The 51,874-nt window shown below is 45.7% G+C and carries 49 protein-coding genes and 1 pseudogene (1 of these 50 running past the window's edge); 25 read left to right on the forward strand and 25 right to left on the reverse strand.

The features are described 5' to 3' along the window. Window positions 1-334, reverse strand: partial view of an SPFH domain-containing protein gene (locus tag AC5JL3_RS32750; RefSeq protein ID WP_496078436.1) — the beginning only. 605 nt of this gene lie to the left of the window's left edge; 334 of the gene's 939 nt are visible here — the first part of the coding sequence; it begins with the start codon at window positions 332-334; the stop codon falls past the left edge of the window. Window positions 335-437: 103 nt separating this feature from the next. On the opposite strand from AC5JL3_RS32750, the gene AC5JL3_RS32755 reads away from it, so the two are divergent. From AC5JL3_RS32755 to psb34, 4 genes are all read left to right on the forward strand, one after another. Beyond that, complete coding sequence (locus AC5JL3_RS32755; RefSeq protein ID WP_496078437.1) at window positions 438-1,016, forward strand: hypothetical protein; 579 nt, start codon at window positions 438-440, stop codon at window positions 1,014-1,016. Window positions 1,017-1,290: 274 nt separating this feature from the next. Next, entirely contained in the window at window positions 1,291-1,665 is a 375-nt protein-coding gene (locus tag AC5JL3_RS32760) for a hypothetical protein (RefSeq protein WP_496078438.1), read from the forward strand. A gap of 105 nt (window positions 1,666-1,770) precedes the next feature. Continuing rightward, on the forward strand, window positions 1,771-3,096 hold the full coding sequence (locus AC5JL3_RS32765) for an urease accessory protein UreH domain-containing protein (protein ID WP_496078439.1): 1,326 nt from the start codon (window positions 1,771-1,773) through the stop codon (window positions 3,094-3,096). Window positions 3,097-3,248: 152 nt separating this feature from the next. Next, window positions 3,249-3,428 (forward strand): photosystem II assembly protein Psb34, encoded by a 180-nt coding sequence (gene psb34 / locus AC5JL3_RS32770; protein WP_496078440.1) that lies wholly within the window; start codon window positions 3,249-3,251, stop codon window positions 3,426-3,428. A 79-nt stretch (window positions 3,429-3,507) separates the two neighbouring features. On the opposite strand, the gene AC5JL3_RS32775 is transcribed toward psb34, so the two are convergent. After that, window positions 3,508-4,329 (reverse strand): tetratricopeptide repeat protein, encoded by an 822-nt coding sequence (locus tag AC5JL3_RS32775; RefSeq protein WP_496078441.1) that lies wholly within the window; start codon window positions 4,327-4,329, stop codon window positions 3,508-3,510. A gap of 378 nt (window positions 4,330-4,707) precedes the next feature. Between AC5JL3_RS32775 and psbP the strand changes: the two genes are divergently transcribed. From psbP to AC5JL3_RS32805, 6 genes are all read left to right on the forward strand, one after another. Beyond that, window positions 4,708-5,247: a photosystem II reaction center PsbP gene (psbP, locus tag AC5JL3_RS32780; RefSeq protein WP_192217725.1), complete on the forward strand. Its 540-nt coding sequence runs from the start codon at window positions 4,708-4,710 to the stop codon at window positions 5,245-5,247. Window positions 5,248-5,280: 33 nt separating this feature from the next. Further along, the gene (locus AC5JL3_RS32785) at window positions 5,281-5,874 is read left to right on the forward strand and encodes a Maf family protein (protein WP_496078442.1); all 594 of its coding nucleotides are present in this window, start codon (window positions 5,281-5,283) and stop codon (window positions 5,872-5,874) included. Window positions 5,875-5,992: 118 nt separating this feature from the next. After that, entirely contained in the window at window positions 5,993-6,421 is a 429-nt protein-coding gene (locus AC5JL3_RS32790) for a hypothetical protein (RefSeq protein WP_496078443.1), read from the forward strand. Between the two features lie 76 nt (window positions 6,422-6,497). After that, the gene (locus AC5JL3_RS32795) at window positions 6,498-9,053 is read left to right on the forward strand and encodes a hypothetical protein (RefSeq protein WP_496078444.1); all 2,556 of its coding nucleotides are present in this window, start codon (window positions 6,498-6,500) and stop codon (window positions 9,051-9,053) included. Between the two features lie 21 nt (window positions 9,054-9,074). Beyond that, entirely contained in the window at window positions 9,075-9,953 is an 879-nt protein-coding gene (locus AC5JL3_RS32800; RefSeq protein ID WP_496078445.1) for a DUF8581 family protein, read from the forward strand. 18 nt (window positions 9,954-9,971) lie between these two features. After that, window positions 9,972-10,709: a hypothetical protein gene (locus AC5JL3_RS32805; protein ID WP_496078446.1), complete on the forward strand. Its 738-nt coding sequence runs from the start codon at window positions 9,972-9,974 to the stop codon at window positions 10,707-10,709. A 233-nt stretch (window positions 10,710-10,942) separates the two neighbouring features. Here the strand turns inward: AC5JL3_RS32805 and AC5JL3_RS32810 are convergent, their stop codons facing one another. From AC5JL3_RS32810 to def, 5 genes are all read right to left on the reverse strand, one after another. Next, window positions 10,943-11,341 (reverse strand): PleD family two-component system response regulator, encoded by a 399-nt coding sequence (locus AC5JL3_RS32810; protein ID WP_496078447.1) that lies wholly within the window; start codon window positions 11,339-11,341, stop codon window positions 10,943-10,945. A 162-nt stretch (window positions 11,342-11,503) separates the two neighbouring features. Beyond that, entirely contained in the window at window positions 11,504-12,043 is a 540-nt protein-coding gene (locus AC5JL3_RS32815) for a Crp/Fnr family transcriptional regulator (RefSeq protein ID WP_496078448.1), read from the reverse strand. A 468-nt stretch (window positions 12,044-12,511) separates the two neighbouring features. Beyond that, window positions 12,512-13,888, reverse strand: coding sequence for a PrsW family glutamic-type intramembrane protease (locus AC5JL3_RS32820; protein ID WP_496078449.1), 1,377 nt, complete (start codon window positions 13,886-13,888; stop codon window positions 12,512-12,514). A 93-nt stretch (window positions 13,889-13,981) separates the two neighbouring features. Next, window positions 13,982-14,179: a hypothetical protein gene (locus AC5JL3_RS32825; protein WP_199348312.1), complete on the reverse strand. Its 198-nt coding sequence runs from the start codon at window positions 14,177-14,179 to the stop codon at window positions 13,982-13,984. A gap of 14 nt (window positions 14,180-14,193) precedes the next feature. Continuing rightward, window positions 14,194-14,760, reverse strand: a complete 567-nt coding sequence (gene def / locus AC5JL3_RS32830) for a peptide deformylase (protein ID WP_496078450.1) — start codon at window positions 14,758-14,760, stop codon at window positions 14,194-14,196. 165 nt (window positions 14,761-14,925) lie between these two features. Between def and AC5JL3_RS32835 the strand changes: the two genes are divergently transcribed. Then, on the forward strand, window positions 14,926-15,828 hold the full coding sequence (locus tag AC5JL3_RS32835) for a cell division protein FtsX (protein ID WP_496078451.1): 903 nt from the start codon (window positions 14,926-14,928) through the stop codon (window positions 15,826-15,828). Window positions 15,829-15,891: 63 nt separating this feature from the next. Here the strand turns inward: AC5JL3_RS32835 and AC5JL3_RS32840 are convergent, their stop codons facing one another. From AC5JL3_RS32840 to AC5JL3_RS32850, 3 genes are all read right to left on the reverse strand, one after another. After that, window positions 15,892-16,356 carry a hypothetical protein gene (locus tag AC5JL3_RS32840; protein ID WP_496078452.1) on the reverse strand — a complete coding sequence of 155 codons (465 nt, stop codon included), beginning with the start codon at window positions 16,354-16,356 and terminating at the stop codon, window positions 15,892-15,894. Next, window positions 16,349-17,407, reverse strand: coding sequence for a malate dehydrogenase (locus AC5JL3_RS32845; RefSeq protein ID WP_192217713.1), 1,059 nt, complete (start codon window positions 17,405-17,407; stop codon window positions 16,349-16,351). Before AC5JL3_RS32845 ends, AC5JL3_RS32840 begins: the two co-directional genes overlap by 8 nt. Before the next feature lie 195 nt (window positions 17,408-17,602). Beyond that, window positions 17,603-19,459, reverse strand: coding sequence for a sensor histidine kinase (locus AC5JL3_RS32850; protein WP_496078453.1), 1,857 nt, complete (start codon window positions 19,457-19,459; stop codon window positions 17,603-17,605). Window positions 19,460-19,702: 243 nt separating this feature from the next. On the opposite strand from AC5JL3_RS32850, the gene AC5JL3_RS32855 reads away from it, so the two are divergent. Beyond that, window positions 19,703-20,581: a CheR family methyltransferase gene (locus AC5JL3_RS32855; protein ID WP_496078454.1), complete on the forward strand. Its 879-nt coding sequence runs from the start codon at window positions 19,703-19,705 to the stop codon at window positions 20,579-20,581. An 84-nt stretch (window positions 20,582-20,665) separates the two neighbouring features. Here the strand turns inward: AC5JL3_RS32855 and AC5JL3_RS32860 are convergent, their stop codons facing one another. The 3 genes from AC5JL3_RS32860 to trxA all read right to left on the reverse strand — a co-directional run bounded on the left by AC5JL3_RS32860 (window position 20,666) and on the right by trxA (window position 23,191). Next, window positions 20,666-21,055 carry a RidA family protein gene (locus tag AC5JL3_RS32860; protein WP_496078455.1) on the reverse strand — a complete coding sequence of 130 codons (390 nt, stop codon included), beginning with the start codon at window positions 21,053-21,055 and terminating at the stop codon, window positions 20,666-20,668. A 386-nt stretch (window positions 21,056-21,441) separates the two neighbouring features. After that, complete coding sequence (locus tag AC5JL3_RS32865; RefSeq protein WP_496078456.1) at window positions 21,442-22,575, reverse strand: alkene reductase; 1,134 nt, start codon at window positions 22,573-22,575, stop codon at window positions 21,442-21,444. 250 nt (window positions 22,576-22,825) lie between these two features. Further along, complete coding sequence (trxA, locus tag AC5JL3_RS32870) at window positions 22,826-23,191, reverse strand: thioredoxin (protein WP_496078457.1); 366 nt, start codon at window positions 23,189-23,191, stop codon at window positions 22,826-22,828. 301 nt (window positions 23,192-23,492) lie between these two features. On the opposite strand from trxA, the gene AC5JL3_RS32875 reads away from it, so the two are divergent. Continuing rightward, window positions 23,493-23,819, forward strand: coding sequence for an ArsR/SmtB family transcription factor (locus tag AC5JL3_RS32875; protein WP_496078458.1), 327 nt, complete (start codon window positions 23,493-23,495; stop codon window positions 23,817-23,819). A gap of 216 nt (window positions 23,820-24,035) precedes the next feature. Here AC5JL3_RS32875 and AC5JL3_RS32880 read toward each other — a convergent pair whose 3' ends face one another. From AC5JL3_RS32880 to AC5JL3_RS32895, 4 genes are all read right to left on the reverse strand, one after another. Further along, window positions 24,036-25,463 (reverse strand): aspartate ammonia-lyase, encoded by a 1,428-nt coding sequence (locus AC5JL3_RS32880; protein WP_496078459.1) that lies wholly within the window; start codon window positions 25,461-25,463, stop codon window positions 24,036-24,038. A gap of 158 nt (window positions 25,464-25,621) precedes the next feature. Beyond that, on the reverse strand, window positions 25,622-26,275 hold the full coding sequence (locus AC5JL3_RS32885; RefSeq protein ID WP_496078460.1) for a hypothetical protein: 654 nt from the start codon (window positions 26,273-26,275) through the stop codon (window positions 25,622-25,624). Next, a complete protein-coding gene (locus tag AC5JL3_RS32890) occupies window positions 26,268-26,921 on the reverse strand; it encodes a ParA family protein (RefSeq protein WP_496078461.1) in 654 nt (217 codons plus the stop codon). The genes AC5JL3_RS32885 and AC5JL3_RS32890 overlap by 8 nt, the downstream gene beginning before the upstream one ends. Before the next feature lie 441 nt (window positions 26,922-27,362). Beyond that, a complete protein-coding gene (locus tag AC5JL3_RS32895; protein ID WP_192217704.1) occupies window positions 27,363-27,704 on the reverse strand; it encodes a winged helix-turn-helix transcriptional regulator in 342 nt (113 codons plus the stop codon). A gap of 249 nt (window positions 27,705-27,953) precedes the next feature. Between AC5JL3_RS32895 and AC5JL3_RS32900 the strand changes: the two genes are divergently transcribed. From AC5JL3_RS32900 to AC5JL3_RS32915, 4 genes are all read left to right on the forward strand, one after another. Further along, window positions 27,954-28,652 carry a pirin family protein gene (locus AC5JL3_RS32900; RefSeq protein ID WP_496078462.1) on the forward strand — a complete coding sequence of 233 codons (699 nt, stop codon included), beginning with the start codon at window positions 27,954-27,956 and terminating at the stop codon, window positions 28,650-28,652. A gap of 530 nt (window positions 28,653-29,182) precedes the next feature. Beyond that, window positions 29,183-29,383, forward strand: a complete 201-nt coding sequence (locus AC5JL3_RS32905) for an NblA/ycf18 family protein (protein ID WP_496078463.1) — start codon at window positions 29,183-29,185, stop codon at window positions 29,381-29,383. Window positions 29,384-29,779: 396 nt separating this feature from the next. Beyond that, the gene (locus AC5JL3_RS32910) at window positions 29,780-30,658 is read left to right on the forward strand and encodes a universal stress protein (RefSeq protein ID WP_496078464.1); all 879 of its coding nucleotides are present in this window, start codon (window positions 29,780-29,782) and stop codon (window positions 30,656-30,658) included. A gap of 71 nt (window positions 30,659-30,729) precedes the next feature. Continuing rightward, window positions 30,730-31,851 carry an amidohydrolase family protein gene (locus AC5JL3_RS32915; protein ID WP_496078465.1) on the forward strand — a complete coding sequence of 374 codons (1,122 nt, stop codon included), beginning with the start codon at window positions 30,730-30,732 and terminating at the stop codon, window positions 31,849-31,851. Between the two features lie 49 nt (window positions 31,852-31,900). On the opposite strand, the gene AC5JL3_RS32920 is transcribed toward AC5JL3_RS32915, so the two are convergent. From AC5JL3_RS32920 to AC5JL3_RS32930, 3 genes and pseudogenes are all read right to left on the reverse strand, one after another. After that, complete coding sequence (locus tag AC5JL3_RS32920; protein WP_496078482.1) at window positions 31,901-33,400, reverse strand: putative bifunctional diguanylate cyclase/phosphodiesterase; 1,500 nt, start codon at window positions 33,398-33,400, stop codon at window positions 31,901-31,903. Further along, window positions 33,398-33,943, reverse strand: a pseudogene (locus AC5JL3_RS32925) (PAS domain-containing protein); the annotation flags it as partial. The pseudogene AC5JL3_RS32925 and the gene AC5JL3_RS32920, both read right to left, overlap by 3 nt. 255 nt (window positions 33,944-34,198) lie before the next feature. Then, complete coding sequence (locus AC5JL3_RS32930; protein ID WP_496078466.1) at window positions 34,199-37,291, reverse strand: PAS domain S-box protein; 3,093 nt, start codon at window positions 37,289-37,291, stop codon at window positions 34,199-34,201. 748 nt (window positions 37,292-38,039) lie between these two features. Between AC5JL3_RS32930 and AC5JL3_RS32935 the strand changes: the two genes are divergently transcribed. After that, on the forward strand, window positions 38,040-39,548 hold the full coding sequence (locus AC5JL3_RS32935; RefSeq protein WP_496078467.1) for an Ig-like domain-containing domain: 1,509 nt from the start codon (window positions 38,040-38,042) through the stop codon (window positions 39,546-39,548). A gap of 72 nt (window positions 39,549-39,620) precedes the next feature. Here the strand turns inward: AC5JL3_RS32935 and AC5JL3_RS32940 are convergent, their stop codons facing one another. Next, on the reverse strand, window positions 39,621-40,820 hold the full coding sequence (locus AC5JL3_RS32940; RefSeq protein ID WP_496078468.1) for a spore photoproduct lyase family protein: 1,200 nt from the start codon (window positions 40,818-40,820) through the stop codon (window positions 39,621-39,623). Between the two features lie 333 nt (window positions 40,821-41,153). On the opposite strand from AC5JL3_RS32940, the gene AC5JL3_RS32945 reads away from it, so the two are divergent. The 3 genes from AC5JL3_RS32945 to ureA all read left to right on the forward strand — a co-directional run bounded on the left by AC5JL3_RS32945 (window position 41,154) and on the right by ureA (window position 43,629). Further along, window positions 41,154-42,362 carry an aspartate aminotransferase gene (locus tag AC5JL3_RS32945; protein WP_496078469.1) on the forward strand — a complete coding sequence of 403 codons (1,209 nt, stop codon included), beginning with the start codon at window positions 41,154-41,156 and terminating at the stop codon, window positions 42,360-42,362. Next, on the forward strand, window positions 42,355-43,239 hold the full coding sequence (locus tag AC5JL3_RS32950) for an urease accessory protein UreD (RefSeq protein ID WP_496078470.1): 885 nt from the start codon (window positions 42,355-42,357) through the stop codon (window positions 43,237-43,239). The genes AC5JL3_RS32945 and AC5JL3_RS32950 overlap by 8 nt, the downstream gene beginning before the upstream one ends. A gap of 87 nt (window positions 43,240-43,326) precedes the next feature. Continuing rightward, complete coding sequence (ureA, locus tag AC5JL3_RS32955) at window positions 43,327-43,629, forward strand: urease subunit gamma (RefSeq protein WP_496078471.1); 303 nt, start codon at window positions 43,327-43,329, stop codon at window positions 43,627-43,629. A gap of 576 nt (window positions 43,630-44,205) precedes the next feature. Here ureA and AC5JL3_RS32960 read toward each other — a convergent pair. From AC5JL3_RS32960 to AC5JL3_RS32975, 4 genes are all read right to left on the reverse strand, one after another. Next, complete coding sequence (locus tag AC5JL3_RS32960; RefSeq protein ID WP_496078472.1) at window positions 44,206-45,414, reverse strand: AAA family ATPase; 1,209 nt, start codon at window positions 45,412-45,414, stop codon at window positions 44,206-44,208. Window positions 45,415-45,480: 66 nt separating this feature from the next. Beyond that, window positions 45,481-45,921: a bis(5'-nucleosyl)-tetraphosphatase gene (locus AC5JL3_RS32965; RefSeq protein WP_496078473.1), complete on the reverse strand. Its 441-nt coding sequence runs from the start codon at window positions 45,919-45,921 to the stop codon at window positions 45,481-45,483. A 28-nt stretch (window positions 45,922-45,949) separates the two neighbouring features. Further along, window positions 45,950-46,495, reverse strand: a complete 546-nt coding sequence (locus tag AC5JL3_RS32970; protein WP_496078474.1) for an RNA 2'-phosphotransferase — start codon at window positions 46,493-46,495, stop codon at window positions 45,950-45,952. Continuing rightward, window positions 46,488-47,048, reverse strand: coding sequence for an SMI1/KNR4 family protein (locus AC5JL3_RS32975; protein ID WP_496078475.1), 561 nt, complete (start codon window positions 47,046-47,048; stop codon window positions 46,488-46,490). Before AC5JL3_RS32975 ends, AC5JL3_RS32970 begins: the two co-directional genes overlap by 8 nt. A gap of 299 nt (window positions 47,049-47,347) precedes the next feature. Here AC5JL3_RS32975 and AC5JL3_RS32980 point away from each other — a divergent pair, with 299 nt between their 5' ends. The 4 genes from AC5JL3_RS32980 to AC5JL3_RS32995 all read left to right on the forward strand — a co-directional run bounded on the left by AC5JL3_RS32980 (window position 47,348) and on the right by AC5JL3_RS32995 (window position 51,648). Beyond that, window positions 47,348-47,704: a hypothetical protein gene (locus AC5JL3_RS32980; protein WP_496078476.1), complete on the forward strand. Its 357-nt coding sequence runs from the start codon at window positions 47,348-47,350 to the stop codon at window positions 47,702-47,704. 248 nt (window positions 47,705-47,952) lie between these two features. Beyond that, window positions 47,953-49,239, forward strand: a complete 1,287-nt coding sequence (locus tag AC5JL3_RS32985) for a DNA cytosine methyltransferase (protein WP_496078477.1) — start codon at window positions 47,953-47,955, stop codon at window positions 49,237-49,239. 77 nt (window positions 49,240-49,316) lie between these two features. Further along, a complete protein-coding gene (locus AC5JL3_RS32990; RefSeq protein ID WP_496078478.1) occupies window positions 49,317-50,225 on the forward strand; it encodes a helix-turn-helix domain-containing protein in 909 nt (302 codons plus the stop codon). Window positions 50,226-50,316: 91 nt separating this feature from the next. Next, on the forward strand, window positions 50,317-51,648 hold the full coding sequence (locus AC5JL3_RS32995; protein WP_496078479.1) for an amidase: 1,332 nt from the start codon (window positions 50,317-50,319) through the stop codon (window positions 51,646-51,648). The last annotated feature ends 226 nt before the right edge of the window (window positions 51,649-51,874 follow it).

Consider the following 51,874-nt stretch of genomic DNA (forward strand, 5'->3'; position numbering starts at 1 on the left):
GATTAGTCCACCAGAATCCCGCCTCATTAACACTGCCAACATAACGTCCCAAAAACACAAGCACAACTGATTCATTTGGCTCAACGGTAAAGAACCCCGACACAGACGGAATTACCACCACTAGCAGTATTGCTCCTAACCAGGCACCCAACTCTGCTGCTAATTCATCCCCTAAGAAAAAATCTGCTACTCTGATGCCTCTTCCTAATACGGCTTCCAACCCTTGTATGGTTGACCAAGCCAACCATCCGCCAAAAACGGCTATGGCTAGTATGACGATAAGAGCGACGAAGCCATTAACTTTAGACGCGGGAACTTCTTTAATCCGTTCCATAATTTACTCCTACAAGGCTAAGTTTTTGAACCAAAATGATATCATCATAGTATCAGACAGAAGCTGACTTGGCTCTAGCCCATTCGGGTGAATTGATAAATTGATGTTGACGACTCTAGAACTACGCTGGTTTTCTCAGGGCACACTACCAACAGAGGTGGAACACTGGTTTCTTGCTGATAGTCCGGGTGAATTACTAGGTTCACCAGAAGAACGGGAAGACTTATATCTCTACACGCCAGAGTGCGACTATCTCAACATCAAACTGCGGCAGGGGCGTTTAGAAGTGAAGTGGCGGAAAGCCCAGTTGGGTAGCCGGGAATTTGGTGAGGCTTCCAGTGCTACCTGGCAAGGGAACGTTGAAAAATGGCTGAAGTGGATTTGTGACGACCCAGAGCAAGAAAGTATTATGCCAGTGGATGTCGTTGGGACAAAAGCGTGGATTGCGGTGAAGAAAACGCGATCGCAACGCCTATATCAAGGTATTAGTTATGAACTTACTCAGCTTAGGGTGAATAACAATGACTGGTGGAGTGTTGCTTTTGAGGTTGCACAGAAAGACGCTAACCAAATCAAGCATTTTGAGAATGTTGTTCGCTTAGTAAGCCAAACCTACCGAGGTCCCAAGCTAGTCGCTGAAAATTCTTACGGTTATCCTAAGTGGTTTGCTCTTGTGGCATAGACACTCTAGGTAAAATTTAAAATTTAATGCAATATCAAAGGGAATTGATATCAGTTGTTTTTTAGCTACTAACAACGAATAGTAATTTTGTATGTCTCCTATTGATTAACTATCTATAGAGTGAGGAAAACGTAAACAAGTGGTAATACGCTATGGCAAGAGCTTTTGCTTAGAATCAGGAAAGCTGGTTCATGTTTGTAAGGGCTAACAACTAACAGGCGAGAGAGTGCGATCGCTACTTTCAGTTCTTGACAAGTGACATAAGGTTGACGCCATGCTCAGGAACATCAGCAATAAGAAAGGGAAGCTACAGCATAAGCGTAAAGCTACTCCTCAAGGGTTATTCACCAAGTCAGTCGCTCAAGTTCGAGAGGAAACTGAAAGGAAACTGGGAACCTCAAACCAAGAGATTGAGGATCAGCTTTACAATCTGAAAGCTGCCAAAGAAATTGAGAACCTGATTGAGCAGGTGATAGATGGTCGGAAAAATAGCCGCCAATCAGTTCCGAACGACTTAACTCAAAGGGATATTGCAACGATCAGGTATTTAGCTGGAGTTTATGGGCTTACAGATGTTGCCGAAGCTAAATTGATCGCCTTTGTCAGAGACGTGAAAGCTGTACTAATGTCCAGGCACAAGCAACGATAAGGAAAACTTCTTCAGCATCAAAAGCAGTTCAAGCCCTAGGTGAGAAACCCCCCAATCACCAATTTCCCATTCCCCATTCCCCATTCCCAAAGAAAGTTTGACAGCTTGTCTTTTGACAAACGCGATCGCATTTTCTACAATCCCCGAAGAAATTCAGAAGCAATCCCCTTCAAGTTGTCTGCTTCAGGCATCACCTGGGATAAACCAAGCACTATGTTACTAGACCTTCTACTCATAACGGCTCTAGGATTCCTAGGGAGTTTTGGTCACTGTGTTGGAATGTGTGGCCCACTCACTGTCGCTTTTTCCTTATCCCAGCCGCAAGACAACCAAAAATGGTTAGCCTTTCGTTTTCACGTTTTGCTAAACCTAGGGCGAATCCTTAGCTATGCCTTAGTAGGTGCAGGGATTGGTGCATTGGGTTCTGTCGTACTAGCTGGGGGACAATTAGCAGGGATAGGTAGTGCCTTACGTCAGGGGATGGTAATTCTGACTGGCATCATGCTGATTTGGTTTGGCTTAGTACAGATTAAGCCAGAGTTCCTCCCGCGTGTCCCAATATTGCACCCACTAACCCAAAGTAACTTACATCAACGCCTCAGTACAGCGATGAGCAAGCTTTCCGCCAAACCCCACTGGTGGACACCTGCGCTTTTGGGTAGCGTTTGGGGCTTGATTCCGTGTGGTTTTCTGTATGCCGCTCAAATTAAGGCAGCGGAAACAGGAAATCTCTGGATGGGAACTGCAACGATGCTGGCGTTTGGCTTGGGTACGATGCCAATGATGTTGGGTGTGGGGGTGTCGGCATCTAAACTCAGTGCGGATAAACGCAGTCAGTTGTTTCGCTTAGGAGGCTGGGTAACACTCAGCATCGGTATCCTAACGCTGCTGCGAACAGGTGACATGGTGGATTATACAGGTCACGCCGCCTTGATTTTGTTGATGCTGGCGCTGATTGCGCGTCCGATTAGTCGCTTCTGGGTACAACCATCACGCTATCGCCGTGCTTTGGGAGTTGGTGCCTATGTCCTAGCTTTGGCTCATACAGGTCATATGCTAGACCATACATTGCAGTGGAATGTGGATGCGTTTTTCTTCATGGTGCCAATGCAGCAATGGGCGATCGCATCTGGCATATTGGCACTAGTACTCATGACACCAGCCGCGTTCACTAGTTTTGACCGCCTTCAGAAGAGTTTAGGCAAACGTTGGCGATACATTCACCTGCTATCTGTTCCCGCTTTAGTCCTTGCAGCGATTCATACGGTGCTGATTGGTTCTCACTACCTGGGTCAGTTAGAAGGTGGATGGGACAATAAAGTGATGAGTGCGATCGCATCACTTCTTGTCATTGGAGTTTTGTTACTGCGATCGCGTTGGCTTTGGTCATTATTGTCTTTAGAAAAATTCTATGTCCCACCTAAATGCTAAGTAAGCTGCCAGTTTGACAGCAAAGAATTGGGCAAACTTCAAATGATCGCAGAGGGGGGTATGAAAAAATGCAACAATTTATTACGATAAGGAGAGAGTGTTATGCAACGTTTTTGTAACATTTACTTTAAATAGCAAAAAGGTTTTCATTCATGCCATTTACTGAAGAAGAAGGCGGGCTGATCAATAACTTCGCCCCAGAGACCAAGACTTATCATGCCGAGCCTCCAACGAAAGCCCAACAGCGAAACTACATTTTGCTGGGTATGGCAGCGCTGGTATTGATTGGCAGCTTGCTGTTCGTGGCTTACTCAGCATCTAGCGTTAGCTAAGTGAGTACGTGCGATCGCTTAAGTTTCCCAACTACGAGCAATCCTGACAAGGAAAAACTAGATTGAGCCAGAGTGTCAGTTATTGTTGAATTGTTCTAATCGCATTCTGGACACTCTGGTAGTTTGTTGTTCTACCTTGTTCTTGGAAAAGCGCAGCGGCTTGCTGCAAGTCTTTTATAGCTGGCTCAGTCTGTTCAAGATTAAAGTGGGATAAGCCTCGGTTGTAAAATGCCTCTCCAAACGTCGGTTGAATCCGAATGGCTTCTGTGTAATCTGCGATAGCGGCTTGATGCTCTTTGAGCCGATTACGAGTTAGCCCCCGATTGTAATAAGCCATGGCGTTGTCCGGGTTAATCTTCAAGGCTTGCTCATAGTCTGCGATCGCTTTTTGATGCTCTCCGAGTTCATCGTGAGCATTGCCTCGGCTAACATAAGCTGTGTCATTCTTAGGATTCAGTTCAAGTGCTTTAGTACAATCTGCGATCGCTTCTCGGTAATTCTTCAAGACATACTGAGCATAGCCTCGATTACTGTAAGCTTGGTCAAAGTCAGCTTTAATCCGAATGGCGGCGCTGTAATCAGAGATTGCTTTATCATAATTGCCTAAACTGTGGTAGGCATAGCCGCGATTGTAGTAGGTGTCTGCGTCATTAGCGTCGAGTTGTATCGCCTGTTCAAAGCTTGCGATCGCACCTCGATAGTCCCCAGAATCTAATTTATCGACCCCTTGGTTATACAACTCCACAGCCCTTGCTTGGTTATTCTCAGCTTGAGCCGTCACTAGCCAAGAAGAACGTGGTGCGGTACGTCCATCGGGTAGTTGAGCGTGGACAGGAGAGACAAGTCCAGCCAGTACCGTAGTAAACCCCACAATAGCGATCATTCGATAAGTCTGGTTCATAATTTTCCTCCAAGGCAGCGTAGAAACCGAGTAGTAGCTCAATAATTAGACCGGAAACGTGAAAGAATTATCAGTCCTTCTCTTCCTAAATTAGCGTCCTGATCGGGGGTAATGGGTAGATGATTTAGATGAAGATTTGAATCGGAAGCAAGTACTCCAAGAAGAGTTTGATTGTTCAATCTCTTGTTTTACTCGATAAATCCTTGGTTAGGGGAGGCGTGTGAACAAGAAGAATACAGGAGTTGCAGGAGTTGCAGAAGTTCCAGGAGTTTAGATGAACTCCTTTCAACTGCTATGAAAAAGTAATATCGATCGGCTTCCCCTCTTTAGTAACCTAAAGATGAGACAATAAAGCCATTGGATTGAAGGAAGAGGGAGATGCTCAAAAGAATCGCTGTACTCCTAATGCTGGTAGTAAGCCTGAGTCTTTATGGCTGCAATACAGGTATCAGCGGGCTAAAAAGCTATGTAGACAGCATTGATGGCTATGAGTTTCTGTACCCCAACGGCTGGTTACCCGTAAAAGTGAGTGACGGCCCGGATGTTGTATTCCATGACATCATTGAGACTTCTGAAAATGTCAGTGTTGTAGTCGGCTCAATTCCTGAAGGTCAAACTCTAGCAGATTTAGGAACACCAGGAGAAGTCGGTTACAAATTGCAAAAAAATGCGATCGCGCCACCCGATTCAGGTCGTGAAGCAGAATTAGTCAACGCCGAAGCCCGTGAGTCGGGTGACAAGACGTATTATCTTCTGGAGTACACCGTTAAACTTCCCAATCAAAGACGACACAACCTCGCCAGTGTAGCCGTCAGTCGTGGCAAACTCTACACGTTCAATGCGTCTACAACCGAACAACGCTGGGGTAAGATGCAGAAAGTGATTAATCAAGTCGTTAAATCATTTTCCGTGTATTGAAGCTCTGCACGTAGATAATAAAACAAAAATGGCATGGGTGTTCCAACATTTGTATTAGCCTCGGCTTCACCAGCGCGTAGACGCTTGTTGCAAAATGCAGGAATTGAGCCAGTCGTTCGCCAGAGTGACTTTGATGAATCTCAAATTCAGTTAAGTGACCCAGTACCTTTGGTAGAGACTTTAGCACTACGCAAAGCCCAAACTGTTGCAAACCAACTTAGTGACGCTTTGGTGTTAGGCTGTGATTCAGTTTTGAGCGTAGGGGGTGAAATTCATGGGAAACCCGCTAATCCAGAAGAAGCGATCGCACGTTGGCAGCAGATGCGAGGGACTGTTGGCGTTCTCTACACAGGTCATGCTTTGATTGATCGGTCTCAGGACAAAACCCTAGTACGCTGTGGGATTACAAAAGTGTACTTTGCCGATGTCAGTGATCATGCGATCGCGGCTTACGTTGCTACCAGAGAACCCCTCAATTGTGCTGGCTGCTTTGCTCTAGAAGGTCGAGGTGGACTTTTCGTTGAAAAACTAGAAGGCTGCCACAGCAATGTCATTGGTCTTAGCCTACCGCTTTTGCGTCAGATGCTTGGTGAGCTAGGATACGATGTCACTGACTTTTGGCAATGAACTCAGTCCAGTAGTGCTTACATTAAATTTGTGAAGGTTAAGCTGAGCTTTGGTATATTCAAGAGACTTCTGAGCTAATATTCGAGCTAACTGTACAGCTTGAGGCAAGCGTAACCTTATGGCAATCAGTGACGACTTCAAAGAGAAACTCAAGGCAGGACAAATTATTGATGCCCTCACCCTGGCATTAGGTGAAGCCGTTGAGTTAGAAATTACTACCTGGGTATCTACAGATACAGAGACTTCAAGCGAGACAGACCAGCCAACAGCCAATTGCCGAATGCGTACTCGTATTAATATCGTTGATGGTGACATCGAAAACGAAGTTGGCAGCCAGTTTATTGGTAATGGCCCCTATACAGAACTGCGGCAATTTCACATGGAGCAGGTTCTAGAAGGACGCAAAATTATTCAGAACAATCTAGAAAACATCCAACAACTGTTTACGGTTTTGACAAACACCATTAACAAGCTACCCTCAAACTCACGCCGTATTGAGCCAGGAAATTCTGTCCTCCCACCCTCAACACAGGACAACTTGCCGTAAAAATTGAAGTAAGTGAGATTATCATCTTTGCAGTGTCTTTGTCAGTAAACTGCCTGACTTCGGTGGAACTACTATTATGGCGTTGAGCGATGACTTCAGAGAACAACTCAAGGCAGGCAACATTACTGAGGCTCTTGCCTTAGCACTTAGTGAAGCTGTTGAGTTAAAAATTACCACTTGGGTTGCTTCAGCAGAGGATGATGAGGCAGATAAGGCAAAACCCGGTCATCGCCTACGGACTCGTATCAACCTGATTGAGGGTGATATCGAAAATGAGATTGGAGATCAGTTCCTCAATGATGGTCGATATAAAGAACTACACCAGTTTCATCTTGAGCAGGTTGCTGAAGGTAACAAGATTATTCACAACAACCTGAAGAGCCTACAAAAGCTTTTTGAGGCTTTGGTTGCCCTGCGTTACCAACAAGAAGCTCCTCCTAGCATTGAACTGGACTCACATCCTTTTGAGAACGAGCTTTTAGCACCTTTCGATGCTGTTACTGATACGAGTGTGGTTATCGAACCTCCAGAATCAGTAGTTGAGGATTCTATGGTGATTCCTCACACGGTAACGGATGAAGCGATTATTGACACGGGTGTGGTCATCAATCCTCCAGAGTCGGTTGTTGAGGATACTGTTTTTCCCAATACACTAATCGAAACCGAAGGCGCTACTGATGCAGATGTGGACATTGAACTGCCATTAGTAGTTGAGGATTCGGCTGTTATTGCAGATACAGCAACTGAAGAGGAAGCCGCTAAAGCACCACCCTTACCTTTTGAAGAACAAAGTTCCTCCTCAACAACATCAGTAGACAGCACAACCGAATCAGAATCAGAAACAGATGAGGATAATTGGGATGACTCTGTCTTAGATTTACTAGAGTCGTTGCGTGTAGTGTCGCTATCTGATGAACAATCATCAAATACAGGGCTGGGTGATGACTGGGAAAGCTTTGTTGAACAAGAGCTAGAGTCAGAACCTACCGCCTTAGATTCTCAAGAGAACCCGGACTGGGGAATTTTCACTTTAGAAGATTTAGAGTTACCCCCAACCTCACCAGCCGCAAATATCGAAGCCTCAGACTCAAAAACTGATGAAGATTGGGGAGACTTAGTTGAACTTGAGGCTGAACCAGTTACCTTAGAAGCCTCAGTAAGCCAGGAGGTAGAAGTTTTCAGTCTTGATGATTTTGAGTCACCTCCAACTTCCCCCGTACTAAATATTGAGGCTCCAGACGCGGAAATTGATGAAGAAGACTGGGGAGACTTAGTTGAAATTGAGCCTGAACCAGCTACCTCAGAAGCCCCAGCAACCCAGGCGGTAGAAGTTCTCGCATTTAATGATTTCGACTCGCCGCCAACTTCACCAACACCCAATATTGAGGCACCAGACGAGGAAATCGATGAAGATTGGGGAGACTTAGTTGAACCTGAGTCTGAACCAGCTACCTTAGAAGCACCAGCAACCCAGGAAGTAGAAGTTCCCTCCTTTGAGGATTTTGAGCCATCAACTTCATCAGTACCAAATGTTGAGGCTCCAGACGCGGAAATTGATGAAGAAGACTGGGGAGACTTAGTTGAAATTGAGCCTGAACCAGCTACCTCAGAAGCCCCAGCAACCCAGGCGGTAGAAGTTCTCGCATTTAATGATTTCGACTCGCCGCCAACTTCACCAACACCCAATATTGAGGCACCAGACGAGGAAATCGATGATGAAGATTGGGGAGACTTAGTTGAACCTGAGTCTGAACCAGCTACCTCAGAAGCCCCAGCAACCCAGGAGGTAGAAGTTCTCGCATTTAATGATTTCGACTCGCCGCCAACTTCACCAACACCCAATATTGAGGCACCAGACGAAGAAAGTGATGATGAAGACTGGGGAGACTTAGTTGAACCTGAGTCTGAACCAACTACCTCAGAAGCCTCAGCAACTCAGGAGGTAGAAGTTGTCTCCTTTGAGGATTTTGAGCCATCAAATTCACCAGCAACAAACATTGAGGCTTCAGACGCGGAAATTGATGATGAGGATTGGGGTGACTTGGTTGAACCCGAACCTACGCCAGAACCAGATCAGCCTATTCCTAGCTTGGATTCGTTAAATCTGGAAGAGGATGAGGCGTGGGATGAGTGGGTTGTAGAAGAACCAGAGTCTATACCTGATGTACCCGTGGCTGATATAGAGTCATTGGATTTGGGAGAGGATGAAGATTGGGGTGATTTAGAGGAAGACACCGATCCGTTTGCTGCGCCTTCAGCGTTGGATGAGTTGCTACCGGACGTGGACATTAATGAAGACTGGGATGAGTTTTCGGCACAAGAGCTAGAACCCTATTCAGCCAATCCAGATCCAGATAGTGAGTTTGACTTGTCTCAGTCGTTAGATGATCTAACTCTTGAAGAGTCGGCTTCCTCTGCAACTGAGGACATTGATTTAAGCGAAAGCCTCGATACAGATTCCTCTACAGAACAAAGTGTGTTTGAAGAGTCAGATGACTTTCTCCAGGGAATAACTGAACCGCAAGAGGATTCAGCTATCGACCCCATAGATGCGTTGTTTGAAGACGATGAGCCGAAGTCTGTAGAAAAAAGAGTGCCACCACCCCATCGCTTTCCAAACCAGAACAATTAAACACTAAGGAGCATGACAGCTTTGACCAATACCAGAAACCGCAACAGAAAAGAATTGTCAGACTTATCAGCACCAAGCAGCAGGTCTGTTCCTCCTAGTTTAGGTAGAACCCTGAATGAATTTTTGCAGTCCTTGGGTGAAGTTCTTGTTGACATCACAGCGTTAGAAGTCAACACAATGGTTGTGGCGCAAATTACTGGGGACAAGTTTATTGCTTGGGAAGCTTATCGGGATATTTATGCAATATCTGAGGATTATCTTGAACAACAGGAAATTCATGAGTCATTGTGCGATCGCTATCTTGAGTTACGCAAAAATCTGGAACTAGAGTACACCTTACTCCTGACTAACCCAACCTCTGAATTTTATGACCCAAGCGTCCTGGATTCAGCACGAGGAAATGGTCAAATTCTTACCGACCCAACGGTAGAAATGCATGACATCCAAACACGACTGCCAGACCCTGTTCAACCCACTAGCCCTGAAGATATTCTAAAGGCGCAAAAAGTTTTGGCTGATAGTCATTTCTTACGCAGCTTGCGGAAGATTAGTGAACTAAAAGCCGCACTGGATAATCGCAACAAAGCGCTCCTGAAAAAGCAAGCTGAGCAAGAAGGCTATATCAAATCAGAAGTTCTGCAAAAGGCAGTGACAACTGATATGATTTACGCCCAAACGGTAATTCAGCTAGATGGAGATATCATCAACCGTTACTCTCAAGAAATTTTTGACCATCCTCATCGAGACACAATCTTACTAATCCACAAAGAAGGTGTCCTCGCTGGTGAAAGGCAGTGGCGCGGACTATTAGAATTTATCATCAATCTCGTGCAAGGTTCGCTTCAACGAGCTTCTAGCAGAGAATTTCTTCCTTGGAATTCATCAAAACAAAAAGGGTAAGGATAGAGTTTTCCTCCCGTGCCGCATCCTCTCCGCCAAAAACATTCCCAAAAGGTTCCTAACAACAACGGTCTGAATTTAGATCCGTACATTCAAGTTGATAAAGAACAAATCACTCGTAAGCGTGTGCTGTTCCACGGCATTCACTTTCATCTAGATAAAGACATTCTCACAAGCATTCAACAAGCTCAAGAAACAGGTCGCCCCCTTGAGATTTCCCACCAACTTCTAGCAGATTTGCGCTACTACGCCCTGATTGATGGCGAAAGCCGTTTACAGTCTGGACTGACCTTCTGTACCTACTATCTGCGAGGAGGTGTCGAGGAGGCACTGATGCGAAGTGTTATCTCAACTGATGGCGATATTATTCATCAGATTAAGAGCGACTGTCTAGAACGTCCCAAATTTTGCTATACGATTGCCTCAGCTCACTATTGGCTAATTGATCAATTACTAAGTCAATTGCGATTGAGGGTATTACTAAAGGTCAATCTGTTATCTTGGGCGCTATCTATACTGATTACTGCGGGAACGGTGATTCCTTATATACAGCAACTAATGCAGAGTAGTCCTTGGATGCTGTTGGCACCTGTAGTGATGTCTTGGTTCTTGCAAGTAGGTTTAAAGCGGCTACTGATGTTGTTATTACCAAGTGTTGGTCGCTGGGCTTTGCGTCAACTCCTTGCCCGTTTGCTCTCACAATCGCTCTTAGACAAAAAGATTGCCAAGGGTATTTTGGCATGGTTAGTACCTTGACAAAGCTGTCATTCATAAGATTACAGGCATTTAAATTTTGTTGTTGGAACTTATAGCGGTTCTCAATTCGAGGCAGTATCGAGTGATTTCTCCTACAAGGCTACCGTATATCCCTCTTCTGTCACTCTCCGAAATACGAAGCAACAAGAAAGCCAAACTATCCATCAGGAAAAAAAGGTTGAAATTGATTCATGGCATGAATTAATTCGTGAAAACCGAGCAATAAGTTGGTTCTAGATTGGGCAAAGACGGTGTAGAAGATTCATCAACTGTTCTCCATCTTCTAAATAAGTCACGTACTCGCTTTCACCCACCTTAATATCCTTCCCTTCCATATCCTCGCCGTACCGCTCAGCCATGACGACAATCGGTGTGCTGCTGGGGAGTTCCGCGCCTTGACGTATGCGCCGCCCCATGTTACAAAACTCGTCTATCGGCAGCTTGACTTGGTTGAGCAAAATCAGGTCAGGATGATCGCGTACACCACGCGCTATGGCGATCGCGTCTTCTTCCTCTAGCGCCATAATCACACGGTAGCCCCAGTTGTAGAGGTTTTGCTTCAGGAGTGGGCGTGTGTCGTCATCCAGTTCGATCATCAAGATTGTCGGTGGCGTATCTTTTTTCTCGTTCATTTGTTCTCCATTTGCTCTCCATTTGCTCCTCTCCAAAAATGTGACTCGCAGACTGAGGAGAAGAGAAGTATTACAGCCTGAACAGACCTAAGCCATTAGACGGGCAGGCTCAGCGAAAGTGCTTCACTTTCTGCCGCACGACACAAGGGAAGAACGATCTGATTAGCCATCTCTGTCCTTTGGTCCGAGCAAGCGATCATATTCCTCTCTGAGAACTCTAAAACATTCGCACGAAGACGCTTCCAGCGCTCGCTGGTTCAGGATTGTGACGTTACCTCGCTGGTACCGGATCAGACCCCTCTCCTGAAGCTTTTGGGCAGCTTGGGTGACACCAGCACGGCGCACACCCAGCATGTGGGAGATGAACTCATGCGTAAGCTTAAGCTCTTTCTTGTCAGTGCGGTCTTGGGCTTCGAGCAGCCAGCGTGCTAAGCGTTGGTCTAGATTATGGAGGCTGTTGCAGCCTGTTGTTTGCGAGATCTGGGCGATCAGGGCTTGGGTGCAGCGCAGCATCACGTCACGCAGCTCCTTGTTGCAGTCAAACTCCTCCAGCAGCAGTTGTGCATCCACCTTGATCGCGCTGCCAGCCATCTGCACGATATATTCTGTCTGCGTGGTCTCCCTTCCGCCCATGAAGGCATTGACACCGAGTACCTCCCTGTTGCCGATCAGACCCGCCTCAGACGTGGAGCCATCATTCATCGTGACGGTGATCGAGAGAAGGCAATCAGTAGGGAAATAGAGAGACTCGATAGTCTCACCAGGATGGTGGAGTATTATGCCCTGTTCCAGCGAAACTCGCTTCAGGTTGGGGGCAAGCTTCTTGTATAGCTCACGGGGTAGAAGGGTAAGTAGGCGGTTCCCAGTAGTCATGCGGAAAAGTCTTGAACTCGTACACGAGTAACTAAATTTTTTGCGCCAACTAATTTTTGCTACGCAAAAATTAGTTGGCGCAAACTTCATTTCTGTCACTGTGCAAAAATTTGATTGAGCCTCAATTCTATCAACGATTCCTTCCCAGACTGTTCATCATTCGCTATCGCTTCAAAATCAGGCGATGCTGGGAGTCTACGCTCAGCTTCGATAGGGTTCGTTCAGCAATTAGACATCGCTTTTAGCTGTCATGGGATTTAAGCTTACTCTGAACCAACAAGGTTGGGTGTGCGATCGCTAATTTCCAGAAAAGCGGGTAGCAAAGTTTTGCGATCGCGTTGGGGAAAGTGCCCTTGCCTTGAGGATTGCAGAGGCGAGGAAGGCATAGGACAAAACACCAACGACAGCTAAGAGCAAAGGACTAACATATCCCGTTGCATTCCATAGAGCATGAAGTGTTGCTGCACAGAGATAGCCGACACTCAGAATTCGCCAACGCTTACTCGGCTTGAGGATGCTCAACCCAATGAAATATCCCAAATAGCCACTGTATGCCATGTGCCCCACCACTGAGCCAAGAATCCGAGGAATCAACAACTGTAGTCCCAACAGTTGCCCCTCACCTGCTTGCAGGGTGACATTATTCATAATTTCCGGGACGTATTGCCCTAGCGTTTCCAACAGCGTAAACCCAACAGCCGATGCTGCCCCTAACAATATTCCATCCAGGGGTTCCCAGACACCAATCCGTTCTCGCCAAGGGGAAGAGAAAAGCATTCCCAGGAAATATGCCCCTAACACTGGCAATGCCTTGAGCAACTCTTCCATCAACCCTGCCCCAAAAAACATCCGCACAAATAATGAGGCAGCGCTAACTACTTCTCCTTCATTTGGCAGCTTTCCAGGCAAAATATCCCGGAAAATGAGGATAAATAGCGGCAGGATTGGACCAACAAGAATGAGACTGGTACACAACGCACAAGCAAGTAACACCCACAACGGTTTAGACTTGCCGCAGAGTTGGTAGACAAAGAAAAAAGCCGCTCCTGACAGATAGGTTGCCAGCAGCAGATTAAACACAGCCGATTGACCAACGGCAGCAAACATCAACACCACAAACACTACCGTGAGGATGCCTGGTATCAAGAACGCTTTCTGAGTTAAGTCACGTCCGGTTGAAGCGAGAGGAAATAGTTGGGTAAAGGTGACAGAATCAGGTTTTTGATAACTAGCCGCAGCAGCCGAGATTAGAGGAGTTTTCTTCGCTGCCGTGAGATTAGAAGGGGTTGGTGGAGGTGTGAGTGGTACAGGATTGTAGTGTGGGCACTCGAAGACAAATTGGGGTCCACCCTGACCTAACTCAATGCGATCGCCCGGTTGTAATTTATGACAACCTTTTAAGTAGTGCCCATTAATATAGGTGCCATTCGCACTACTGAGGTCGCAAATTTCCCAATGAGCTAAGCCATTTCTCAAAGAATGGAGTGGGCGAATCACAGCATGACGCCGCGAGACAATCGTGTACTGATTTGGCTCTAAGATAATTTGACAGCTAGGGTCGCGTCCAATCACCATTTCTTGCTCATCGGATAGGGCATATGGCGGCAGGAGCAACCCTACTACATTACCAGTAGATAGCTGTCGCAGAAATCCACGATAAACCTGACCTGTCATAATTGGTTGTTGGTTATCTGTTATTTGGTTTTAGTTGTGGGTTATTTGTTAACTCGCCAACCAACAACAGTTAACTCGCCAACCAAATACAAACTACTGATTTGCTCTAGCATCACGGACTGCCGCGTAGAACATTAATCCAGTCAAAGGGATGCTAGCGGCTAGGATAATCCCAGTCGTTAGCGTCCCCAACTGCGGGTTTCCCGAAGACAGCTCAAAAATCGAACCAACGGCTGCGATCGCGGCTACACAGGAACTCATCAAAAACAGACCGCTTTTCGGAGTCATCATAGTTCCTGGTTGCCTTATTCAGTGAAGGGTTTAACAGCTTGTGCAGAGAAGCCGTGCTTTTTCAGTTCCTGTGCCAAAACTAAGCCATTTTGCACACGATCTACGAACATTACCCCGTTGAGGTGATCCATTTCATGTTGTATGGCACGGGATAATAGCCCAGTCGCCTTCAGCGTTTGAGGGCGTCCGTTTTCGTCTTTGTATGCCACTTCAACTTCATCGGGACGGGTGACATCCAGGTAAACACCTGGAATACTCAGACAACCTTCCTGAGCATCACACAGAGCGCGACCAAAGCGCTTAATCACTGGGTTAATTAAGACTAATGGGTGTTTTTCTGGCTTGTCAGGCTCACAGTCAATCACAATGACTTGCTTATTAACTCCCACCTGTGGCGCAGCAAGACCAATACCATCAGCACTGTACATAGTTTGTAACATTTCTTGTGCCAACTGACGGATGCTTTGGTCAACCTTGGCAACGCGCTTGGCAGGCTGACGCAAAACGCGATCGCCTAGATAATGAAGCTCTAAAGGAGGGTTTTCTAATTTTTTCTTTTCGACAACAACTTGAGCAGTCATGGCTGAAGACTCGTGAATAAGCTAGGTTTTTGACAATTGAGTTCCTAATTACTATTTTAACAGTTCCATCCGTTTGAAATTCGGGGGATTCCCCACCAAAACAGAGCGCTTGATGCGATTATGAATGAGCAATTATTGACGCGCTTCTGGGCATAGACGTAGAGGATGTTCCAATTTCTAACTAAACTCGATTATCTCTTGCGCGAGACACTCATCGGCTTGCAGCGTGGGGGTTGGATGAATTGGGCGGCTGTGAGTACCGTCACGGTTTTATTGTTTCTCTTTGGGATGAGTGTGCAAGCGTCTTGGAGGTTAGAGGGGTTGCTCAATCAGTTCGGCAGTCAGGTAGAGGTTTCTGTGTATCTCGATCCTGGAGAACGGTTAGAAAAAGTAATACCCATCGTGCAGGAACTGCCCCAAGTGACTGAAGTCAAAATAATTTCTAAAGAACAAGCTTGGGCATCTTTAGTTCAGGAACTGGGAATATCTGATATTGCAGGTGCAACTGCACAGTTAGAAGGTAATCCACTGGTGGATGAATTGAAGGTGAAGGCAAGGAACCAAAAGGATGTCCCGACTCTTGCCCAACAACTCGCCAAGATACCAGGAATTGATGATGTTCAATATATGGATGATGCTCTGAAGCGAATGCAAGAACTCAATCAGGGTTTAGGTTGGGTGAGTCTAACAATTACCAGCCTCTTGAGCCTGACAGCGATTGGCGTAATTACAACAACGATTCGCCTAATTGTAATGGCACGGCGGCGCGAAATTGAGATTATGCAACTCGTTGGCGCAACCACAGCTTGGATTTATCTGCCGTTTATTTTGCAAGGGATTACCTTTGGTGTTGTTGGCGCTCTGATCGCTTGGTTTTTAATTACTAGTGTCTTGCAGTTTATTGCCAAGTTGCTTGCCACTAGCCCCGATTTCATCCAATTTCTCGCTGGAGGCGTACAACCCAACCCAATCCAACTACTCCTCCTGCCATTGTTGCTTCTCAGTCTTGGTGGTTCAGTCGGTTTAATGGGAAGTTTGTTTGCCGTGCGTCGATTTGCCTCGCGGTGATAAGCGAATGTATCTTCAAATTTCATTGTTGGAATTGAGTCAGTCCCCATCAACTTCTTTTTGTCACACTGCCATCACCGACATGGCTACATCCAGCAAGGCATTGTGTTCGCGTAGCGTCTCAATTAGTCGTTCTACTGCTGGTGTAATTCCAGTCAGCAATATCGTCTGACTATCCTCTCCCGTAGAGACGATTTCTGTTTGCACATCAGAGGCTTCCCAAGCAGTATCTGTACCTGAGACTCGGACTACTGCGATCGCACGGAGTTCTGGAGATGAATAATCATAGCAGTTCACTTGCTGCACGGCTGACAAGCGTTCCAAAACCCGCAACAGCATATCCTTCTTGTACTCGGTTGCCCGAAAGCTCAGGACAATCCGACCTCCATCTGTGCCTGCTAACGTTATCCCACTCCCCAAAATTGTCTCTAGTGAGACACCCCGATTCGAGAAGACTCCCGCCGCTGCTGTTAGTGCGCCTGGTTTATCTTGAGCTTTGATTACAAATACCCAGCGCTCTTCAGCCATTCTTACTCCACTCCTGAATTTTGGATTTTATGCGATCGCTTGTTTGTTTGAGCAGCAAGGCTTCATCCTCCCACAACTCGATTGGCACAACCTGAGTCCACCCCATCGGTGTGACGATAATTGGGACTCCAATAGAAGTATGGATATCGTAAAACTCGCCATCAACGCGCACCTGTCCCGACACGACAATTTCCCGTCCATCTAGGAGGCTACGCACCAAGTCCACCGTAGCGTTAGCTGTAGCAGCGAGGGTTCTTGCGCCAGACATCTGTGTGACATAAGGTTTAAGCACTACACGCAAATCGGGTGGCAAACGGTCAACATACTCAAACGCTTCACGGATCTGTTCTGAGTGGAGATAATCAAGGAGAATTTGCTTTTCCTTGCTCACTTCATCGGCAAATTGAGAAATCTGACGTTCTCTTTGCAGACGTTTGAGGGTAGCTTGCAACTCCTCCTCATCCATGCCATGAATCTGCACACTACTCCAGAGTGGCACCAAGCCTTCACCGTGTTCTCCCACAACGAACCCTTGTACCAACTGCCGTCGTACACCGATATCATTCGCAATTTCCCGCCGAAAGCGCAAGCTATCCGAGTATGCACCGATGCCAATTACCCGATGTCGTCCCAAGTAGTGACTGAAAACTTCCACGGCTAACTCTACCGGATTCGTTACAACCAAGATAATTTCATGACCATGACCATATTGCTTAATCGCCTTGGCGTAGCTATGAAATAGAGGTAAGTTGCTTTGTGCTAAGTCGTCTCGTGAACTTGCTTTACTGCTTGTCATCGTGACACCAGCACTCATCACAATCACATCACCCACAACCTCTTCTGGGTGCAAAGCGACATCCAGTTCCGGTGCAATCTCAGCGTAGGCGTCAGTTAAGTCACTACGCAGTCCATACAGAATTTGAGAACTTTTTCCTTCTGCTCTCCCAACTAACTGTAGTCGTTCAGTGGGAGAAAGCACTCGAAAGTCCAGTAACTGGGCAACGATTTCACGCCCACAGCCTCCACTAGCGCCAATGATGGAAACGTCCATTTTGCTTGGTTGCCCTCTCGTTCTTTTTTAGGATGGTGATTGAGCCAGTGCAATGAGATTTTAAGCCTGCACCGTTCTTGTAGAAGTTTGTCTTGAGCAAAAAGGTGGCAGGTTAGGTTATCGATTCAATTGCGTTGTTCAACGTCTACTCCCTTCCCTCTGTAAGATTACCTATTGCAAATCCTGTCCCCTTCCTCAATCACCCGTCCCCAGTCCCCCGTCGTTATTGGTATTCTTCTGCCGGGAAGGGAGTAAGTTCACCTTCTTACTCTTCCCTGGTCGGTGATTCAGTGGCAAAGTAACTATAAACGTTGTGCCAAGGTTCTCTTCACTCTCTACAGCGATTTCTCCTCCCTGCGCGATCGCACACTCTTTTGCAATCAACAATCCCAAACCGCTTCCTGGAACTTTGCCTACATTACTACCCCGGTGAAACGCTTGAAACAAAAACTTTTGATCTTGTTGAGGAATGCCAATTCCTGAATCTTGAATGTGAAAAACTACTTGTCCTTTTTCACAAGTTATGCTTAGGCTTATCTCACTACCTTTAGGTGAATACTTAATCGCATTGAGTAGTAAATTTTTGAGGATGCGCCGTAGCAATTTTTCATCCCAGATACCTGAGGCTTGATACTCATTAATCAAAGTAACTTTGTGTTCTTTTCCCTCATCCTCTTGTAACTCAGCAATCAACCTACGGCAAAATTCATTTAAATCAACTAAAGATGGATTCACCCCTATTGTTCCAGCTTCTATTTTCCCCATCAAAAGGAGGTCATCCAATAGTTGATTTATCCGTCTGACGTTTACTTTTATATGCTGGAGATAAGTACGCTTTTTCTCTTCAGTTCCTTTGCGAGTATTATTTTCGATTAAGTCAGCACAAGCAAAAATAGTATTGAGTGGGTTGCGTAGTTCATGGGTAGTGACATAGAAAAATCTAGATTTAAGCTTACTAAATTCCTCGCCTTTTGCTTGTGCCTCAGTCGTTGTCAAGACTGAGTGTTTGTACTCTGTGACATCCGTTAGCATATATGTTGCAAAAGTCGGTTCTTCCCCAATTCCTTGCACCAAAGAAACCGTAAACCGCCCCCAATACAATGCTCCATCTTGATTGAGAAAGCGCTTTTCTAGCTGGTAAGAGTGGCGCTGTCCAGCTATCAGTTGTTGGAATGTCACTAACTCTACACCGGATTGATCTAAACCCATCAATTCCCGCAAAACCACTGGCAATTCTTGGGCAGTACAACCCAGAATAGTTTGTAGTGTACAGTTGCTCTTGATGACGTGACCGTGCTTATCTAGAAGTGCCATACCAACCGCAGCGTTCTCGAACATGGCGCGGAACAAGGGTTCACTCAGTGACACAGCAGAAGAGGTGATGTCGCTTCTTCCCCTTGACTCAACCGCAGACGGAACACAAACCGTTGTTGCTCCTCGGTTTTCATCCGTAAAGTCTTGCATCCGCCAGAGCAAGCTTACTACTTGATTTTGCAAATCCTGTACAGGTGTAACTGTGAATGAGGCGATAAAGTCAGCTTGGTGCCTATGCTGAATGGGAACAAGCCAATTTTTGATTGACTCGCCTCTAGAAAGCTGATTTAACTGCGAGTAGAAGTTATGACGTTCTTCAGCCGCCACAAAAACAGCAAGGGGTTTGCCAACAAGACTAACAGAAGGAACTTTGAGCAACTCTACAGCGGCTTGATTGGCTTCAAGAATTACCCCTTCTTTGGTCGTTATTAGATAGCCATCTGGAACAAGTTCAAATAGTTGTTGATAGCGCTGACGTTCAGCTTCTATTTCCCTGTTAATTTGAGCTAATTCATCATTTTGTTGCTGGAGTTCCTCAACAACAACTCGCAACTCTTCTAGAGAAAAGGTAAGTTCTTCTAAACTCTCCCAAAGTAGTTCTTGTGGCTGAGTTGGCAGGTCATCTGTTTGTCGCCATCCCTCCGGGGGGGATTTTGGCAAATTATCTGCCCGTTGCCACAGTTCTTCAAGGCGCCGCAAGGACAGAGTAATCTGTTCGTCAAAAATCTTATTGGTCATAGGTAGAACGCCTCAGATTCTTTTGAGAGTGTAGTAGATGCTGTTAGTAACTTAGAAACCTTTTTTTGAGCTTCTGCCTAAGCGTCAGCGAACTGTTGCTTGTCGGTATTTGTTAAGTCTAAGTCGGATTAACGTTATCCTAATCTGAAAATAGCAGGTGAGGCAGGGAGAAAACTTTTAATTGTTTATTAATTACCTGGGTTGCCAATTGAGTCGTGCAGGGGAAGATTTCAGGAGAGTGTTGTGAGTGATGAGCAAGATTTGGCATTTGAGACGTTACTCAACTATCTCAAGCAGTCTTGGAGGATCGATTTTACAGGTTATAAACGTCCGACACTGATGCGCCTGATGAAAAAGCGGATGCAGCGAGTTGAGATTGGCTCGTATAGCGATTACCAAGACTATCTGGAAGCTAATAGCGTTGAAGTCGATTACCTACTCGATGCACTGTTACTCAATGTGACGACTTTCTTTCGCGATCCGCAGGCTTGGGAATACATAGCCAATGAGATAGTCCCACGGATTCTTGAAGCTAAGCCAAACAATGAACTAATCCGAGTCTGGAGTGCTGGCTGCGCCTCTGGTGAAGAAGCCTACACGATCGCAATTATCCTTGCCGAAGCGTTAGGAGAAGAGGAATTCCGAAGACGGGTGAAAATCTACGCGACCGATTTAGATGAAGAAGCGGTTGCCCATGGTCGTCTTGCTACCTATAGTAGTCGAGAATTGCGAGATGTTCCCGACGAACTGATCAATAAGTACTTCGACCAATCGAAAACTGTTTGTACCTTCCGTAGTGACTTGCGGCGCGATGTGATTTTTGGTCGCCACAATTTGGTTCAAGACCCTCCGATTAGTCGTCTGGATTTGCTGATCTGCCGCAATACTCTAATGTATTTCAATGCAGAAACACAGGCACGAGTCCTCGCCCGCTTCCACTTTGCCCTCAATGACACTGGTTTTCTCTTTGTAGGCAAAGCGGAGATGCTACTAACCTACACTAATCTCTTTACGCCATTTAAGCTTAAGTATCGGATTTTTGCGAAACTGCCGAAGGGGAAGTTACGCGATCGCCTTTTAGCAATCGCCGACGCAGCTAATACAGAAGTTGGTCATCATTAAGAGTAAAAAGTAGGCGTTTGTAGGATATCGAAGAACCCTAAGATTGACGACTCTTGCCAATTCCCCATTCCCAATTCCCAATTGTCACGAACCACAGTAAACAATTAAGTCAATTTCCACATCACCCAAACCAGCAAGACCGACAACGCCAATTGTTGTCCGACTGGGCAAGTGACCTGCTTCAAAGTAAGTTGGATAAATTTCATTAACTGTCTCTATATAGCGCAAGTCAGTAATAAAAATCCGTGCCATAACTACCTGATTCAACGTAGCTCCAGCGTGTTCCAAGACTAACTTCAAGTTGTCCATCACCCGCCTCACTTGTTGGTCTATTAGACCCGCTACTATTTCACCCGATTCGGGATCTTCTGACAATTGCCCCGTAACAAACAAAAAATCACCCGCTCTCACCGCATGGGGAAAAGGACCAGCAGGAGGAAGGGCGTTATTTGGCAAAGTAATATATTCAATCACGCTATTACCTCTTGTACAGGGGAGTGGAGAAGACTGGCAATAGAATCTTACAGTGGAAAGGGAGTAAATTCAGTCCATGACGCAGGCATCTCTATCCTGGCGTTACCCGCTTCTGATATTTAGGTGATTTCTGAAAAACAAATTACCAGATAAGCGAAGATGCTCCTATACAATGGCGAGTTAAGGAGCAAGTCTTTGGAGCTATCGATGCAGGAGAATCGCCTTAGTCCATCTCAAATAGAGGTTCTGCGGTTAGCTGCCTCCAAAATGCGTGGAGCACAACGACGCCACTTTCAGGCGGAAATAGCATTGAAATACTGTTGTTGCCTAAATGGGACATCCTCATTCGCCCCGCCTGATGGGTAAGTTCTTTAGTGGAAATCACCTTAAGCGCTCTGAAGTTCAAGTGATGGGTAATCAATGTAACCCCGCTCATCCCCACCGTAGAAGGTTGAGCGATCTGGGGTGTTCAATGGAGCATTGAGCGCAAAGCGTTCTGGCAAGTCAGGATTGGCGATGAACAGTCTGCCATAAGCCACTAAATCTGCATCCCCAGCCGCTATAACTGCATTTCCTTGTTCACGATCATAGCCACCAGCGGAGATGATAGTTCCTGTAAAGATTGGACGGAAGTACCGCGCCGCTAAACCGACTTCTTTGTCATTGAGGTTACCAATATCTTTAGCCCACCGCTTGAGAGCATCTGCATCAGCTCTTGGTTCTACGAGATGAAGATAAGCTAGTCCGAAGCGATTAAGGGCAGATGCTACATAGCTAAATAATGCGGCTGGATTCGAGTCATACATACTATTAAATGTACCCGTGGGCGAGAGGCGCACTCCCACACGTTCCGCTCCCCAAACGCTTGTCACGGCTTCAGTGACTTCCAACAGGAGTCGAGCGCGATTTTCAATGGAACCGCCATATTGATCGGTGCGCTGATTCGAGCCATCTTGGAGAAACTGATCCAATAAATAACCGTTGGCACTGTGAATCTCTACGCCGTCAAACCCAGCGGCTAGAGCGTTTTCTGCTCCTTGACGGTATTGTTCAACAATTCCCGGAATCTCATCTGTCTCCAATGCACGGGGTGTTACAAAAGGTTGTTGCCCTTCATACGTTGATGCTTCACCCTCAGGTGCGATCGCACTTGGTGCAACGGGTAGCGCACCATCCGGTTGTAACGAAGGGTGCGAAATCCGCCCAACGTGCCATAGTTGCAGGAAAATTCGTCCTCCACGCTCATGCACGGCGTTAGTCACTAATCGCCAGCCTTCCACTTGTTCTTGTGAGTAAATTCCTGGAGTGCTAGGATATCCCAAACCTTGCGGTGAGACTTGAGAGGCTTCGGTGATAATCAATCCAGCCGATGCGCGTTGAGCATAATAATTAGCATTCAGCGCTCCTGGGACGTTTCCTGCTCTTGCACGATTACGAGTTAATGGTGCCATCACAAGGCGATTGCGAAGCTCATAGGGACCAACTTTAACAGGCGATAGCAAATTAACTTCGTTACTCATGGGTTGAATCTCCATATTGTTTAATCTTGAGGGAAATAGAACAGGACTTACGCAAATCCACCCTTGAAACACCATTTGTCGGGGCGCACAGCTGTGCGCCCCTACCAGATATGGCGCTTGTGCGTAAGTCCTAAGAAGAAAGGGAGAGATAAAGCCTTTTCATATTGAGTTGGACACTCTCCCTTTCTGGAGTAAATCGGCTACATGACTATGTACAGCTAGTTAGGAACAATGTTGCCGAAATCGAGAATTAAGCGGCTTTCTCAGAGGTTGTCAAGTATTGCTCATCCAGCGCATTCAGCTTGTCAACCAACACAGCGAATGGCGCTACACCCACAACCTGATCCACCACTCGTCCATCCTTGAAAAACAGCAGTGTCGGAACGGCTTGGATGCCGTAGTTTGTCGCCACAGCGTCATTTTCGTCAATATTCAACTTGCCAACCTTGGCACGTCCGGCAAAATCAGCGGCAAGTTCTTCAATCATTGGCCCAACCATCCGACAGGGGCCACACCAAGGTGCCCAGAAATCTACAAGAACTGGCTGTGCGCTTTCTAATACCTCGCTTTGGAAGTTATCAGTAGTCAGTTTGATCGATTTGGTATTGTCTGACATCGTTAAAACTCTCCTGTATACCGAGCTTCATGTATCGCTGGTAGTGCCAAAGTCGATAGGGTTGCTAGACTCTGACTCTGAACACCATCAGTCCTCGGTTGATTAAGTGGTTAAACAACCACTTAAGTAAAAGATAAAGAATTTTTAGGAGAAAGTCAAGTAGTCATTTAACCATTTCAGCAGGAGGTCGAAGTTTATGAGACAATAGAGGAACAATTTATTAACAGTGTTATACTTACAACTTTATCAAATACTTATTTAAGTACTTAACTTAACAATTCCAAATACGCAACCTCTGACCATGACTGAGAAAAGTGATAATACAAGAGCGATGCCTCTGCCTGTTGCCCCTCAAGACGACAGCCTTATCCGGGCGAAAATTTTTGCCGCGTTGTCTGACCCAACACGACTACGGATTGTGGAGTTGCTTGCACAAGAAGAGGAGATGAGTGGCACAGACATTGCTAATAAATTAGAGATTAGCTTGGCTCTGTTTTGCCATCATTCAAAGGCACTCGCTGAGGCAGGGTTAATCAGGCAGCGCAAAGATGGGCAGACGAAGTACAACTCGCTCAACTGCGATTTACTGAATGCCTGCCTCAAAAGTTTGACGAATAAAGGTGAGTAGAACGTGGGGAGGACGACTCCCTTCATTGCTGAGGGTTGTCAATCAACAGCTTAGGAAGAAAGTCACTAACTTAAGCGAAAAATAATCATTTGTAGAAAAACCCAGATTGGGGGGCTTCCCCCCAAACCCCCCATTGGGGGACAAGCGTCTCCCCCAAACCCCCCGCGCAAAGGTTGGTTGGTTGTGACTGAATTTTTTAAGTCAATGCCATTCAGCTTAGGAACTTGAGTGACTAGAGTCTGGTAAGACGCTCATTTGCTCTAGGTCTAGCACTTGTGCCAAGTCCTCTGGACTCATAAGTTCTCGCTCTAGAACAATCTGTCGCAGGGATTTTCCAGTTAGGAGAGATTCTTTAGCAACAGCCGCTGCGTTGAGATAGCCGATGTGGGGATTGAGGGCGGTGACGAGAGCAAGGCTACCTTCTGCATAGCTTAAACAGCGATCTCTATTGGCAGTGATTCCCTCAATACAGCGATTCGTCAAGGCTGTGATTGTGTTACCTAAAATTTCAATGCTGTGAATCAGGTTATAGGCAATCAGAGGCATCATAACATTAAGTTCCAGTTGTCCGGCTTGAGCAGCAAGTACGATCGCACTGTCGTAGCCCATCACCTGGAAGCAGACCATTGAAGTCATTTCTGCCATTACCGGATTATATTTACCGGGCATAATTGATGAACCGGGCTGTACTGGTGGTAGCTGAATTTCCTTAAAGCCTGTTTTTGGTCCCGAATCCATCAGCCGTAAGTCATGGGAAATCTTCACGCAATCTTGCGCTAAGTTCCGTAAGCTACCGGAAACACTGACAAAGGGTGCCATACTTTGCATCGCTGCCATCAAGTGCGGTGCAGGTTTCAGGGGTTGACCAATCAGTTCAGCGAGAATTTGGGCGACAAGCGAACTATATTGAGGATGCGTGTTTAGCCCTGTACCTGCCGCACTGCCACCCAAACCCAGCACCATCAAGTCTTCGGAGGCTCTTTCGATCCGATGGATATGATCCGAGAGGATTTGCGCCCAAGCCCGAAAGTTTTCCCCCAAGCGCACAGGTACAGCGTCTTGAAGATGGGTTCTACCCGATCTCACCACATCTTGAAATTCCGAAGCCTTATTATCTAGGGCAGCAATCGCACTGGATAAAGCTGGATAAAGGGTATGTTCTAGGGCGAGTAATGCACCTATCCGAATCGCCGTTGGAATCACATCATTGGTAGACTGACCATAATTTACGTGATCGTTGGGGCTGACGCGCTTGTAGTTCCCCTTCTCATCCCCCAAGATTTCTAGCGCCCGATTGCTGAGGACTTCGTTGACATTCATGTGGTGCGAAGTACCCGCCCCAGCTTGATAGACATCGACGACAAATTGTTCGCGAAACTTGCCATTGAGGACTTCATCCGCCGCTTGGACAATAGCACGGCTAATATCTTGGGGAATACAGCCAAGTTGACCATTTGCGATCGCAGTGGCTTTTTTAATCAGTACACAGGCATCTACATAAGTGGGTATTGGCTTGATGCCACTGATTGGAAAATTTTCGATTGCCCGCAGTGTTTGAATCCCGTAGTAAGCGTCATCTGGGATTTGTAGTTCTCCCATTGAATCGCGTTCTATCCGGTAGCCTAAGCCAGTTAGTTCAGTCATATGTGTTATTGAGATTGGGCATTAGCATTGAGTATATATAATGTGCCAATTTTGGAACCCAATCCCCAAGTTTAAGTAACACACAAGCCTTGAATAAGCGATCGCTCCTTCATTGAGTTATGCGATCGCTTTATATCTGGATACTATTCAGCCGTAAATTACAACAGCCAGCTTTTCGTTGCAAAATCAGCAGGCTTATCGGCTTCTTTTTGAACAGGTCTTAGAGGTTGCTGATATCTTGGAGTGTGTTCCTGTTCCTTAATGACAGAAACTTTCTGTTCCTTAAGTGCAGTAGATTTCTGCTCCTTAATGGGTTCGTTTCCTTTTTTTAGACTATTGATTTCCTGGGTCAGCTTGTCATTAGCTTCTGCCAGTTGGAGAGCTGCTTTTTTAGCTTGCTCAAATTCTTTTCTTAGCGGCTCTAATTTCTCTACCTCTTTTTCGAGCTTATGGACTAATCTTTTCTGATGTTGTAAATCAGATTGCAAATCAGTAATTTGTTGTTCTAGAGCGCCTTCTTTTTTATAGGCTTCCTCTAAAGCATTTTTTAAATCAACAAATTTTTCTTCTTGATGTTGTGCTTCTTTCAAAGCGGTTTTTAACTCGGCTATTGTTGCTTCTAAGTCAGCTTTAGTAGCGCTTGCGCGTCTGGCACTAGGGTTATTTTGGGTATTCATGGGTGATTCCTCTCCTAATTGGGCATTCTGCTCTTGAAGTTCATCATCGGTGTTTTCTTGAACGGTTTTACTTTCTTGTTTAGAAGATTTTTTTACCTCTTCGTGCAGCAAGTCCGTTAAACTTTTTTTAGCCATAGTTGCTCTCCCAATCACGCTGTAATTCATCAACGACACGGCGGTAATCTGCTTTCGCTTCGTGAGCATTCTCACCTCGCAACTGACTGATTGGTATACCCTCCAGTGCAGCTCGTTCGTGTGCTTTGTAAGTCCTTATAAAAGTTTGGAATGCAGGAATTCCTAGTTCTCTAAGGGTGTTTTGAGCCTCTAGTGCTTCTCTGGTACGGCGAGAATCTACCCGTGTTAGCAGCACTCGATGATTTGTCCCTACAGGAGCGATCGCTTTTTGTACTGTCTCAATTAGGACGGCTAAATCCATTGGTGCGGGTGGCGTGGGCAAAACTAGGTAATCTGCGATCGCAATCACTGCTGCTAATGCTTCTGAGTTCAGTGCTGGCGCTGTATCCACCACAGCTAGCTCGTACCCTTCAATTTTCTTGCGTAAACGACTCAAGACAGTTGGATCTGTCTCTTGAATAAGATCAAAACCTATCTGTTTTTCCCCACGCTTTGCCCACCAAGAAAAACTTCCTTGAGTATCCGTATCTACAGCTAAGACTTTGTATTTCTCTGCAAAGATACCCGATAAAGCCATAACTGTTGTGGTCTTCCCAACCCCACCTTTTCCATTAGCCACAACAACTATCTTGGGAGACAATGACATTTAAAATGTTCCTTTCTTATCAGCAATCGTTGCTGTCTGATTTCTTGACACAGTTGTCTTACCATTAAAAATCGTGATTAGCCTTGACCCGGAAATTTCTTGAACTGAGGAAATCAAGTTTAACATTTTTCTGGTTTACGTAGCCGATATTTCGCAAGCAAGCTATTGATGCAAGCCTGGTCATTCACCTTTGCATAACTTCAAATCTCTAAACGAGACTTCTTAGCACTTAAACTAATTTTCCTTTACGACACCGAAATCCTAATAAACGCCAGTAGGTTCTCCCTATTGGTGAGAATGTGGTCTCAATCAGCAAATTTAAGCGATTGTTCAGTGCCTGTAGTGATAACTATCAATCAGACTCAAGATTATCTTACTATAGATGTCCTTGCGCTCGCTCTCCTTTTACTTTCCTAACTTATAAAGACGATTCAAGAAAACTCAATCTTGATTTTGCTCATCAAGATGCCTGACTGCCCATTCGTGCATTGAATCAATAATTGGCTTAAGACTCTCTCCTAAAGGTGTTAAAGAGTATTCTACTTTTGGGGGAACCTGCAAATAAACCTCCCGATGAATGATGCCGTCTTCCTCCATCTCCCGTAACTGTTGAGTAAGCATCTTTTGGGTAATGCCGTTCAAAGCTCGATGTAGCTGACCAAAACGCTTCAGACCTGGAAATAGCTCCCGAAGAATCAAGACTTTCCAACGACCGCCAATTACCTCCAAGGTTCTCTCAACTGGGCAACTTGCTCTTTGGGTATCTACGACTTTGGCTTCCATAGTATCTTTTTAGGTACTACCTTACTTTAAAGTGCATACTTTCCATAATAGCTTTACTAACGTTAAAGTTTAAATATACAAAAAACACACAAAAGGTTGGTCTAAGCGACTGCAAATACACTGCCACTCCTCCCTATTGCGACGGTAGCCACAGCAAACTTTAGGTAAGACATTAGCTGCAAGAACCGACAAAACACTCACTCGCAAAGAGTCTGTCTAGAAAAGAATTACATCAAACAGGAGGCAACAATGCTGACAATTAGAAAGGCAGAAGATCGCGGACACGCTAATCATGGTTGGCTAGATAGTTACCACACATTTTCTTTCGCCAATTATTACGACCCCAAGCACATGGAATTTCGCGCTTTGCGAGTGATTAATGAAGACCGTGTTATTGGTGGTGCTGGTTTTGGTACCCATGGACATCGTGACATGGAAATCATTACCTATGTACTAGAAGGGTCGCTAGAACACAAGGACAGCCTCGGTACTGGCTCAGTAATTCAGCCCGGTGATGTACAGCGCATGAGTGCTGGAACAGGAATTCGACATAGTGAGTTTAATCACTCGGAAACTGAATCTGTACACTTCTTGCAAATCTGGCTATTGCCAAAAACAGAAGGTATTCGCCCAAGCTACGAGCAGCGCAATTTTGAGTTGGCAAAAAGTCCAGGTAAACTGCGGTTAGTTGCGGCACCCGATGCAAGGGAGGGTGCGCTTACTGTCCATCAGGATGTGGATTTGTATGCGGCGGTTCTGGAACCAGGCGATCGCATTTCCCATACTCTACAACCTCAGCGTCATGCCTGGATTCAGGTTGCTCGTGGTGCCGTTACTCTCAATGGTTTACCTCTCGACAAGGGCGATGGAGTAGCGATTAGTGACGAAACAAATCTTGTGATTGAAGCGACAACTGATGCAGAAATTCTACTGTTCGATATGGCATAATCCCTGTGTCTTGGTATTAGCTCGTAGGTTGTAGGTTGTAGGTTGTAGGTTGTAGGTTGTAGGTTGTAGGGAAAAGCTATGGCGCTGTCCTTGGAAAGATTAGGGTTTTGGGGAGATTCAAACAAGAGCAAGGCATACCTGTAAACCTACCACCTAATACCTGCCAAGGTGACAGGTAGGCGCTGCAAGGAAAAGGAAAGGATACAAACAAACCTAAACTCAAGGCATCTGAAGATGCCTTGAGTTTAGGTTTGAGTATATATACTTAGGGGATTTGTTCATCCTGAGCAGTTTGTCCTGTGAGGACTTGATAAAACTGCCTCAATCCGAAGAGGAAAGTTTCCGGAATTGATTTTCCTTCTTTTGATTAGATGAACATACCCATTTAGAGGTACGTGCACTTTGTCAAATAGTTGTTACGATTATTAATACAAAGCGTAACAACTCACAGATACCTCGCCCTCACTTAATCAGGGCGGCTGTGACTCAAAAACACATTATCTCCATCTAGTTATTTTAGGAGTGAACACATGTCAGGCCCTATTGAACTATCTCTGGAACAAAAATTCAGCATCCGCTCGTTTGAAACTCAGGTTCAGAAAATGAGCCGTGAGCAAGCTCAGGAATTTCTAATCAAGCTCTATGAGCAAATGATGATGCGCGAAACTATGTACAAAGAGTTCCTCAAGCACGAGTGGGGACTAGGCTCAAATCCACAGTTTGAGTCGTAGTAGCCCTATCTGTAGTGGGCGACCTCCGTCTCTTGCTCGGTTCCACGCCTGGAAAGGAGCTGGGGATGTCGGGGCGTCAACTCTACCAAATGCGCTAACCTACTTGGAAAATTTCAACTCAGTCTATTCTCAGAATTCTTTGGTAAACAGTGCCATTTGCGAGACAGGCACTCCAACTAAAATGCTGAGTGTTCAACGAAGGAGCGTCTGACTTTTACACTTAGACGCAGTCAAATAAAACCTTGGCTCACAAACCTCTTCAAGTTAAGTCAAGCATCACTAAAAACTGTATTTATCACCACGAAAATTTTCAGGAAGCAATACACTAAACTCTTTGAGAGAAGCAAGAGGGCGATTAAAGATGGTACGGTTATAAAAAAGCCATCTTCTGTGTATATGTTTCATTGTTGCCTAATCTGCACCGATTTCTCTGATGGTTTGTATCGGCTTGTAGACTTTGTACCCGCCTTAGCAGCTAGTGGCATGAAGCAGATTATCTTCTTGCATAGTGTTCCTCTGTGGGAAGAAGGGGGTATCCCACGCATAGACGATGAAGCGATTGAGAAGGCACGAGATCGCCTCCAACAAAGTCTCAAAAGTGTACCTGATGGAGTAGACATTAAGATCGAGGTGCCATCAGGTCGTCCAATAGACACGATTCCAAAAGCGGCAAAAACTCATCAGGTAGATGTTGTGATTACAGGAATGCCGCTCCGAAGTTTATTGCAAGAAAAGCTATTTGGTAGCACGACAGCAGGCTTGGTGAGAGCTTGTACAACACCTGTTCTCATCCTACGACCTCAACTCATTTCTACTTACACTTGCGAAGAGTTAGATTTGCGGTGTCAGCATCTGTTCCGGTATTTGCTCATTCCCTATAACGGAAGCAATGCCTCCAAATATCTCGTGCAAAAGATTAAAGACTACGCCCAAAATCGACCAGATAGCTCACTCGAACAGTGTTTGCTCATGTGGGTGGTTGATGAAGGAGGACGTCGCGGAGTTCCCAGAGATTATCAGCTAAGAGAGGCGCAAGAGCAGCTAGAACCAGTTAAAGCAGAGTTGGAACAACTGGGATTGCAAGTCAACACAGAGGTGCGACTGGGAAATCCTTATGAAGAGATTTTGGACGCAGCTTTAGAGTTTGACATCAGCGCGATCGCGATGGCATCTGATAATCTAGGGAAACTGATTGAGTTCCCTGTGCGTAGCTTTGCTGGCGAATTGATGCGCCGTAGCTGGCACCCGATTCTGTTCTTTCCGCCTCAACGATAGTGAGGGAGATGGGCTAGAGCTGATTTGATCCAAAGCTGACCGCTCTTAAGCTGACTGCTGATTGCTATAAAATGCTCAACCTCTGGGATATTGCGGCGATTGATCAACACGCTCACAACCTGCTGACTCCCTCAGCGGCAGCGGGTTATCCCTATCCAGCTTCCTTTACCGAAGGCAATGACGCAGAGATTGTTAATAATCATGCACGTCACAGCTTGTTCTACCGCCGGAGTTTACGGGAGATTGCTCAGTTGTTGGAGTGTGAACCAGAGGAAGAGGCAATTCTCCAACGTCGCACGCAACTCGGCATTGAAAAGCTTACACAGCAATGTTTTAGTGCATCCAAACTTGAGGCAATTTTTCTCGATGATGGCTTTCTCGCCGATGAGATTCTGCCTGTGGAATGGCATCAGCAATTTGTTCCTGTACAGCGCATCCTACGCTTGGAATATTTGGCGCAGAACTTGATGAATGAGGTGGAGGACTTTGGTTGTTTCCTGGAACGATTCCGAAGTGAGATTGACCCACCACCAAAAGGAGTCGTTGCTTTCAAAAGTATTGTTGCTTACCGTACTGGTTTAAATATTCAACTGACACTACAGGAAGAAGCGGAACATAGTTTCTATACACTCAAGCAAGAGGCTCAAGATAAACCACTGCGGCTTGCTGATAAGCCTTTGATTGATTTTTTAATTACGCAAGCCTTAGAAATTGCGGCAAAATACCGATTACCCGTACAGTTTCATACGGGGTTTGGTGACCCTGACCTCGACTTACGGCTGGGTAATCCTTTATATATGCGATCGCTTTTAGAAGACAAACGCTTTCGTAATGCACCCATCGTACTATTGCACGCCTCCTATCCCTATGCTCAAGAAGCTGGCTATCTAGCGTCTGTGTATCCTCAGGTCTATCTCGACTGTGGGTTAGCTGTGCCATTCCTGAGTGTTGCTGGAATGCGCTCAGTGGTGCAACAGTTGTTAGAACTTGCTCCAACGAGTAAACTGATGTACTCCTCCGATGCTCACAATATTCCAGAATTGTATTATTTAGGGGCAAAATGGGGACGTGAAGTGCTGGGACAGGTGTTAGATGAGGCGATTAAAAATTCAGACCTCACTGCCAAAGAAGCCGAGTCCGTCGCAACAGCAATTTTGTCTGAAAATGCCCGCGCCCTTCATCAGATCAAGTAAAGAATAATAAAAATCCCCCAATCTCCAATCTTCAATTCCTCACTCCCCTTCACCATTGAGGCTGTGCAGCAATTAACGCTTCAGCTTGTACGGCATCGACTGGCTTAGAAAAGAAGTAGCCTTGTCCAAATTCGCATCCCAGTTCCCGCAGTTTTGCCAACTGTGCTGCGGTTTCAATTCCTTCGGCTGTAACATCCAAACCTAAATTGTGGGCAAGTGTAACAATGGCTCTGACAATTTTGTAGGAACAAGTATTATGGTTACCCTCACTACCAACATCCATACACCTGATAAAAGACTGGTCAATTTTCAAGGTGTTAATTGGAAAGCGATACAACCGACTCAAGGACGAGTAGCCTGTACCGAAGTCATCAATACCCAGTTGAACGCCCAACGCTCTTAGATGCTCTAGGATAGCGATAGGTGTCTGACGCATGGTCTGAACTTCGTTGCGTTTTGCGATCGCTAACGCTAAGGCTAATGCCTGTTTGTCCTCTGCTGTACCGAATAATTCTCCTGACTCGGTTATGGCTTCACTTTCGCCAACCAGTTCTAAGGATTCAGTATTTTCCATAATCGCGCTTTCAGTAATCTCTAGCTTCAAGCTTTGGCGTTCTAACCGTGTCTCACGGAGAATTTGATCGATCTTCTCACTCAAATTCGGTTGGACAAACTGTCTGCCAGAGAGATTCACGCTAATTGTTAAAGGGGTCTGGTGAGGAAATTTCTGCTGCCATTGGTTCGCTTTTTCACAAGCCTCACGCAGCACCCACTCACCGATTGGAATAATCAGTCCAGTTTCTTCTGCTACTGGGATAAACTCAGCCGGAGACACTAAACCGCGTGTCGGATGCTGCCATCGTACTAGCGCCTCAAACCCACTAATTTGACCTGTCGCTAAGGAGACAATCGGCTGGTAATGTAGTCGCAACTCCTGGCGAGGGATTGCTCGTCGCAAGTCTGTTTCCAATTGCAAACGCTTTACGGCGTGCCGATGCATGGTTTTGTTAAAGACAATGTAGCGCGCCTTTCCTAATGCCTTTGCCCGGTACATCGCAATGTCGGCATCTCGTAGAATATCCTCACTTGCCTCATATCCCAGCATACTTAGGGCAATGCCAATACTCGCCGTTGTCATCACTTCCTGCCCTTCCAACTGCAACGGTTCTCGCAGTAAGGCTTGCAGTCGGTCTGCGATGCTGGAGACATTAGCGATATCGCTTATGTTTTCCAGCAAGATAGCAAACTCATCGCCGCCAATCCGGGCAACCATGTCGCTGGGTTGTACTGAGGCTTTTAGACGGTTTGCGATCGCAACCAGCATTTTGTCCCCAGCTTTGTAACCCAGACTATCGTTAATCACCTTAAATCGGTCAAGATCCAAAAACAGCACTGCAAATAATGAATCCTGACTTAGTTGCGATCCCGAAGTACCGACACGTTCAACAGGTTGCTCAATACACTGGCGTACCTGGTTTACAAAAGAAGTTCGGTTGGGCAAGCTTGTTAAGGCATCATGAAGTGCCTCATAGCGTAATTTTGCCTCCATCTGCTTTCGCTGAGTAATATCTCGTTGAATTGCTAAATAATGAGTAATCTGATTCGCTGAATTCCGAATCGGTTCAATATGCCACTCGTTGTAAAATTCTGTCCCATCTTTGCGGTAGTTAATCCCCTCGCCATAAAATATTTTTTCTTCTCTGAGATTTTGCCGCAATCGATCTAAAACCGCACGATCCGTTTTTGGTCCTTGCAAAATCCGTGGTGATTGACCGAGAACTTCCTGGGCTGTGTAGCCTGTCATCTTAGTAAAAGCTCGGTTAACAAAGAGAATTTCTGGACCTGGAAACGTCATTTCTGTAGAGGTAATCAAAATTGAATCTTCAGCGTGTTCAACCGCCGCCGCTAGTAGCCGCAGTTGCTCCTCCGCTTTCGCCATACCTTTAGGTCTGACTGTCTCTGTGTCAGTAAAGCTTTCTGTATCAATTGCCGTATTTAGCTGCAACTGGGTGTCATGTCGATGGTTTTGTAACGGCACAAATCTATTACAAGCACAATCGGAACTCGCGTATTTTTTACGTTCTCGTGGCATAGCTGCGGTTCTTTGAGGATGGGAGAATGGTTGTAGTAAATGCTTGAGTAGATGCTTTAGGCGTTACATCAAGTTGGTTGTATTACTGTTCCCCTAGCTAGATTCTGTCTCACCCTTTAACGCCTATTCAGTTGTTAAGTCTAATAGAAAAATCGCTAATTCCGGTTACAAAGCTTACCTCTTTGACAGCTAAAACTTAGTGAACTAAGTTTCGTTGCTTTTATCTGATGAGCTAATCCTGTAATGTGTAAAAAGTTACAATTTGGAGGGTGTAAGCGGAATTTCAACAATAAACTCTGTCCCTTTTCCAGGTTCTGTAATGCATAACAATTGCCCTCCATGCTTTTCGACAATAATTTGATAGCTGATTGATAGCCCCAAGCCTGTACCTTCGCCCACAGGTTTTGTGGTGAAGAAGGGGTCAAAAATTCGCTTCCTAGCATCTTTTGGAATACCAGGCCCATTGTCGGCAATCCGTATGACAGCGCATTGATTGCTTCCAGGTTCTTGAGATCTGGATGGATCGGCCTCTGAACACTCTACAATCTCAGTAGAGATTTTAATAGTTCTAGTATTACACTGAATTACGCCAGATCTAAAATTTGTATGACTTGAATCAGCATGGCTACAATCAGACTTTTCCAGGGCATCGATCGCATTATTGAGAATATTCATAAAAACTTGGTTGAGTTGCCCTGGATAGCACTCTACTGGCGGCAAGTTTCCATACTCCCTAATCAATTGGATATTAGCTGCTTCTGGCTTTAAGCGGTGTTGCAAAATCAAAAGCGTGTTCTCCAGTCCTTCATGAATATCAACAGGTTTACGTTCCGCTTCATCCAACCGCGAGAAATTTTTCAAGCTAAGGACTATTTGGTGGATGCGGTTGACTCCCATATTCATTGAGCTTAGGAGTTTGGGGAAATCTTCCATCAAAAACTCTAAATCAATTGCCTCAATTAAGTCTTCAACTTCCGGTGCAGGTTTGGGACAGTGCTTCGCATAGAGCTGTACCAATTCCAGCAAGTCATGAGCATATTGATTAGCGTGAGCAATATTGCCATAAATGAAGGTCACTGGATTATTAATTTCATGGGCAACACCCGCAACCAACTGCCCTAAACTTGACATTTTCTCCGTCTGAATTAGCTGCATTTGAGCTTGCTGAAGTTCTTGGAGGGTGGCTTTTAGCTGAGTCGCTTGCTTTTTCAACGCAGTTTTTGACCGTCGCAAGGCAGCTTCTGCCGCTTTTCGCTCCTTCAGTTCATCAGCAACTTGCTCAAACAAAGCCGCTTGCTGAATGGCAATCCCTAACTGGATACTCAACTGTTTGAGTAGTTCTACTTCTGATTCCTGCCACTGCCGAGGACTAGAGCATTGATAGGCAATCATCAGTCCCCAAAGCTGATCTCCTTGTAGGATAGGCACAACCAGGCTAGATCTAACTTGGAACCGTTCTAGTAATCTAATATGGCAGGGGCTTAAACCCGCCTTGTAAATATCCTGAGTTGCTCGAATTCCACCCCGTTGGTAGAAAAGGGCTTTATTTTCCTTAAAACAGGTATCTTCTATTGTTGTTCCCAGCGCTGGTATCCACCCTGGAGCAACTGACTCCACCTCGACTGTTCCACTCCAATCTGGGTGAAAGCGGTAAATCAATGTGCGATCGCATTTCAAAAATTGTCGCACTTCCGCAACAGCAGTATTGAGAACTTGCGTCAGGTTCAAAGACTGGCGGATGCGCTGATTCATCCCCCCAAGTAGTCGCTCTCTTTCTGCTTGCTGTCGTAGCTTGGCTTCAGTCTGCTTTCGCTCTGTAATATCGCGGAACGACCAGATTCGACCGTAGCACTCACCACTAGATGATAGGACTGGAGAGGAATAACAATCAAAAACTCGTCCGTTATTCAGGTAAATTTCATCACGGCTAATCAGGGTAGGATGCTGCTCAAGATACTCTACGTGGCTGAAAACCTTTTGTGGCTGAGTGATCAAAGGCAGCATGTAGTTGAGGAGTGTTGTTTTATCCTCTGAATGCCTTACAGTTTCAGGGATTCCCCACATTTCACAGAATCGACGGTTGTAACTCGTGAGCGTTCTTTTTTCGTCAATGACTAAGATTCCATCCAGTGCCGAGTCTTGTTGTGCCTTCATTAAGGCATTGCTACGCCGCAAATCTTGTTCTGCTTGCTTAAGTTTGGTAATGTTTTGGGTCATCACCATACCCGCAGAGATTTCCCCCTCTTCGTTGGTTACTGGCAAGATAAAAACAAGGTAAACGCGATCGCCATAAGGGAACTCAAATGTCGTAGTCTCTCCTGCCAGTGCGCCTCGATACGCTGGTTCAAAGGCTTGACAGACTTCTGGTGCAAAGGCATCCCATAGCGTCTTTCCTTCCAGTGACTCCTTTGAATGCCCAACGCTAGCTAGCTCAACTCCTTCTGCAATTAAATAGCGTAAATCTCGGTCAAAGAGTAACACTGCCCCATTGGGGAAATTTTTCGCGAGAGTGCGGTATTGCTCTTCACTCTTTTTTAAAGCCGCGTCTTTGTGTTTGCGGTGGCTAATATCACGCGCAAACGCGCAACTGTACTCTTGATCGTTGAATTTGAGGTAGTTTAGTGTGATTTCTACGGGAATTAACCGACCGTCTTTGGTTCGATGCTGAGTTTCGAGGGTGAACGAGCCATGTTGCTTAACGTCTTCCCAATGCTCACGCCAAATTTCTACGGGAAATCCTGGGTTAATATCAGGCAGGTTCATCGTCAGTAGTTCTTCACGGGAATACCCTAACGATTTGCACGCCGCTTCATTCACGTAGAAGAATTTTGCATCCGGACGAATGTAGAACACGGCATCAGCCGCGTTTTCAAGTGAGAACTGCATCAACTGCTGTCTCTCTTGGGCAAGCTTTCGCTCTGTAATGTCAGACAGAAGGCTAATAAAGTGTGTTAAAGAGCCATTCGCGTCTCGGACTGGCGAAATCTTGAGTTCATTCCAGAAGGCTGTGCCGTCTTTCCGGTAATTTTGTAATACAACTTGGCAGTCTCGCCCCGCTCGTATCGCCTGACGTATTTGCTTAACGCTATCTTGGTCAGTATCTAGACCTTGCAAAAAACGACAGTTACGACCGATCACTTCGTCGTAGGAATACCCTGTAATTTCAAGGAAAGCCGCATTACAGTAGATGATTGGATTGTCACGCTTACGAGCATCCGTGATGACAATGCCACCCTTAATAGCAGCTAAGGCATGGTCATAGAGCCAGAGGGCACCTGAATTTAAATTATTCAATTGCTGAGCCTCTAACGTGCCATAACTGGCTTGTTGCCTTGCCATCGATTTCATAGGAGTAGATCAGGTAAAGGAAAATGAGCCAAGTTAGTTATTTATCTCTATTTTTCTCATAACTTAAATAAATATAAAGATAAGTTAATACCTCGGAAGATAGAATCCATACAGAGTAGGTATAAACAACTACTCAGTACCTGAAAAATGTAAAGTTTTAATACTGGCTTGTAGTGAAGTTACTCCTCGCTCGTGAACCGTATTGAGGAGTGTTTTATCTTGTTTCAACGACAGGGAAGCCGCTTTTACTGAACCCTTGATGTTTCAAGCTGCAAGTGCAAACTTAATTTTTATTCATTAATATATTGCACTAACTATGTAAAAATATGTTCCCTATGCAAAGAAATCGTGAAGATATGTAACAGCTTTTAAGGAGAGACAGAGAACACTTCAAGCAATTGCTCATCTTGGCGATCGCTTAGACTTTCAGTTAAACGTAGAAACTAGAGATTTTCCTCCTCTGTTGGAGAGACAGCGTATTGGCAATTTTGTAGTGAACATAGGTATTCTATCGGGGGGACATCCGAAAGCAAATCCATCTTTGAAAAGAGAATTAGGAAAAGAGATTTTCATTGTTTGTTCTCCCCTGCACCAAAGCTTATTTCTTTATGAGGCGGGCACAACTATGGGCGTAGAGACAGTCAACAGAGGAAAATAGCAATAATCTGTCAACGATAAGCGCTTCCATGATTGCCCAAGTGATAGCGACGTTGAATTACACCCACTTACACCAATCCCTAGAATCAAAATGTCAGGCAGAACTTTGACAGCAAAAACACTCCTTCAACCCATTGACCGTGTGGCTTTGGGCGTAATGCTAGTACTAAGCCTGCTCATTGGGATATTGCTATTGAGCGGCGATCACACAGCGCCTCGTGTGCGCGATTTCAGTTGGCAGGACAAACAAGTCGGGGCACAGGATACTGCGTTTACGTTTACCTTTAGCCGCCCGATGAACCATGACAGCGTGGCAGCTAATCTAAAAATAACTCCCCCTCTCCCCGGAAAAATTAGCTGGGCGGGTCGTCGGATGGCTTATACGCCGCTGTTTCCCGTACCCTATGGCACGGAATATAAAGTGCAATTGCAGGGGGCTAAAGACCAATTTCCAGGATTACAGAGGAAAGGAACGCTAATTGAGCCATTTAGCGCTTCTTTCCGGACTCGCGATCGCGCATTTATTTACATTGGGGTGGAGAAAGAAGAGCAAGGACGGTTAATTCTCTACAACCTCACCGCCCAGAAAAAAATGATTCTGACTCCCCCAGATTTGGTAGTAATGGACTTTAAGCCCTATCCAAACGGGGATCGAGTGTTGTTTGCAGCAAGCGATCGCAAAAATCAGGAACAGGGTTTACTCAATCAACAGTTGTACACCGTCACCACAGGACTTTCATTTCAAATCCCCGGTCAAGCAGAAGCCTCGCCAAACTCTCTGGGGAGGGTGGATTTAGTTTTGGACAGCAAAGACTACCAAAATCTCAAATTTGACTTGTCCGCTGATGGGAAGACAATTGTTGCCCAGCGCGTGAATCGCCGTAATCCTAGTGAATTTGGTCTGTGGATCATACAGCCTGACGCTCAGCCAAGACCCCTGGAAAACCAGCCAGGTGGTGACTTTGTGATTACCCCTGACAGTTCATCCGTTGCGATCGCTCAGGGACAAGGTGTGGCGATTCTCCCCTTAACTACAGCGGCAAAACCACTAGACTTTCTTCCAAAATTTGGGATGGTTTTGAGTTTTGCTAGGGATGGTTCAGCCGCGACAATGGTGAAATTTAATACCGACTATACGCGATCGCTCTTTTTGGTAACGAACCAAGGCGTTCAGAAAGAACTACTACGCACAACAGGTTCAATCCAAAGTTGTGAATTCACTCCTACCAAGGAAAAGCTCTACTGCTTGCTCACGCAACTCATTCAAGGGGAAGAATACCAGGAAGAACCCTTCCTCGCTGCTATTGACCTGAAAGACACTAAAGACAGCAGCCAGTCTCCTGTGCAACCGTTAGTAGTGCTTCCCAATCAACGGGATATCCAGATGAGTCTTTCTCCAGATGGTTTAGCATTGCTTTTCGACCAAGTTGTTACTAGACCGCCCTCCGCAACTGATATGTTGAGAACCAATGAAGGACAAGCGATCGGTCAAGGACTACTATGGCTGCTACCCTTAGTTGAGGCAACATCCTCAAATCCCCCAGCTCAACTACAACCAGAGCAACTATTATCAGGCTTCCAGCCTCGTTGGCTCCCCTAAACTCATAACAACTTTCAAATCAATTGAAGCTCGTAGGGGCGCACAGCGGTGCGCCCTGAATTGCTGCGGTTTCTACGTCCAGTAAAGAACACGAGCCTTAGGAAAGCGCCGTGCGATCTCGCTCTCGAAAAAGCGACGCAGCCGCTTCATCGTGTCAGGATCGTAGACATACTTTGTGCCACCAAACTTATTACGCTTAACACTACGCTTTGACTCGTCCATGTCCAATTTCGTGTGAGGGTACCAAGTCTGCAACACCTCTTTTGAGCCAGGTGTGAAGCGGTGGGAGATTAACTCAAACGTCAGGTCACAATCAAAAGCGATCGCATCACTAATTTGGTCAAATAGACGAGTGTAATGTTCCTCCCAATCCTCTACAGGCATAATTGGAGCAATCACTAAACCTACGGGATAGCCACCACCACCTTGTGAACGGGGCAAGGCTAATTGTCGCAAAGCCATAAGACGTGACGTTACTGAGGCAGTACCGCCTTCAAAGCGACCCGAAACTGGGGCAGCATTAACACTCAAACGACACCGCGTGTGACCATTGTGGGGCAAGTCGAGGAGGTCATCCACTGCATCAAACTTCGACACCCAACGCAGATGTCCAGACTCCCGTGTTCCAAAGTAACGGATGCATTCAGCGAGGCTTCCGGTTAGATGCTCAATGCCCAGTGGGTCAGTATAGCAGCTTACCTCGAAACTCGTGGCTTGGCTTGTCTCATAAGCTGCCAAGTTTGCCAAAATCTGCGGCAAGTTCGCAAAAACCCGAATGACAGGTGGCCCTGATAAGCTACCAGCTAGATAGCAGTATTGACAGTGTGCAGGACAGCCTTCGGCAAGGTGAAACTGCCAATCAGCCGACGGTGGGATGGGGCTGAGTTTGAAGGTGCTTGGTGGTGCATTGACAACGGCGAGGGTACGCTTACTCTTGTCGTAAGTTTCACGCTCTGAATCGCCACGTAAACCTGTCAAACGATTTTGGCGTAACTCCTCAATCGGCAAATTTAGAGATTCTACACGTTCTAGAATCTGCTGACCCCATGGTTCAGCTAAGGCAGCAGGTGTAAATAGGACACGCTCCGGCATCCACAACTTAGGCGATCGCGTCTCCAACCCTAACTCAGGCTTATCTGCTGTTGTGTTTAGCAAAATAGTTCTCCGCGTCTTTTCTGGTAACTGTCTTAATCGGAACAGGCAACGTACTCGCTCCTGAAGCGCAGCAAGACTAACTAGAGACTCACAAGTTGTCTGTTGCTTCGACTCCAAACACTATTCCTGATGTACTAATACCAATGCTTGTCTTCTGTGAAAGCTCTACTACTTATTTTAATTTCTACCCAATTGAACGGTGAGCTAGAAAGAGAGCGGGTTTCACCCTGTTTAAAGTAGAGGTTTTGCCTTGTGCTTCTGCCCTGGAGCCTCTGCCTTCTGCCTTTCTTGTTCACTAGACAAATTGCACCCTTTGTTTTAAGGTATGGGGTTACGCTTCCAGGTATTTGTTGATAAACTTTAGAACCACAAAGATGACTGTAAGAGTACTGCTTGCAGTGTCTTCATCTTTAGTAATATTTTGATTGTTTAGAAAAGCCCTGTCTTCTGATGACTCTTAAATGGATTACCCCAGCCGCTCGTCTGAGCGCACTGCCACCCTATGTGTTTGCTCGTTTAGATGAACTGAAAGCGCGTGCCCGTGAGCAGGGACTTGATTTAATTGACTTAGGGATGGGTAATCCCGATGGCCCGGCACCTGAACCTGTGATTGAAGCCGCGACTAGAGCTTTGAAAAATCCCGCGAATCATGGCTATCCTCCCTTTGAAGGGACTGCTAGTTTCCGCCGCGCGATTACTAGTTGGTACCGCCGTCGCTATGATGTTGAACTCGATCCCGATAGCGAAGCCTTACCTTTGTTGGGTTCCAAGGAAGGCTTAACTCATCTTGCTCTGGCGTATATCAATCCGGGTGACGTAGTTCTCGTCCCTAGTCCAGCCTATCCTGCTCATTTTAGAGGCCCACTCATTGCGGGTGGTACGATTCACAGCCTAATTCTGAAACCCGAAAACGACTGGTTAATCGATTTAGGGGCGATTCCAGAAGATGTTGCTAGACGGGCGAAGATGCTCTATTTCAACTATCCAAGTAATCCCACCGCCGCTACAGCCCCGCGTGAATTCTTCAAAGATATTGTTGCTTTTGCCCGGAAGTACGAAATCTTGCTCGTTCATGACTTGTGTTATGCCGAACTTGCTTTTGATGGCTATCAGCCCACTAGCTTGCTAGAAATTCCTGGTGCTAAAGAAATTGGCGTGGAGTTCCATACATTATCGAAAACCTACAACATGGCAGGTTGGCGTGTCGGCTTCGTTGTCGGGAATCGCCACATTATTCAAGGGCTACGGACGTTAAAAACAAACTTGGATTATGGCATCTTTGCTGCCCTACAAACGGCGGCAGAAACTGCCTTGCAGCTACCGGATGTCTATGTGCATGAAGTTCAAGCACGTTACCGTCGTCGTCGTGATTTTCTGATTGATGGGTTAGCGCAGTTGGGTTGGAATGTGCCCAAAACAAAAGCAACAATGTATCTTTGGGTACCTTGTCCCGTGGGAGTAAGTTCAACTGACTTTGCTCTTAATGTTTTACAGCAAACAGGTGTTGTTGTAACGCCAGGAAATGCCTTTGGTGTAGCGGGTGAGGGATATGTGCGGATTAGTTTGATTGCGGAATGCGATCGCCTTCAAGAGGTTCTGAATCGCTTTAAGCAAGCGAAGATCTGCTACGACGCTGGGCAATGCCTACAGTATGGCTGATGATACAACTGTACGGATAACAACAGAGGCAAGTGAAGCCACACAAATCCCGACGGGATGGCATGGCAGCTTGGATTTGGTGTACGTCCATAACGACGGCACAACGAAGCTAATTCACAACCAAGTGCAATCGCCTTTGAAGGTACAGCGCCCATTTTATCCAGAAGGAGAGGCGGTTTGTCATAGCGTTGTATTGCATACGGCTGGGGGGATGGTAGGAGGCGATCGCTTGGCTCAAACTATCCACCTTAAACCTAACGCTCAAGCCTTAATCACCACTGCTGCCGCCAGTAAAGTCTATCGCAGCAATGGGCAAGACGCGAGACAAACCATCAAACTCCAAATCGAGGCGGGTGCTTATTTAGAGTGGTTACCCCAGGAAACAATTGTGTTCAATGGTGCCATTTACCAACAGGATTTGCGGGTAGAATTAGCACCACAGGCTAGTTGGCTAGGCTGGGAAATTACGCGATTTGGGCGGAGTGCTAGAGGAGAAACTTTCTTACAAGGAGAATGGCGATCGCATACCGAAGTCTGGCAACAAGGGCAGCCGTTGTGGATTGATCGGCAATGGCTACCAGCGGGAGAAGACATCATCAATAGTCCTCACGGTTTAGCGGGACAACCGATTGTGGCAACCCTATCTTGGATCGGGCAACCTGTTTCCAGAGAAATCCTAGACACAGCGAGAATTCTGTGGAATTCTAAAGAACGTCAGGGAGAAGCAGGCGTTACTCAGCTAATTTCAGGATTAGTGTGCCGATATCGTGGTGCTTCGACCTTGGAGGTGAGAAACTGGTTTACGGATATTTGGCAACTGCTACGTCTATCCTCTGTAGGACGTTCTGTAACCAAGCCGCGAGTTTGGCAGATGTGAACGATTTGAATTGGATAGCTATAGGCAATTGCTCACTATGAACAATGAAAATCACTTTCCTCTAACACTTATTTAAAAAATCGAACAATGCAACTATCGCCCCAGGAAAAAGATAAGCTGCTAATTTTCACGGCTGCCTTGCTAGCAGAACGACGTAAAGATAGAGGATTGAAACTAAACTATCCAGAAGCGATCGCCTACATCAGTGCAGCAATTTTGGAAGGTGCCAGAGATGGTCGTACTGTAGCTGATTTAATGAGTTACGGCACAACATTACTAACGCGGGATGATGTAATGGAAGGGGTGCCAGAGATGGTGCAAGAAGTACAGGTAGAAGCCACATTTCCTGATGGCACAAAACTAGTTACAGTTCATGACCCGATTCGTTAGGCAAGAGCAGAACCTTGATGAGGATATCGGGTTCTCGTTGTCTAATTTGATTGGGATATAGCGGTTCTCGGTTGGATGCGGTACACTTTGACCTCTCTGGAAAACCTCTCTCCTACTCTTGAGTGAGGCTTTGATTCTTACTCCCCTTCCAGCTAAAAACATTATTCCTTTTCCCTCTCCTTGTAGGAGAGGGCTAGGGAGAGGTGGGAAGGGGTTGGGGTTTAGGTTTTTCTGCTGTACACGCGCGTAACAGAGAAATGCTATAAATAGGATTCACATTTTCATCAATTAGATAGTTCAGTGCCATTAGCTTGTTTCTTAGCTTTTCTTTCCGCTCTCAGTTGTCGGAGTTTTTGAGAAACTGGTAAGGGATTGAGTCGCTGTTGTTCCCTCATTCTGTGACCATGTTCTATCCAGTTTTTCATGTAATCACTAATGGTTTCTTTGTTTTGTAGGTAATAAAGAACTTCAAAATCTCTACAAAGCAGGTGGTATAAATTTCGGACTGGGATGTGTTGCGGAGAAATGCGATCGCCTCTCTAAAAACACCCACAGACTTGGCTTATTATCTAAGTACTAGACAAACTGATGAGTGAATTCATACATTAAATCCACTCTACCTTTACGCAACATAGCTGGATCTAAACGTTCTGTTGTATTGCAAGTCATCAGCACCACCAACTTTTGCTCAGTTTGAATTGCCGCTTCATCAATCACGCTTTGATATAACGTTCCATCCAGTAAACTCAAAATATGCTCAGTTTTATTGCTGTGTTGAGCTGCAAGTGTCGCCCGATCTTGAGCCAAATTATCCGCTTCATTAATAATCAGGCAAATCCGCTCCAAATAACTCGGTGGAACAAAATTCTCAACCGCATCATGATCTAAGATGAAGATGACAAACCCCAGAGGCATCAAAATTTCTTTTGCCACAGCTTGCGTCCAAGCTGTTTTCCCAGTACCAGGTTTTCCACTTACTAATACCGCTAGCTGATTTTTGTCCAGAACAGCTTGCTGAACTAAATCCGTGAAGCTTTGTACATCAGCAGGGAATGTCCGAATTGAAAACTGACTTTGAACCTGTCCAACTCGGCTTTGATAGCCACTGAGCATTACCGCTAAATTGTAAGTGGCTTTGTTAACTAGGGGTGCGATGTTCTTGGCAATTAAAGAATAATGTCGTCGCCCTTTACCCAGATTGTCAATTTGTAGCCAAACTTGATGCCCAGGCCAATAGGCAAAAGCGGTTCCAATGATTTCAAGACGCTCCCAGCTCACAAAGCGACTGATTGGAAAATAAAAATGCCGTTCCATATAATACTGGGTAATAATTTCTGGATTACCCAACAAATCCAGAATTTTGAAAACCGTAATCTCTTCTAATCGGTTGAGAACATAATTAATCGGAATGCTCTGGCGTGTTACGACTTGCGCCACCGGTGTCTCAACACTTAAAAGGTCTCCGTAGCGATGATCTGGAACAGGTGGCTCAGGGGTAATATAATCCCAGAAATCATTTATTTCGTATCGCGTATTATCCGAAAAAACATTTAAGAGATTTGCCCACCAGGTATAGTAGTTACGACCTAGGGCATCAGCAAGGTCACTAGCAATATTTAAAGTTTTTTGAGTAAGTTCCCAAGGGTCATTAGATACAAGATGCAAAAAAAAGTCCCATTCAAATTGTCTGGATAAGGGTCGCCAACCCGCCCCTAACAAGCCTCGACTCTGTGGATTATTAGGAGTAAACTGGTTTTCATTGCTTGCAAATTCGCCTGAATGCATAATTGAAATTTCTTAGTGTTGCAATAGTATTTTAGTCAGTTAAAAGAGTAAGAAATATTATTCTAGCTAAACTTTTGCATTTAAATTTTCTTTCCTTAAATAATGTTCCAATTGTTCGAGTAACGGGTCAATTGTTTGTTCCTGAATGGCATGAGGTGGATGCCAGCTTATCCAGGTATAACTGCTATGTTCGGTTAGCTTGATAGTCACATCCTGCTCTAACAAACCTAGAAAAATTACCAATGTCTTTTCGACGGTTTCGCTACCAAAACGCTTGTAACGAGCTTGATAAGTAATCGTAAAACGAAATCTCTCATCCAGCTTTAGTGAACTCGCTTCAATACCTGTTTCCTCATAAAGTTCGCGGAGGGCGCAGCTCCACTCATCTTCACCAGCTTCGATGTGACCTTTTGGTAAGTCATAGCGCGTTGGATGTTGCATCAGCAAGAAGCTGAGTTGCGGTTTAGTACGCATCACAATTACGCCGCAAGATTTGACTTGTCGCATAGTTAGGATGTTTCACTCTTAGGATAAATTAGGCTTTTTGTACATATTGGGCTGGAATATGCTCCACCAGCCACACCCCATTTTCAGAACAGTAGAACGTATAACCCACTTTGTTCATGGTTGCCGCATCTACTATAAATACTTCGGGACGACCATGCCGTGCGCCTACCTTTCGTGCCGTGGCTACATCACGGGAAAGATGGACGTGATGGCGAGACATTTTACGAAGACCTTCCTGGAGAATTGCCTCAACGGCACCGTGACCTGTACCGTGGTACAAAACGTCAGGAGGAATTGCAGGTTCTAGTTGCAAATCAACGTCTACACTATGACCTTGATTAGCACGAATTAGGCTGCCAGTTGAGTCGAAGGAAAAGCGTTTTTTGTCATTATTGGCGACGACTTCATTCAGTTCAATGTGGTTGATGGGAAAGGCGTGTTTTTTACACGCGGCTAAGAGTTTATCGACACTAACCCAGCCACCTAGCGCGAGTTGAATGCCAATTCGCTCAGGTTGGTGTCGAAGATGTTTGCTGAGATATTTGCTGATTTTGACTAGGCGAGAATTATTCATTAACCGCTATCAGTCCACCATCCTCTTTGGCAAAGATATATTTTCCACTCTCTAAGTCAGTTGCAAACTGCCCTAACCAGTCTTTGAAGCTATTAGCAATGACTTCTCTATGTTCCCAGTCATGCCACATTATGATAATTTGCCCAACTTGACCTCCAGGTGCTGGGTCTAAATCCAGACAATGAGGGTCACCAGAGCCACTATAAGTCAAGGGAATCCAATTTTGGTTCCACCAGTCTGATTGAATTGAACCAACGGGTACGCTTTTTGTACCATCAAACTCTCCTACGTCTAGTAAGTCTTTCCAAATCTGCCACTCATCCATAATTCGTTCTAGGGAAAGAAACTCCCAAGCATTGATTAGCCCATGTTCTGGCTCAGATTGACCATTGTGAAGGCGATAGGACGCTTTAACATCTTCAGGTAATTTACTTTCCAAAAAGGCTTCGGCTTTGTTGATGGCTTGATCAGTTGCTCCTGGTTGTAGGCTATCGAGAATTTCTGGTGCATTAATGGCAAGCCAGGTTTCAATGCGGTTCCATATCGTCTCCACGACTCCCTACCCTTCGTTATAAGCTACTGGTTGAGGCGCACCAGTAATTGTATTATACTGTACTACAAATAGTTGGGGTAAGTTCCTGATATTTAGAGTTTGCCTTTCAACAATCTGTTCAAAGCATTGTTAGCTTACTAAGCAATAAAGTTCAGATAGCTCTTTGCATTAGTTTTATACTTGTTAACGAGGCATCTACCCAAAGTTAGATAAAAAAAATTGGAAGCCCAGCCTAGCTAAGGTTGAGGGCTTGGCTTATTGTTTCCGCTTCAAATTGCTTTTTCCAGAGGAAATGCAAAATGTTTACTCCATCGCTTCAGGTAATCATGGTAGCGACAGTTCTATCGCTACCAATCGTTTCATTCAACATCCCTAGTGCCCTGGCAGACGACCAACGCGACTTTACTGTTGTCAATAACACCAACACTACTCTCAAAGCGTTGTTTGTTTCATTGTCCGGTTCTACTACCTGGGGTGAAAACGTTTTAGATAAGAGCATTCCTACTGGTGCATCCACTGAGTTAAATTACGTTGGCGAAGCCTCTGACTGCCTGTTTGACATCAAAGGCATATTTTCAGATGGAGCAGAGACGGAAGACAGACAGGTTGATTTTTGTAAGGTTGGCACCTATACCTTTAATAACGAAGGTCTGTAATCTTGGTATTAAGCGATCGCCTTTAGCCTTTAAATTACCTATTATTTAGCTTCTAAAAAGCAGATTGGAGTAAAGTTAGCTTCAACCTGCTGTTTGCATAGGAATCACCTTTATTGCACTACACCCGCTCCAAAGCCTAAACTCTAGACCTTTGAACCTTTTATTGCTTGTTGTGCTAACAACATACTACAAAAATAATACAAACTCGTCAATAGACCAGAAAACTAGTTCTCAAGGCGGTGGATGACATGCCTGACTTCTATCGCCGACCTGTAGCTATTGATTTGTTTGCGGGTGCTGGTGGATTTTCTTTAGGGATTGAGCAAGCAGGGTTTGATGTTGCCTTAGCTGTGGAACACGATCCAGTTCATGCGGCGGTGTATGCGTTTAACTTTCCCCACAGCAAAGTTATATGTGCAGACATCGCTAAACTATCGGGGCTAGACATCAAGCAAGCTCTCTCGGACTGGGCAGTTGAGCATCGGCAACACAGCAACTGGAATGGTGAGATTGACTTGGTTTTTGGTGGGCCTCCCTGCCAAGGCTTCTCGATGATTGGCAAACGTCTACCAAATGATGCTCGTAACAATCTTGTGTTTGACTTTTGCCGCTTGGTGAAAGAACTCCAACCTCGCTACTTTGTGATGGAGAATGTTCCTGGCTTGTGTCTCAATAAACATTCCTCTATCCTTGAGCGACTGATGAATGAGTTTGAGGTGGCTGGATATAAGCTGACAGAGCCAGTGCAGGTATTAAATGCTGCCAATTTTGGTGTACCGCAAAAGCGACGACGGTTCTTTTTACTAGGTACTCAAGTTGGGGCAGTTGCAATTGATTATCCTTGCCCAGAAGTAGAGGCAAGCTTTCAACCGATTACAGTCAAAGATGCGATCGCAGATTTACCCAACCTGGATGATTTTACAGAACTCTCTTCAACTGACTCGATTCAACTCACATCAGAACAGCTATATCAGTTGCACGAACAGACAAGCCCCTATGTCAAAAAATTACGGGGGATGATGTCTGATCCAAGCGACTTTGCTTACCCTCGCTACTGGAATCCCCAGCTATTAACCAGTTCAATACAAACCCAGCATACTGAGCTTTCAATTGAGCGCTTTAAGAACACCCCCATGGGGAACCTAGAACCAACCAGTCGCCTCAGACGCCTCAACTGGGACAAACCTTGTCATACCTTAAGAGCTGGTACTGGTTATGAGCGTGGTAGTTATACCTCTCCTCGTCCAATTCATCCTCAGTACCCCAGAGTCATCTCTGTGCGTGAGGCAGCGCGACTACACTCTTTTCCTGACTGGTTCCGCTTCCATGCGACCAAGTGGCATGGGTTTCGACAAGTAGGCAATGCTGTGCCACCTCTTCTCGCGAGAGTGATTGGTAGCCAAATTATTGCAGCGTTAGCGATTGAACTCCCAGTGCCAACAACTCGTTTAGAACTTGGGAACACTAAAGTACTCAAGTTCACCCTGGTGAAAGCTTCTAAGTATTGGAATGCCCCAAAGCACTTTTTCGATTAAGGCTGTTGGGTACGTTGAACAATACTATTGAAGGGTGGAGTCTTGATACACTTTTGATGTGAGGACGAGTATACCCCATGTCACAAGCCAAACCAAGAGCGATCGCCAACGAAATCGCCAACGAAAACGATCTCATCCAAATCTTTGAGCGATCGCCAATTCTCACCAGCCAAAAAGCAGGTTGGAATGGTATTTTCCTGGGACATTTCCGCACACCTGCCGATGACGCTCCTGAAGTTTCCAGTCTCTTTTGGCATGGTCTTCTCATTTTCCCAAAAACTGAAGCCCCAATTCAGGCAAAGCGAACCCTAAACGGAAAAATTCGCCATGAGCAAGTAATTGAAGGAGATATAGTCATTACTCCTGCCCAGGTTAGTCATCGTTCTTGTTGGAATGCAGAACATGACTTTATCGTTATCGCTATGGCTCCGGATGTTTTCGCTCGTGCTGTTGACGAATCGGCTGAACCTTCTAACGTTGAGCTATTGCCTCAGTTTGCCACATCTGACGCGCTAGTTCTGCAAATTGGGCTGGCACTTAAGGGAGTCTTAGAAAACAATCCTAAAGGGAGCCGTCTCTACGCTGAGACAATGGCGAATGCTCTAGCAGTTCACCTGTTAGAAAACTACTCGGCACAGCAACCCATTTTACGTGAATATAGTGGAGGTCTTTCCAAACACCAATTGCGGCAAGTAATTGAGTACATTAATGGGCATCTCGACCGAGAGTTAGGTTTAACAGAACTGGCTGCAATCGTGCAGATGAGTCCTCATTATTTTACTCGCTTGTTTAAACAATCAACGGGCTTGACTCCGCATCAATATGTGATTCGCCGTCGAGTAGAACGGGCTAAAGAATTACTTTTAAAAGGAGAACTCAGCATTGCAGAGGTAGCCTACAGTGTTGGTTTTGCCAACCAAAGCCATCTCAACCGTCACTTGAAACGTCTGCTAGGCGTGACTCCCAGGTATATCCGCCATAGATGACAAAAATGTACAAAAAATTGGACGAATCTGCAAGACGCTCTTTAGTAGAAAGGTAATTCTGAGTAATGTAGAGTTACAAGGGGAGCGAGAAATGGATACCGTTAAAAGTCATTCCGCTATTGTGGGCAGCAGCGCTACAGAAATTGCTCAAAAAATTGCGGCGGGAGAACTTTGGGCCAGTGAAGTTGTTGAGGCGCACATTCAACGTATTGAGGAGGTTAATCCTCGCTTAAATGCTGTGATTATCCCTCTATTTGAGCAGGCACGAGCACAAGCAAAAACCGCTGATGACGCTCGTTCTAGAGGAGAAACACTCGGACTATTATACGGAGTTCCCATCACTATCAAGGAGTCCTTTGATGTAGCGGGAACTGTCTCTAACATGGGAATTTCTGCTTTGAGTCAAACGGCAAAGCAGGATGCGCCACTGGTCAAAAGACTGCAACAGGCGGGAGCGATTATTTTAGGTAAAACCAATGTTGCACAGTTACTAGCATCGAACGAATCGGATAATCCTGTCTACGGTCGCACCTTGAATCCCTGGAATCCGGAACGTTCTCCAGGGGGAAGCAGTGGTGGTGAGGCGGCGATTATCGCGGCTTTGGGTTCGTGTCTTGGCTTGGGGAGTGATATTGGTGGAAGTGTCCGGATGCCTGCTCATGCCTGTGGGATTTGCAGCCTGAAACCGACATCGAGTAGGCTATCGATGGTCGGTCACGTACCCCTGTTACCCGGTCAAGAAGCGATACTGGCACAACCCGGTCCAATGGCACGGACTGTCGCTGACTTGAACTTGGCGATGAAAGTTCTGGCGGCACCGGGACAGGAAGCGTTTGACCCCAGTGTTCCTCCGGTATCTTGGCGCGAACCGTCTGATGTCAAGCTGGACAATCTGCGAATTGCTTTTTTCACTGACAACGGCATCATGACTCCTTCCCCCGCCGTGCGAAGGGCGGTGAGAGAAGCTGCTCTTTCACTCTTAAAGCGGGGTGCGATTGTCGAAGAGTGGACACCTCCAGACTTGCTGAAAGCTATACAGTTATATTTCCAACTGTATGGTGCAGATGGTGGAGTAACCTCTAAAAAGCAGTTAGGTAACAGCAAAACGCTTCCACAACTTAAGCAGACCCTTCAAACCATCTCTGCACCAAAAGCTTTACTTAAAGTTATTGCAGCACTTTCTGGATTCATGGGGCAGCCACTGATCGCTCAGCTTTTTCCTTATATGGGCGAAGTATCGGTGAGCGAATATTGGCAGGTTATTGATGAACGTAACCGCTACCGTGCCGCTTTTATGGCAGCAATGGAAGCTAAACAATTTGATGCAATACTCTCTCCAGTTTGCGCTCTGCTAGCGGTGATGGCAGCAATAGAAGAACATTTCCAGTCGCAACCCGACTATCCGGTTCATCCACCTGTTTAGGATAGAGCGATCGCTCTTCCCTTTCACTTGCCTGAGTGAAGAGTTGCGAGGGGCTGGTGAGAGTTTATTCGCTGCTCTGAACAAGAGTGCCAATCTCACAACTGTCTCCTCGACGCTCAAGTTACCACCCCTCTAAACCAAGTTCTTGAAGACAAATGGGTAGACTTTCAAGGAAACTGGTCACAACAAGCCCCATTGCAACACAGATTTCGGCAAAACTCAGGTT

The sequence above is a fragment of the Symplocastrum torsivum genome (assembly GCF_059505465.1).

Excerpts from the sequence above, each read along its gene's own strand:
- AC5JL3_RS32755 (WP_496078437.1), top strand. The coding sequence starts at position 438 with ATGTTGACGACTCTAGAACTACGCTGGTTTTCTCAGGGCACACTACCA.
- AC5JL3_RS32760 (WP_496078438.1), top strand. The coding sequence starts at position 1,291 with ATGCTCAGGAACATCAGCAATAAGAAAGGGAAGCTACAGCATAAGCGT.
- psb34 (WP_496078440.1), top strand. The coding sequence starts at position 3,249 with ATGCCATTTACTGAAGAAGAAGGCGGGCTGATCAATAACTTCGCCCCA.
- AC5JL3_RS32775 (WP_496078441.1), bottom strand. The coding sequence starts at position 4,329 with ATGAACCAGACTTATCGAATGATCGCTATTGTGGGGTTTACTACGGTA.
- psbP (WP_192217725.1), top strand. The coding sequence starts at position 4,708 with ATGCTCAAAAGAATCGCTGTACTCCTAATGCTGGTAGTAAGCCTGAGT.
- AC5JL3_RS32785 (WP_496078442.1), top strand. The coding sequence starts at position 5,281 with ATGGGTGTTCCAACATTTGTATTAGCCTCGGCTTCACCAGCGCGTAGA.
- AC5JL3_RS32790 (WP_496078443.1), top strand. The coding sequence starts at position 5,993 with ATGGCAATCAGTGACGACTTCAAAGAGAAACTCAAGGCAGGACAAATT.
- AC5JL3_RS32795 (WP_496078444.1), top strand. The coding sequence starts at position 6,498 with ATGGCGTTGAGCGATGACTTCAGAGAACAACTCAAGGCAGGCAACATT.
- AC5JL3_RS32810 (WP_496078447.1), bottom strand. The coding sequence starts at position 11,341 with ATGAACGAGAAAAAAGATACGCCACCGACAATCTTGATGATCGAACTG.
- AC5JL3_RS32815 (WP_496078448.1), bottom strand. The coding sequence starts at position 12,043 with ATGAATGATGGCTCCACGTCTGAGGCGGGTCTGATCGGCAACAGGGAG.
- AC5JL3_RS32820 (WP_496078449.1), bottom strand. The coding sequence starts at position 13,888 with ATGACAGGTCAGGTTTATCGTGGATTTCTGCGACAGCTATCTACTGGT.
- AC5JL3_RS32825 (WP_199348312.1), bottom strand. The coding sequence starts at position 14,179 with ATGATGACTCCGAAAAGCGGTCTGTTTTTGATGAGTTCCTGTGTAGCC.
- def (WP_496078450.1), bottom strand. The coding sequence starts at position 14,760 with ATGACTGCTCAAGTTGTTGTCGAAAAGAAAAAATTAGAAAACCCTCCT.
- AC5JL3_RS32835 (WP_496078451.1), top strand. The coding sequence starts at position 14,926 with ATGTTCCAATTTCTAACTAAACTCGATTATCTCTTGCGCGAGACACTC.
- AC5JL3_RS32840 (WP_496078452.1), bottom strand. The coding sequence starts at position 16,356 with ATGGCTGAAGAGCGCTGGGTATTTGTAATCAAAGCTCAAGATAAACCA.
- AC5JL3_RS32845 (WP_192217713.1), bottom strand. The coding sequence starts at position 17,407 with ATGGACGTTTCCATCATTGGCGCTAGTGGAGGCTGTGGGCGTGAAATC.
- AC5JL3_RS32850 (WP_496078453.1), bottom strand. The coding sequence starts at position 19,459 with ATGACCAATAAGATTTTTGACGAACAGATTACTCTGTCCTTGCGGCGC.
- AC5JL3_RS32865 (WP_496078456.1), bottom strand. The coding sequence starts at position 22,575 with ATGAGTAACGAAGTTAATTTGCTATCGCCTGTTAAAGTTGGTCCCTAT.
- trxA (WP_496078457.1), bottom strand. The coding sequence starts at position 23,191 with ATGTCAGACAATACCAAATCGATCAAACTGACTACTGATAACTTCCAA.
- AC5JL3_RS32875 (WP_496078458.1), top strand. The coding sequence starts at position 23,493 with ATGACTGAGAAAAGTGATAATACAAGAGCGATGCCTCTGCCTGTTGCC.
- AC5JL3_RS32880 (WP_496078459.1), bottom strand. The coding sequence starts at position 25,463 with ATGACTGAACTAACTGGCTTAGGCTACCGGATAGAACGCGATTCAATG.
- AC5JL3_RS32885 (WP_496078460.1), bottom strand. The coding sequence starts at position 26,275 with ATGGCTAAAAAAAGTTTAACGGACTTGCTGCACGAAGAGGTAAAAAAA.
- AC5JL3_RS32890 (WP_496078461.1), bottom strand. The coding sequence starts at position 26,921 with ATGTCATTGTCTCCCAAGATAGTTGTTGTGGCTAATGGAAAAGGTGGG.
- AC5JL3_RS32895 (WP_192217704.1), bottom strand. The coding sequence starts at position 27,704 with ATGGAAGCCAAAGTCGTAGATACCCAAAGAGCAAGTTGCCCAGTTGAG.
- AC5JL3_RS32900 (WP_496078462.1), top strand. The coding sequence starts at position 27,954 with ATGCTGACAATTAGAAAGGCAGAAGATCGCGGACACGCTAATCATGGT.
- AC5JL3_RS32905 (WP_496078463.1), top strand. The coding sequence starts at position 29,183 with ATGTCAGGCCCTATTGAACTATCTCTGGAACAAAAATTCAGCATCCGC.
- AC5JL3_RS32910 (WP_496078464.1), top strand. The coding sequence starts at position 29,780 with ATGTTTCATTGTTGCCTAATCTGCACCGATTTCTCTGATGGTTTGTAT.
- AC5JL3_RS32915 (WP_496078465.1), top strand. The coding sequence starts at position 30,730 with ATGCTCAACCTCTGGGATATTGCGGCGATTGATCAACACGCTCACAAC.
- AC5JL3_RS32920 (WP_496078482.1), bottom strand. The coding sequence starts at position 33,400 with ATGGAGGCAAAATTACGCTATGAGGCACTTCATGATGCCTTAACAAGC.
- AC5JL3_RS32930 (WP_496078466.1), bottom strand. The coding sequence starts at position 37,291 with ATGAAATCGATGGCAAGGCAACAAGCCAGTTATGGCACGTTAGAGGCT.
- AC5JL3_RS32935 (WP_496078467.1), top strand. The coding sequence starts at position 38,040 with ATGTCAGGCAGAACTTTGACAGCAAAAACACTCCTTCAACCCATTGAC.
- AC5JL3_RS32945 (WP_496078469.1), top strand. The coding sequence starts at position 41,154 with ATGACTCTTAAATGGATTACCCCAGCCGCTCGTCTGAGCGCACTGCCA.
- AC5JL3_RS32950 (WP_496078470.1), top strand. The coding sequence starts at position 42,355 with ATGGCTGATGATACAACTGTACGGATAACAACAGAGGCAAGTGAAGCC.
- ureA (WP_496078471.1), top strand. The coding sequence starts at position 43,327 with ATGCAACTATCGCCCCAGGAAAAAGATAAGCTGCTAATTTTCACGGCT.
- AC5JL3_RS32960 (WP_496078472.1), bottom strand. The coding sequence starts at position 45,414 with ATGCATTCAGGCGAATTTGCAAGCAATGAAAACCAGTTTACTCCTAAT.
- AC5JL3_RS32965 (WP_496078473.1), bottom strand. The coding sequence starts at position 45,921 with ATGCGACAAGTCAAATCTTGCGGCGTAATTGTGATGCGTACTAAACCG.
- AC5JL3_RS32970 (WP_496078474.1), bottom strand. The coding sequence starts at position 46,495 with ATGAATAATTCTCGCCTAGTCAAAATCAGCAAATATCTCAGCAAACAT.
- AC5JL3_RS32980 (WP_496078476.1), top strand. The coding sequence starts at position 47,348 with ATGTTTACTCCATCGCTTCAGGTAATCATGGTAGCGACAGTTCTATCG.
- AC5JL3_RS32985 (WP_496078477.1), top strand. The coding sequence starts at position 47,953 with ATGCCTGACTTCTATCGCCGACCTGTAGCTATTGATTTGTTTGCGGGT.
- AC5JL3_RS32990 (WP_496078478.1), top strand. The coding sequence starts at position 49,317 with ATGTCACAAGCCAAACCAAGAGCGATCGCCAACGAAATCGCCAACGAA.
- AC5JL3_RS32995 (WP_496078479.1), top strand. The coding sequence starts at position 50,317 with ATGGATACCGTTAAAAGTCATTCCGCTATTGTGGGCAGCAGCGCTACA.